This window comes from Achromobacter sp. B7, assembly GCF_003600685.1.
Taxonomy (GTDB): domain Bacteria; phylum Pseudomonadota; class Gammaproteobacteria; order Burkholderiales; family Burkholderiaceae_B; genus Achromobacter; species Achromobacter spanius_B.
This window is the reverse complement of the sequence record NZ_CP032084.1, coordinates 5,300,726-5,358,396: the sequence shown is the minus strand read 5'-3', so window position 1 is coordinate 5,358,396 and position 57,671 is coordinate 5,300,726. Positions and strand designations below refer to the sequence as shown.

The window sequence follows — 57,671 nt, the reverse complement described above, 5'->3', positions numbered from 1 at the left end:
CGAAGGCATCCGCCGCATTGCCCAGCGCGTGCAGCGCAGCACCGCCATCTTGCGCGCTGAACTCATCAAGCTGGGCGTGAAGGTCGTGAACGACACGTTCTTCGACACGCTGCTGCTGGAAACGGGCGCGGCCACCCCGGCCATCCTGACGGCCGCCGAGTGCGAGCACATCAACCTGCGCCGCGTCGACGGCGCGCGCCTGGCCGTGTCGCTGGACGAAACCGTTACCGTCGCCGACCTGCAAGCGCTGGTCAACGTGTTTGCCGCCGGCCTGGAACGCGATGATGTCGAACTGGACATCGACGCGCTGGACGCGGCCGCCGCCGGCGGCATTCCCGCATCGGTCGCGCGCGAAAGCGCCATCCTCAAGCACCCCGTCTTCTCCAGCGTGCAATCCGAAACCGACATGCTGCGCTACCTGCGCAAGCTGGCCGACAAGGACCTGGCGCTGGACCGCACGATGATCCCGCTGGGTTCGTGCACCATGAAGCTGAACGCCACGGCCGAGATGATCCCCATCACCTGGCCCGAATTCGCGCTGATCCACCCGTTTGCCCCCGCCTCGCAAAGCCAGGGTTACAACGAACTGATCGACCGCCTGTCCGCCGCGCTGTGCGAAATCACCGGCTACGACAACATCAGCCTGCAACCGAACTCGGGCGCGCAGGGCGAATACGCCGGCCTGCTGGCCATTCGCGGCTACCACCAGGCCAACGGCCAGCATCAGCGCAACGTCTGCCTGATCCCGGCCTCGGCCCACGGCACCAACCCCGCGTCGGCGCAGTTGGCCGGCATGGACGTGGTGGTGGTGGCGTCCGATTCCAACGGCAACGTCGATCTTTCCGATCTGCGCGCCAAGATCGAGCAGGTCGGCGACAAGCTGGCCGCGCTGATGATCACCTACCCGTCCACACACGGCGTGTTCGAGGAAGCCGTCACTGAAATTTGCGACATGGTCCACCAGGCCGGCGGCCAGGTGTACCTGGACGGCGCCAACATGAACGCCATGGTCGGCGTGGCCCAGCCGGGCAAGTTCGGCTCCGACGTATCGCACCTGAACCTGCACAAGACGTTCTGCATTCCGCACGGCGGCGGCGGCCCCGGCGTGGGTCCCGTAGCGGTGCGCGCGCACCTGGCGCCGTACCTGCCGGGCGTGGTGAACGAACAGGGCAAGCTGCCCGGCGAAGCCAAGGTCGGCCCGGTGTCGGCCGCGCCGTTCGGTTCGGCCGGCATCCTGCCGATTCCGTTCGTCTACATCGCGCTGATGGGTGCCGACGGCCTGCGCCGCGCCACCGAAGTGGCCATCCTGAACGCCAACTACATCGCTACCCGCCTGCGCGACCACTATCCGGTACTGTACGCGGGCCGCAATGGCCGCGTGGCGCACGAGTGCATTCTGGACGTGCGCCCGTTGAAGGAAACCAGCGGCATCAGCGCCGAGGACATCGCCAAGCGCCTGATGGACTACGGCTTCCACGCGCCCACCATGAGCTTCCCGGTGGCGGGCACGCTGATGGTCGAGCCCACGGAATCCGAAGGCGTGGCCGAGCTTGACCGCTTCATCGACGCGATGATCTCCATCCGCGAGGAAATCGCCCAGGTCGAGCGCGGCGAACGCGATCGCGAGGACAACGTCCTGAAGAACGCGCCGCACACCGCGCAGATGCTGTTGGCCGAAGAATGGCTGCACGACTACCCGCGCCAGCAGGCCGCCTACCCGGTGGCGTCGCTGCGCGAGGCCAAGTACTGGCCGCCCGTGGCCCGTGTGGACAACGCCTACGGCGACCGCAACCTGGTCTGCGCGTGCTTGCCGATCGAAGCCTACGCGTAGGGCATTACGCGTAGCGGCGATAAAAAAGCCTCCATCTTGCGATGGAGGCTTTTTGTTGGGCGCTTGCCCGTATCGGTATCGGCCGTACGCCTTACTTGGCCGGCGCCGCCTGGGCCGCCTCGTTGAAGTCTTCGGCGATGCTGATGAACGTGTTCAACAGGATTTGCAGGTTGTCCTTGCCGATCCCGCCTTCCGCGTTCATGTCCATTTGCAGCACGGCCTGGTTCTTGTTGTCCAGGTAGGCGCGGGTCCAGCGGTATTCCTGGTTCCAGCTGTTGATGGTCTTCAGCGACATCGGCTTCTTGGTCTTGTACGTGGCCGTCATGACCAGGTCCAGGCACTTTTCAGTGAAGTCGTTGCACAGGAATTCCAGGCGCAGGTCGCTGGCGCCGGTGGTGCCCGGGTCCAGGATCAGCACGGGGCCTTCGTCGCCATCCTGCTTGTTGGCGGTGATGCCCATGTCGTCCAGCAGGGCGCTGACGGTGTCCAGGCTGAAGTCCTGCATCACGCCGACGGCGGGCGTTGCGCCTTCGGCCGGCTCTTGCTCGCTCATGCCGGGCATGGACTCTTCTTCGTCGTCGCCCATGGAATTCATGCCGGCGGCGCCAAGCAGGCCGCTGAACAATTCGTCGGCGGGAATTTCCTTGCCGTTCAGGTTGCCCATGCCGTCCGCGAACGTGAACTTGCCAACGATGTTGTCGCCGTCGTTCTTGCCCACGTTGAACATTTCAGCCATGCCCGACATCTGGCGCACGGTCTGGTCGGCGTCCTCGGCGGCCTTCTCCGGGGTCAGCCCTTCTTTCTTGACGGCGTATTGCGCGACCAGGTCCTGCACCATCGGCTTGGAAATGATCAGCGTGGCGTCGATGCGCTTGATGGCCTTGGCGGCAATTTCCTGCGGCGTCAGGTTCTTGACGTCCGGCGGGTTGGCCAAGTCCAGCGTGAAGTTCAACTTGCTTTCGCCCTTGCCGGTTTTCCAGCTGATCGGGTCGATGCTGAATGACGGGTTGCCCGCCAGCAGCTTGCCGGCGCTGTCCAGCATCGCCTGGAACTGCTCGTCCTTCAGGCCCTCGTCTTCGGTCTGCGCCATGTATTGACGCAGCAGCTGGTTGTACGTGTCCGACAGTTGCTTGACGGCCTGGCCGTCCAGCTTGGCCAGCTTGATCACGGCCTGGCCATTGCCCAGAGGCACGTCGTTGACGGTGATGTCGCCGGTTTGATAGGCGGCCTGCATGTTGATGGACTTGTCGTCTTCGGACAGCTTCACGCCGTAGCCGAAGTTATCCAGCGACAGCTTGACGTCGTCGCCCTTGCGGGTCACGTCGATGCGCTTGATCTTCAGGTCCGAATCGCCCATCGACACGCCGAACTTGCCCATGCGGCTGTTCACGTCCATCGTCAGGCCGGCGATCGACATGATGACGGGGTCGTTGCTCTTGGAACCATCGATGGCCAGCTTGTCCATCACGCCATGCGCGACGACGCCTTGCAGCGTACGGTCGAAGCTGCCGGTGATGACCATGCCGCTGAAGTCGATCGAATTGCCTTGCAGCGCGGTCGACACGGGCGCGATCTTGGCCGTGGAGGTGGTCGTGCCGCTGTAGCTGATCATCGCGTCGCTTATCAGCGGCGAGATGTCTTTGGTCAGCGCGAACACTTCCTTCAGGTTGTCGGTCTTGGCGACTTCCGCGTGCACGAACGCCAGCTTGGGCGCAATCGCGCCGCGCGACAGCGCGGTCTTGGGGAAGGGGCCGTGTTCGATGACGGCATCGAATTCGATCATGCCGGCGGGCATGGCGTCCGGGCTCTTGTCGTTCTTGACCAGCGACAGGCCATAACGGGCCTGGGTCGAGAACAGGCTGCGGTCGTACTTGAGCTGGTCGATGCGCAGGCCGAACAGCGGCGTCAGCTTGGCCAGCTTTTCGTTGGCTTCGGCCAGATGGCGTTGCGAGCTTTCCTCAATGCGTTTGCCGGTATACCACGTGGCGCCTATCCAGCTTCCCGCTCCCACTATGACCACGCCGAGGGTGATCGCTACGCTCTTTTTCATCGTTGTGCTTTTTTCGTTGATTATCGAGTTATATCCGGCAGACAGGGCATTGCGCCGTCGCGGCTGGTCTCCCAGGCGCGGCTGCCGGCATACACGTATTCATCGGCCTGTAAGGGCCCGCGCCGGAGTATACCGATGCGCTGTGACGCTCGACCGTGCGCCCAGTTACTGAAGATTTCAAAATGAAAGGCCGGCGCAGGGCGCCGGCCGTTTTGTCGACAACTTTGCGACCCGATTTCGTTACAGCGGGTCCAGCGGGTAGATCGGCCGGCGCACGTGCTTGAACTCAAGCTGGCTGTAGTCGGACGTGGTGACGCCCACGCCGGTGCACTCGATGACCTCGGTGGCCATGGCGGAAAAGCCCGCGCGCCAGTGCACCCGGCTTTTCAGCACCACATAGCGCTTTTGCAACGGGTCAACGCCCACGGACAACAGGCAGTTGATGTCGAAGGGTTCCTGGTGGCGCGACACCACCACGATTTCGACCCGGCCGGTGTCGATCACCACCGTCAGCCCGGTGTCGTTGCGCACGCCCCGGTACATCGGGCCCCGGCTCAGGTACACGCCGTCGAACACCAGCTTGACGCGGCCTGTCACCTGCAACGGTTCGCTGGGTTCCTTGATAGCCGGCATGGCCAGCTTGCCGCCCAGCGTCAGGGTGATGGTCTTGCCCACGCCCGCGGCGGCGGCCTGTTCTGCTGCCTGGGGGTCGCAGATGGCGTAGAACACCACGTTGTCCAATTCCTGGCGCAGCACTTCGGCCAGCACGGCCGTGGTGTCCATGGTGCCGCCCGAGCCCGTGTTGTCGTAGTGGTCCAGCAGCACCACGGGGCCTTGCTCGATCTGCTTGGCGCGCGCGATGGTGGGCGCCAGCGGCTCGGGGTGGAACACCCAATCGGCGCGACCTGCCCAGGCGCGTTCCAGCAGCTCGTCGCGGTGCTTCTCGGCCTCTTGCAGGTTGCCGTCCGTACAGACGACGGCGCTCAGGCCCGCTTCGCGGATGTCCGCATGCGGAAACCCCACGAAGACGGACGCCGCCAGCACGCCGCCCGCTTCCAGTTCCTTGCAGCGTTCCTGCAAGGGGCCGTTGGGCGCGGCATGGGTGCCCTGGCACATGATGTGCGGCAGCATGGGCTTGTTGGCCCACGTCATGACGGGTTTGATCTCGCCCTTGAGCGTGCGCGCGATGACGTTGGCGGCGCGCACCCCGGCCGCGCGGATATCCACGTGCGGATACGTGTGAAAGCCGCTGATGACGGTGGCGTTGCGCACGATGTCGTCGTAGATATTAGCGTGCATGTCCAGCGTGACGGCCACCGGCGTGGTCGGGTCGATTTCCCGCAGGCGGCGCAGCAGGTCGCCTTCCGCGTCTTCCACGCCTTCGGCCACCATGGCGCCGTGCAGGTCCAGCAAGATGGCGTCAAAGCCGCCCAGCTTGACCTGGTCCAGCACCAGCTTGCACAGGCGTTCGTGGGTCTCGGCGCTGGTGGGGCCGCTGGGCCAGGACTCGGCCGCTACGGGCACGACCATTTCCGCGCCCTCGCGGCGCGCCACTTCGATATAGCCGCCCAGCCCGCTGTCGGTGTTCTCGTAGGCCTTGATGGCAAGATCGCCGGCCAGGATGTCGGGGCTGCCTCGGAAAAAGCGTTCAAGCGGGGTCGGCACGGGCGAATAGGTATTCGTCTCGTGCTTGATCATTGCCAATAGCCAACGCATGGGAATTCCTGTGGTTGCTGTGGAAAATCAGTTCGTCTGGGGCGGCTGCGGCCACGGGTGTTGCGCGGGACGCATCTGCTCCCACGCGCGCGCCACGCGCAACACGCCCAGGTCGTCAAAGCGCGCGCCGGCGATTTGCAGCCCAATGGGCAGCCCCGCCCGCGTATAGCCGCAATTGACCGAGGCGGCCGGCTGTTCGCTCATGTTGAAGGGCAAGGTGAAGCCGATGTGGTGCATGGTCGTGGCCACTTCATTGGTGGGCGACGGCCACTCGGCGTTGTAGGCCACCACGGGCGCCACGGGCGACAGCACGTAGTCGAATGGCGCGCAGGCGGCCACGGTCTTGGCGCGCACGTTCAGCGTTTCGTAGTAGCTCTTGAAGACGGCTTCGCCGCTTTGGCCGCCGCCGCTTTCCGCCCACGTGCGAATGAACGGCAGGATCTTGGCGCGGCGTGCCTCGGGCAGCGCGGCCAGGTCGATGGCCGAACGCGTGCGCCAGAAACGGTCCACACCATCCAGCATGTCGGGCGTCATCCAGGGCAGCATCGGCGTGACGATGGCGCCGGCGGCTTCGAAGGCTTGCGCGGCCGCCTGCACGGCGTCGCGCACTTCCGGGTCCAGCGGCAGGCCGCAGCCCGCGTCCATCAGCAGGCCGATGCGCAGGCCCTTGACGTCTTGCGCCAGGTTAAGCCAGTCGAAGTCCTGGAAAGGCAAGCTCATGTGGTCGCGCGCGTCGGGCTGCGACAGCACGCCCATCATCAGTGCGGTGTCGGTGATGGTGCGCGTCATGGGGCCGGCGCAGCGGCCCATGAAAGGCGGGTCGATGGGAATGCGGCCCAGGCTGGGCTTCAGCGTGGCGATGCCGCACCAGGCGGCCGGCAGGCGAACTGAACCGCCGATGTCGGTGCCGATATGCAGCGGGCCATAACCCGCCGCCGCCGCCGCGCCCGCGCCGGCGCTGGAACCGCCCGGGTTCTTGCTCAGGTCCCAGGGGTTGCGGGTCAGCTCATGAAAGCTGGACAGCCCCGATGACAGCATGCCGAAGTCCGGCATGGTGGTCTTGCCCAGCAGCACGGCGCCCGCTTCGCGCATGCGGGCGGCGGGCGGCGCGTCGGCGGCGGCCGGGGTCAGGTCGGTGGCGGCGGTGCCCAGCGGCACGGGCGTGCCGCGTGTAGCGATGTTTTCCTTGATGGTGGCGGGCACGCCATCCAGGCTGTAGCCGCCCGCTGATTGCGGCTGGCCCTTCATCCAGCGGGCTTCGGAGGCCCGCGCCATTGCCAGCGCGCCCTCGGGGTCCAACGCGTAGGTGGCCTTCAGGTGCGGTTCCCAGCGCTGGATGTGGTCAAGCACCGAGCGCGTGACCTCAACGGGCGACAAGGTCTTGTCGCGATACGCTTGCAGCAGTTCCTGGGCGGACAATTCGTGCGGTTGTGACATCTGGGTTCCTGTGTTGCAAAGGAAGGCAATTCGGGTATTCAGGGCATCAGCACATCAGCCCATCATGATGCGGCGGCGGCCGCTTGCGCCAAGGTCGTGGCGACGGGCTGGAAGTTGCGGAAGTCCCAGTCGCGCCCGGGCGCCGCGTCGATCAGCGCGCGGGTGTATTCGTGGCGCGGCTCGGTCAGCACGGTTTCGGCCGAGCCGGTCTCAACCACCTTGCCGCGCTGCATGACCATGATGGTGTCGCAAATTTGCGCGGCCACGCGCAAGTCGTGCGTGATGAACAGCACGCCCACGCCGGTGCGCTGGCGCACTTGCTCCAGCAGTTCAAGCACCTGCGCCTGCACCGACACGTCCAGCGCCGATACGGCTTCGTCGGCCACCAGGATCTCCGGGTCCATGACCAGCGCGCGCGCGATGCAGATGCGCTGGCGCTGTCCGCCCGAAAATTGGTGCGGGTAGCGTTGCATGGCGTCGGGGCTCAGGCCCACCACGGTCAGCGTTTCGCCGGCGCGCTTCAGCGCCTGATCGCGCGGCATGCCAAAGTTAAGCAGGCCTTCGATGATGGATTCGCCCACGGTGCGGCGCGGGTTCAGCGACCGGTACGGGTCCTGGAACACGATCTGGATGCGGCGGCGCACGGGGCGCAGCGCCGAGCCGGACAAGGTGCTTAAGTCTTCACCGCCCATCATCATGTGCCCGGCGGTGGGCTCGATCAGGCGCACGATGCAGCGCGCCACCGTGGACTTGCCCGAGCCGGACTCGCCCACGATGCCCAGGATTTCGCCTTTGCGCAGCGTCAGGTTGACGTCGGTAGCGGCCACCACATGTTGCGCGGCGCGCCGCGAGAACATCGAGCTTTTGCCCGCGTAGGTGCGGCCCAGGCCCTTGACGTGCAACACGGGCTGGCCATCCGGCGCGTCGCGGCGGTTGGGCACCAGGCTGGGCACGGACGACACCAGGCGGCGCGTGTACGACTGCTTGGGTTCGGCCAGGATTTCGTTGCGCGTGCCGCTTTCGATCAGGTCGCCCCGGTTCATCACCACGATGCGATCCGAAATCTCGGCCACCACGCCAAAGTCGTGCGTGATGAACAGCACGGCCGTCTTGTGCTTGACCTGCAATTCCTTGATCAGCGCCAGGATCTGCTTTTGCGTGGTGACGTCCAGCGCGGTCGTGGGTTCATCGGCGATCAGCAGCTTGGGTTCAAGGATCAGCGCCATCGCAATCACGATGCGCTGGCGCTGGCCACCCGACAGCTGATGCGGATACGCCTCGAAGATGCGTTCCACATCGGGCAGGTGTACTGACTGGAACATGTCCAGCACCTTGGCGCGGCGGTCGGCGGCGCTCATGCCCTTGCGATGCAGGCGCAGCACTTCGTCAACCTGCTTGCCCACCGTATGCACGGGGTTCAGCGCGGTCATGGGTTCCTGGAACACCATGGCCATGCGGGTCGCGCGCATCTCGCGCAGGCGGCGTTGCGACGCGGTGGCGACGTCTTCGCCTTCCACGCGGATGGAACCGGCGCTGATGGACAGGATGCCTTGCGGCAACAGGCCCATCACGGCCAGCGATGTGACCGATTTGCCCGAGCCGGATTCACCAACCACGCACACGGTTTCGCCGGCATGCACGTCCAGGCTCAGATTGCGCACGACGCGGTTGCCGGCGCCGGCCACTTCCACGGACAGGTTGCGAATGGCCAGGATGGCGGACGAGGTGTCGCCCGCGGGGGGAGTAGGAGAGTAGGTCATCGGCATCAGATCCTGCGCACCATTTTCGGGTCCAGCGCATCGCGCAGGGCGTCACCCAGGATGTTCACGCTAAGCACGGTCAGCGACAGAAGCAGGCCAGGAAAGAGAATCAGGCCTGGCAGCATGCGGAAATACATGCGGCCTTCGGACATGATGTTGCCCCACGACGCGATCTCGGGCGGGATGCCCGCGCCCAGGAAGCTGAGGATGGCCTCGGTCAGCATGGCGGAGGCGAACACGTAGGTGCCTTGCACCGTCAGCGGCGCGATGGTGCTGGGCACCATGTGCCGCCACAGCAGCAGCGGCAAGGGCGTGCCCAACGCCAGCGCGGCTTCCACATAGGGTTCGCCGCGCACCGTCAGGATCTGCCCGCGCACCAGCCGCACCACCCGGGGAATTTCCGGGATGGTGATGGCGACAAGCACGGTCGTGATACTGGCGCCGGTAACCGACACCAGGGCAATTGCCAGCAGGATGCCGGGAATGGCCATGATGGCGTCCATGGTGCGCATGATCAGCCCGTCCAGCGAACGGAACCAACCAGCAATGACGCCGATGACCAGCCCGATGGCCACGCTGACGACGGCGGCGCCCAGGCCCGCGATCAGCGAGATGCGCGCGCCGTAGGCCACGCGCGACCAGACGTCTCGGCCAAAGGCGTCGGTGCCGAACAGGTAGTCGGTAAAGGGCTGCTTCAGGCGCGCGCCCGGGTTGATGAAGGTAGGGTCCACCGTGCCCAGCAGCGGCGCGAACACGGCAATGGCGACGATGGCAACCAGCACCACCAGCGCCAGCATGACCGGCCAGCTTTTCAGGCACTGGCGCACTTGGCGCCAGGCGGTGACTTGAGGGTTGCCGCCTCCGGGGAGGTCGGCGGCCGCCGGCACGGCGGCATCGGTTGGCGTGTGCATGGCTCTTCCCTAGTAGCGGATGCGCGGGTCGAACACCGTGTAGGCGCAATCGACAACCAGATTGATGAACACGTAGACGAACGCGAAGAACAGCGTCAGCCCCTGGATGACGGGGTAGTCGCGCGCCAGCACGGCTTCCACCACCAACCGGCCCAGGCCGGGGATGTTGAACACCGATTCAGTCACGACCACGCCGCTGATCAGCAGCGCGATGCCCAGGCCCACGACGGTGGCGATGGGCACGGCGGCGTTGCGCAGCGCGTGGCCCAGCAGCACACCGGTTTCACCCAGGCCCTTGGAGCGCGCCGTGCGGATGAAGTCTTCGCCCATGACCTCGATGACGCTGGTGCGCGTGATGCGCGCAATCAACGCTACATAGACCGTGGACAAGGCCAGTGACGGCAGGATGAGCCGGTGCAGATAGGGCCAGAAACCCTTGTCCAGCGGCGCATAGCCCTGCACGTTGAACCACCCCAGCTTGATGGCGAACAGCCAGATCAGCAGGTACCCCGTGACGAACACCGGCACTGAAAAGCCCAGCACCGAAAAGCCCATCACGGCCCGATCCAGCAGGCGGCCTTGCCGCCATGCCGCCAGGATGCCCAGCGGAATGGCAACCAGCAGCGTGAACACCAGGGTCAGCACCGCCAGGCTCAAGGACGGTTCCAGGCGTTGCGCGATCAGTTTGGTGACCGGCACGCCGGACATGAGCGAGGTGCCCAGATCGCCTTGCAGGAGCTTGCCGCCCCAGATGAAGAATTGTTTGATGACCGGTTGGTCCAGGCCCATCGTCTGCCGTATCTGGACGATACGTTCAGGCGTGGCGCCGTCGCCCGCCATGATGATGGCCGGGTCGCCCGGGCTGAAACGCAATATCGCGAAGACCACCACCGCGACCATCACCAGAACGGGGATGGTCGCGAGGAGCCGGCGTGAGACAAATGCCAGCATGTATTTCCCCCTGAACTGCTTGCCCCTTTAAGGAGCTTTCTTGACGTTCCAGAACGCAAAGACCGGTGCATGCACCAGGCCCGAGAGCTTGGTCGAATAGACGGTGGGCACGGACATCTGGCCCAGCGGCACGTACAGGCCTTCGTCGATGCCGATGCGCTGCAATTCGTCGGCGATTTTCTTTTGCTCGGCCGGGTCGGAAGTCAGCGCGAATTTGGTGCGCAGTTCTTCCACTTGCGGCATGTCGGGCCAGCCAAACCAGGCGTTGTCGCCGTTGGCGGCGGCGGGCGCGGAACGCACCGGGTCCATCACGTCGGTGGCGTACCAGTTGGTGTTGTGGATGTTCCAGCCGCCTTCAGCCGGTGCGGCCTTGGAGGCGCGGCGCGTGGCCACGCTTTGCCAGTCCATGGCAGCCAGGTTGACGTTGAAGCCGGCCTTGCGCAACGCCTGCGCCATCACCACCGGTTGCGCGGACAGGGTGCCCACGTCGGTGGCGTGCATGACCAGGATGGGCGTGTTGTCGTAGCCCGCTTCCTTCAGCAAGGCCTTGGCCTTTTCGATGTTCGAGGGCACCACGACTTCCTTGCCGATGTCGCTTTCCATCGGCGTGCCGCAGCCCCACAGCGACGCGCACGTCTTCCAGTACTTGGGATTGCCCACCAGCGCCTTCATCACGTCTTCCTGGCCGATGGCGTACATCGCGGCCTGGCGGATTTTCTTGTTGTTGAAGGGCGGGTACTTGAAGTTGAAGCGGTACATCGTGAAGTAGCCGACCGGGCTCAGGGACTCTTCCTTCAAGTCCTTGTTGCCTTCGATCATCGGCAACAGGTCATACGGGAACTGTTCGACGAAGTCGATTTCGCCGCCCAGCAGCGCGTTGGCGGTGGTCAGCGCATCGGGCATGACGTCCCATTCAACCTTGTCCACGTTCACGACCTTGCCGCCGGCCAGGCCGCTGGCCGGTTCCTTGCGCGGCACGTAGTCGGCGTTCTTGGCATACACGGTTTTCACGCCGGGCTTGAATTCGATCACCTTGAACGGACCGGAGCCGGTCATGTCGGTGATGGGCTGGCCGATGGCCTGTTCGGCGATGCGCTTGGGCATCATGAACGGCGCGGTGCCCGTCGGCTTGGACAGCGCGCGCAGCGCCAGGTCCGTGGGCTCTTTCATGACGATGCGGAAATTCTTGTCGTCAATGACTTCGATCTTGTCGGTGAACTTGAGCAGCGTGCGGCCCATGCCGTCGCCGGCGGCCCAGCGCTTGATCGAGGCCACGCAGTCTTCGGACGTGACGGGCTTGCCGTCGTGCCACTTCTGGCCGTCGCGCAAGGTCATCGTGTAGGTCTTGCCGTCCGGCGAGACTTCCCACTTCTCAAGCATTTGCGGCTGGATCTTGTTGTCGGCGTCGGTGGCCAGCAAGGTGTCGTAGATCATGTAGCCGTGCCACGTCGTGATGTACGCGGTGGTGGCGTGCGGGTCGGTCAAGCGCAACGGCGAGTGCATGACGGACTTGATGACGGTTTCGGCGTAAGCGCCGTGAGCCATCATCAACGTTGCACCGGCCAACGCGGCCGCTCGAACAAACTTGAGCATGGAGATTCCCCTTGAAGCGGTGTGAGCGGCACGGTTGGCCGCTACGTCGTTAACGCGCCGCTCGATGGCGGCGTGGGAGGGTCAGGCGGTTGCGGGCCGGCCCGAAAACACCGGTCCGCAAGGCGCCATTCTGATGCCGGGACGCAACCGTGTCCATGGTTGTTTTGCCGCATCCATCAGCATGGAGCCAGGGGCGGCGCACACCAGGATCGTTTGCGCGATGGATGTGAAATCCGCGCGGAAATGCGCGGAACTCTTCACCACCAGAATCGCGGCGCGCGTGGGTTCGACGCCCGCGAACCGGAACATTTCCTGGTCCGCCATCTGCACCTTGTTAGAGGCGACGATGATGCGTACGCCACCAATACGCAGGCAGGCGCTAGGGCCCAGATCCATGTGGAATCCGCGGTAGAAAGCGCCGTGCGTATCGAAGCGTCCATCTGAAGTTTTCTCGACGATGAACTCGGTGTCCAGCGGCTCGTCGTCGGGAATACCCGAGTGTCCACCTAGTGCAATCCGTACCTTGTTTCCGACGCCCGCGCGGTGCGCGGCAAGCGCGGCGGCGGGGTCAACGATCAGGCCGATGGCGGTGTCGCGCGCGTCATGGCGGATCAGCGCGCGCAGCACGCCGGTGGTGTCCGAGCTGCCGCCCGCGCCGGGGTTGTCTTGCGCGTCCGCGATCACGACCGGCTTGTCCGCATCGTGCGCGATTCGCATCGCTTCCTGCACGGCTTCGTCGGGCGTGTAGAGCTTGCCGCCAAAGTCGCGTTCTGCATTGAGCACGGCGCGCGCCATTTCGGCGGCGGCCGCGTCGGCCTCGGCTTGCGTGGTGCCGTAGGCCCATACGGTGGGCGCGCATTCCGGGAAGTCGGCAGCGGGGAATCCGGTGGCGAAAGACAGGCTGGTGGCGCCGCGCGCTTCGATCTCGCCCACCAGCGCATACAGGCTGCGCGACGGCTCGATGTCGGTCGATTGCCAGCACAGCGAAATCAGATAGGGCAAGGCGCGCAACGACGCATAGGGGCGCGGCACGCCGGCCAGCCGCTGGGACAGCAGCGCGGCGGCGCGTTGCCCGGTTTCAGCCATGTCGATGTGGGGATACGTGCGGTAGCAGACCAGCGCGTCGGCATGGCGCACCATGGCGCGCGTGACGTTGGCGTGCAGGTCCAGGCTGGCCACCACGGGTACGTCGGGGCCGACCAGCTCGCGCACGCGCTTGAGCAGTTCGCCTTCGCCATCGTCCAGGTGTTCGGTGACCATGGCGCCATGCAGGTCCAGGTACACGCCATCCAGCGGCAGCGCGTCGGACAGGCCTTGCAAGATCAGTGCGCTGATGCGTTCGAACGCGTCTTTGGTGACCAGGCCGGACGGGCTGGCCGCGGCCCAGGTGGTGGGCACCAGCGTGTGCTGGCTCATGGCTTCGATGAAGCCTGCCACGGGAATGTTGGCGCCTGCCACGGCTTGGAACATTGCGGGGCCGCTGACCAGCTTGGGCCAGCCGCCGCCTTTCTCGGCAAAATCTTCCCACGTCGCGCGCGAAGGCGCGAACGTATTGGTTTCGTGCTGAAAGCCGCCTATACCGATGCGCATCGGGCATCCCCTTGTGTCATGTGATGTTGCTGTGTCGTGGTACTGGCCGGGCGCGGCCGAAGCCGCGCCCTTGCAAAGCCGGGTAATGCGTCCTTCTGGAAAACGGAGGGTTGAAGTCGTGAAGCGGGCGGGTTTATTTCGCCACGGGCATGGTGAATTCGGCGCCCTTGGCGATGCTGTCCGGCCAGCGCTGCATCACGCTCTTGTAGCGCGAGTAGAAGCGGATGCCTTCTTCGCCGTAGGCGTGGTGGTCGCCAAACAGCGAACGCTTCCAGCCGCCGAACGAATGCCACGCCATCGGTACCGGAATCGGCACGTTGATGCCGACCATGCCGACCTTGATCTGGCGTGCGAATGCGCGGGCCACGCCGCCGTCGGACGTGAAGCACGCCACGCCGTTGCCGAACTCGTGCGCGTTGATCAGTTCAACGGCGCTGGCGAAGTCGGGCACGCGCACGATGCACAGCACCGGGCCGAAGATTTCTTCGCGATAGATGTTCATGGCGGGCTTGACGTTGTCGAACAGCGTGCCGCCCAGGAAGTAGCCCTTTTCGTTGCCGGGCACTGTCAGGCCACGGCCGTCCACGACCAGATCGGCGCCGGCCGCGATGCCGTCTTCGATGTAGCCCATGACCTTGTTGCGGTGCTGCGCCGTGACCAGCGGGCCCATTTCGGCGTCGGCGTTCATGCCGTCCTTGACGATCAGCGCCTTGACGCGCGGGGTCAGGCGTTCGACCACCTTGTCAGCCACATCGCCCACCGCCACGGCAACCGAGATTGCCATGCAGCGTTCGCCGGCCGAACCATACGCGGCGCCCATCAGCGCGTCGGTGACCTGGTCCAGGTCGGCGTCGGGCATGACGACCAGATGGTTCTTGGCGCCGCCCAGCGCTTGCACGCGCTTGCCGCGCTTGGTGCCTTCGGCGTAGATGTATTCGGCGATGGGGGTAGAGCCCACGAACGACAGCGCTTCAACGTCCGGGTGATTGATCAGCGCGTCCACGGCCAGCTTGTCGCCGTGCACCACGTTGAACACGCCGGGAGGCAGGCCGGCTTCGGTGAGCAGTTCGGCCAGGCGCAGGGACGCGGACGGGTCACGTTCGGAGGGCTTGAGCACGAAGGTGTTGCCGCAGGCGATGGCCACGGGGAACATCCAGCACGGCACCATCATCGGGAAGTTGAACGGCGTGATGCCGGCCACCACGCCCAGTGCCTGGCGCATGCTCCAGTTGTCGATGCCGCCGCCGATCTGGTCGGAATACTGGCCCTTGAGCAACTGCGGAATGCCGCAGGCGAATTCAACGATTTCGATGCCGCGCATGACTTCGCCCTTGGCATCCGAGAACACCTTGCCGTGTTCGCGGGTGATGAGCTCGGCCAGTTCGTCCTGGTGCTGATCCAGCAGCGCCTTGAAGTTGAACAGGATGCGGGCGCGCTTGAGCGCGGGGGTTTCGGACCAGGCCGGGAACGCGGCCTTGGCGGCCGCGACGGCCAGCGCCACGTCTTCGTTGGACGCCAGCGGAATGGACGAGCAGATTTCGCCGGTGGCGGGGTTGAAACCGTCGGCGTAGCGGCTGCTGCGGCCATCGAAATGCTGGCCGTTGATGAAATGGGGGATCTTCTTCATGGTGCGGGGGCTTCTCTGCGGGATTCTTCAAAACTTCTTGCGGGCGGCACATGGCCGCCCGCAAGAGGTGTCACATCAAGCGCGGCGCGGCCGCGAGGGCTGCGTCGTCATCAGGGTCAGGCGACTTCTTTCAGGATCTTTCCGATCTGGTCGAAGATCTGGCCGATCTGGGCTTCGTCGATGATCAGCGGGGGCGACACGGCGATGATATCGCCGGTATAGCGCACCATCAGTCCACTGTCGAAGCACTTCTGGAAGACTTCGCCGGCGCGTGCGCCGGGAGCGCCCGAGCGTGGCGACAGTTCGATGCCGGCCACCAGGCCCAGGTTGCGCACGTCGATGACGTGCGGCGCGCCCTTCAGGCTGTGCGCGGCTTGCTCGAAGGCGCCCGACAACTTGCGGGCACGGCCGAAGAGATCTTCGCGGCGGTAGATGTCCAGCGTCGCCAAAATGGCGGCGGCGGCCAGCGGGTGGGCCGAATACGTATAGCCGTGGAAGAATTCGATGCCGCCCGCCGGGCCGTTGACGATGGCGTCGTGCACGTCGCGCTTGACCGCGACCGCGCCGGCTGGCACGGCGGCGTTGCTGACGCCCTTGGCCATGGCGATGATGTCGGGCGTGACACCGAAGAACTCGGACGCGGTGGCGGCGCCCAGGCGACCGTAGGCGGTGATGACTTCGTCAAAAATCAGCAGGATGCCGTGCTTGGAAGTAATTTCACGCAGCTTTTCCAGGTAGCCCTTGGGCGGGATCAGCACGCCGGTCGAGCCGGCCATGGGTTCGACGATCACGGCGGCGATGGTGGATGCGTCATGCAGCGCCACGATGCGTTCCAGTTCGTCGGCCAGGTTGGCGCCCCAGGCGGGTTGGCCCTTGGAATAGGCGTTCTGCTCCAGGTTGTGGGTGTGCGGCAGATGGTCCACGGCGGGCAGCAGCGCACCGGAGAAGGTCTTGCGGTTGGTGGAAATACCGCCCACCGAAATGCCGCCGAAGCCCACACCGTGGTAACCACGCTCGCGACCGATCAGGCGGGTGCGCTGGCCTTCGCCGCGCGCGCGGTGGTAAGCCAGCGCGATTTTCAGGGACGTGTCGACCGATTCCGAACCCGAGTTGGTGAAGAAGACGCGGTCCAGGCCCTGCGGCATCAGGCTGGCCACGGCGGTGGCGGCCTCGAACGCCAGCGGGTGGCCCAGTTGGAAGCCCGGGGCGTAGTCCATGACGCCGGCCTGGCGGGAAATGGCCTCGACGATTTCCTGGCGGCCGTGGCCGGCGTTCACGCACCACAGGCCGGCGGTGCCGTCCAGGATCTGGCGGCCATCGGCCGACGTGTAGTACATGCCTTTGGCCGCTGCCAGCATGCGCGGATGAGCCTTGAACTGCTTGTTGGCAGTAAACGGCATCCAGAGATGGGACAGGTCGGGCAAATTGGCGGGGGCGTTCATGGCGGCTCCAGTAGAACGAAACGGCGGCGCCGCAACAGAAGGGAAAGCGCGGCCGCCGGGATTCAATGATTCTGGTCTGTCCCACGAGGAATGAAAATATACGATCTGCGCAAAGCCCGCTAACTGTATAGTCACGAGTGGTTCAACTGTACAGTTATCCCCGTGATCGATTTCCAGCCCAACCGCGCTCGCGGACTGGCGCCCACCCTGGTGGAACAGCTGGTGGCGGCCATCCTGCGCGCCATCGAGGAACAAACCCTGCGTCCGGGTATGTCCCTACCGTCGGTGCGCGAGTTCGCGCGCCAGTACGGCGTCAGCACCTTCACCGTTGCCAGCGCTTATAGCCGGCTGGTGTCGCTGGGCTGGCTGGCGGCGCGGCCGGGCGCGGGCTACCGGGTGGCCTCGCCGGATGCGCCTGCGCGCCGGGGCGAGCCTCTGTCCTGGGAGCCCCCGCGCCTGAATGCAGGTTGGTTGCTGTCGGACATCTTTGCCGACCACTCCATCCCCATCAAGTCCGGCTGCGGCTGGCTGCCCGGCGAATGGCTGAACGAAGAAGGCCTGCACGTTGCGCTGCGCCACATGGGGCGCGTGCCGGCGATGCGCATCGCCAATTACGGGCACCCGTACGGCTACGCGCCGCTGCGCGAAACCATCGCGGCCAGCCTCAGCGCGCAAGGCATGGAGGTCGAGGCCTCGCAGGTGCTGCTGACGCAGGGCGTCACGCACGGGCTGGACATGGTGATCCGCACCTTGCTGCGGCCGGGCGACACGGTGGTCGTCGAGCAGCCGGCCTACGCCAACCTGTTGCAGCTGCTGCGCCTGGCGGGCCTGCGCGTGGTGTCGGTGCCGCGCACGGTTGATGGCCTGGATTGCGAGGCGCTGGAAGCGGTGGCGGCGCAGCACCGGCCGCGCGCGCTGTTCATCAACACCGTATTGCAGAACCCGTCGGGCGCCAGCATCGGCATGGCCAACGCCTTTCGCATCTTGCAGGCGGCCGAGCGCCATGGGCTATGGGTGATCGAAGACGATATCTCGCGCGAACTGGCGCCCGGCGTGACGCCCATGCTGGCCGCGCTGGACGGCGGGCAGCGCGTGGTCTACCTGGGTGGCTATTCCAAAGTCATCAGCCCGTCGGTTCGGGTGGGCTACGTGGTGGCGCACCGCGATCTGGTGCGTGACATTGCGCGCACCAAGATGGCGGTGGGGCTGACCTCGCCCGAGATCATGGAGCGCATCGTGCACCAGGTGATCCGCGAAGGCCGCTACCGCGCACACATCGCCCGTACTCGCGAACGGCTGGCCCAGGCGCACGTCGTGGTGGCCGAGCAGATGCGCCAACACGGTTTTGAAATCCATGGGCGGCCCCAGGGCGGGCTGTTCCTTTGGGCCAAGGTGGCGGGCGCCTGGCGCGAACGCGGCGCCAACGGCCTGGCCGAACTGGCACTGAAAGACGGCATCTGGCTGGCGCCGGGGTCTTACTTCGAGGTGGACGAAGCCGACACGCCCTGGGTGCGCTTTAACGTGGCGTATTCGGAAGCACCGGCGTTGTGGCGCTTCATCAGAAACGCGGGCGCGGCGTGAAGGGGGGCGGGAATAGGCCCTATCGCAAGGCCTGACGCTGATACGTCACGAAGTCGTAGTCGTAGCCGTTTTCAGCGGGCTGCGGTTCGCGCGCCGTTTCCTTCCACTGGAACGAGGGCAGCAACGGAAAGAACGCGTCGCCGTCTACGTCGGCGTGCACTTCCGTGGCCAGCACGCGTTGCGCCAGCGGCAGCGCCTGGGCGTAGATCTGTGCGCCGCCGATCACGAACGCTTCGTCTACCTCGCCGCAGGCGTCGATAGCGGCTTGCAGGCTGGGTACGACCGTGGCGCCGGTTGCGGTGAAATCAGGGTTGCGGCTGATGACGATGTTGCTGCGGCCGGGCAGCGGGCGGCCCAGCGAATCCCAGGTCTTGCGGCCCATGATGATGGGATGGCCCAGCGTGCTGCGCTTGAAATGCGCCAGGTCCCCCGGCAGCTTCCAGGGCAGCGTGTTGTCGCGGCCGATGACGCGGTTGGTGGAGTAGGCGACGATCAGGGTAAGGCTGGCGGGCATTCGGGCTGGCTACGGTGGAGGCGCGGCCGGAAGTCGGCCCGCGGAACGGCGTAAGCGTAGCAAATTCGGGCGCTGGTCTGAAGAAGGGCGCTTGGGGCAGCGCCGCTTTTTGCGGTTCAGCCCTTTTGCGGTTCAGCCCTTTTGCGGTTCAGGCTTTTTTCCGTTCGACCCGCGCCGTTCAGATCTTGCCGTTCAGCCTTGTTGCCGTTCGGCCCTTGGCGCTTCGCCTGGTTGCCGTTCAGGTCGCCGCGTGTTCCAGGAATTCGGTGGCGGGCATCGGCCGGCCCAACAGGAAGCCTTGCAGCGAATCGCAACCCAGGCCCGTCAGGAATTTCTGCTGCGCGGCGGTCTCCACGCCCTCGGCCACGATGCGCAGGTTCAACTGCTGGGCCAACGCGACAATCGCCGACACGATGGCCGCGTCTTCGTTGTCGTTTTCCAGCTGGTTGACGAAGCCGCGGTCGATCTTCAATTCCGTGGCCGGCAGGCGCTTCAGGTACAGCAGGCTGGAATAGCCGGTGCCGAAGTCGTCGATAGAAATGGTGACGCCCAGGCCCGACAGGCGCTTGAGCACGGTCAGGCTGGCCTCGGCGTCGCGCATGGCGGTCGATTCCGTCACTTCCAGCGTCAGGCAGGCGGGCGGCACGTCGTGCCGGGCAAGCGCGGAACGCACCGTTTCGACCAGGCTGGCGTGGGCGAACTGCAAGGCGGAAATATTGACCGCGATGGTCCAGTGTCCCTGGCCGGCGTTGATCCATTCGCGCATTTGGCGGCAGGCTTCGTTGATGACCCATTCGCCGATCGACAGGATCAGCCCGGTCTTTTCCGCCGTGGGAATGAACTGGTCAGGGCCGACCAGCCCGCGCGTGGGGTGGTTCCAGCGCAGCAACGCCTCGGCGCCCATGATGGGGCCGGCCGGTGCTTCGTACTTGGGCTGGTAGTGCAGCACGAACTGGTCGCGCTCCTGGGCCAGCCGCAGGTCGTGCAGCAGCTCGATCTGTTCATGCGCGTCCGCGTTCATGGACGGCTCGAAGAAGCTGTAGCCGGTGCCGCCCAGGCGTTTGGCGTGGTACATCGCGGCGTCGGCGTTGGTCAGCAGGGCGTGCGTGTCTTCGCCATCGTTCGGGTAGACGGCGATGCCCACGCTGGAAGTCACCAGCACTTCGTGGCCATAGACCATGACCGGGCGCGCGATGGCTTCGATCAGGCGGTCGGCCACGTTGGCGGCGTCGGTGGGCTCGATGACTTCGCTGAGCACGATGAATTCGTCGCCGCCCAGGCGTGCCACGGTGTCCTGGGTGCGCAGGGCCTGGCGTATGCGCTGGGCCAGATCGATCAGCAAGGCGTCGCCGGTGTGATGCCCATAGGCGTCATTGACGGCCTTGAACCCGTCCAGGTCAAAGAACAGCACCGCGAAATAGCCCTTGCGGCGGCTGGCGCTTTCAATGGCCTGCTCCATGCGGTCTTCAAGCAGGATGCGGTTGGGCAGCTTGGTCAGGGTGTCGTGCAAGGCCAATTGCACAAGTTCCTCGTTGGCTTCGGCCAGCGACGAGGCCAGCGCGGACGTGCGGGCTTCAAGCCGGTTGTCCAGCACGGCCACCACCAGCGCAATCGCCAGCACGCTGAGCGTGACGGCGGTGACGGCGATGGCCAGCCAGCCCGCCGAGATGCCGCCGTCGGCCGCCATGCAGATGCTGCCCGCCGGAAAGCCGGCGGCTTCCATGCCCGAATAGTGCATGCCGACGATGGCGATGCCCATGACGCCCGAGGCCAGCGGGCGCGAAAACGCCACGCGCGGGCCGTCATGGCGCAGGCGATAGGTGATCCACAGGGCGGCGCCCGAGGCGGCCACCGCGATCACGATGGACAGCACGAACCATTTCGCGTCGTAGACGATGCCGGGCGCCATGCGCATGGCGGCCATGCCCAGATAGTGCATCGCGGCAATGCCGGCGCCCATCAGCAGCGCCCCGATAAGCAGGCGGCGCCACGGCAATTCGTCTTTGCAGACGATCCACAGGGCGAACGCCGAACAGCCGACGGCGATGGCCAGGGACAGCACCGTCAATGACAAGTCATAACCCATCGGGATGGGCAGGTTGAAGGCCAGCATGCCCACGAAGTGCATCGACCAGATGCCCACCCCCATCGCGAACGCCCCGCCCGCCAGCCAGTAGCGCGCCGCCGGCAACCCGTGCGAAGCCCGCACACGGTTGGCCATGCCCAGCGCCGTGTATGACGCCAGGATGGCGACCCCTAGAGATACGAGGACGAGCGAAGGGTTATAAGTTCCAACGAGCATTTGTGCGGTCCTGTCCTAAGCGCTTACTGCCGTCGCGCCGGCCTCAAATCAAATCAATTGGTAGTCAACAGTTGCAATTCCGTCGTAAGACGATTGCTGCTGTCGACGCTGGCGATTTTCGTACTCTCTTGTCGGGAAGGGGGAAGGGGCAAGCAATGCCTGCGGTCGGCGCTGCCGGGCGCGTCGCGGGATCGGCGACAGGCGGCGGGCTCGGCGCGGCATGGGCCGGTCGAACTCCTGGATGCGCGCGTAGTGCCGGACGCGCGTCCGAGGCTAAGGGATGGGTTATACCGAAATCGCGCTTCCAGAAGCTCACCAATCTTCACTTATGGCCGCTGATCGCGGGCGCCGAGGCCGACGAAGGGGCGGCCCCGGGTGCGTTCCTACACGGCCATGGGCGCGGTCAGGGGAGCGTGATGCGTGTAGCCGGACAATGAAAAGTCGCCGGGCTCGACCTTTTCCAGCCACTCGGGTTCGTAGCGGCCGGTGACGGCAAAGTCGGGAATGCGGTCCGACAACACCAGCTGGGGCGATTCAAAAGGTTCGCGCGTGAGCTGCTCGCGCAGCATCGGCAGGTGGTTCTCGTAGATGTGGGCGTCGCCAATGAAATACGTGAACCAGCGCGGCTTGTAACCCGTCAGACGACCCACCAGGTGCAGCAGCGCCGCGCCTTCGGTCAGGTTGAACGGCGTGCCCAGGCCCACGTCATTGGACCGAATGTACAGGCACAGCGAGATCTCGCGGGTGGTGGCGTTGGGCAGGAATTGGTAGAGCAGATGGCAGGGCGGCAGCGCCATTTCTTCGATCTGCGCCCAGTTCCAGCCGTGGAACAGGATGCGGCGGTCGCCCGGGCGTTCGTGGATGGTGTCCAGGCACTGGCGCAGCTGGTCGACTGCTTTATATAGCAGCACCTTGTCCACGCCGCCTTCCTGCAGGTCGGCCACCTTGGTGTAGCCGCGGGACAGCGCGTCTTCAAGCTGGCCATTGTTGCCGGCATCCAGCAGCTTGTAGGCGGGCCACTGGCGCCATTGCACGCCATAGACCGGGCCCAGGTCGTCCGGGCCTTCGCGGTACGGGTTGGCCAGCCATTGGCTGTTTTCGTTGGCGTTCTGGTCCCAGACCTTGCAGCCAAGCTCGCGGAATTCGGCCGCGCTGCGCGAGGCGCGCAAAAAGCCGACCATTTCGCCGATGGCGGACTTGAAGGCCAGTTTCTTGGTGGTGACGGCGGGAAAGCCCTGTTGCAGGTCAAAGCGCAGGGAGGCGCCCGGCATGCTGATCGTGCGGATACCCGTTCGGTTCTCCTGCCACGAGCCGGTGTCCAGGATGGATTGAACGAGGTCTAGATATTGTTTCATGGCGGTTCTCAGGCGGCGGCCGGCGCTTCCTGGGTGTCGACGATGTCGACCGAGAAGGTCAGCGCCGCGGTCTTTTCAAGCATGGCCGAAGCCGAGCAGTATTTTTCGTGCGACAACTGCACGGCGCGCTCCACGGCGGCCTGCGGCAGGTTGCGGCCCGTGACGGTGAAGGCGAAATGGATGCGGGTAAAGACCTTCGGGTCGGACTCGGCGCGTTCGGCCTGAAGCTTGACGCTGCATCCGGTGACGGCGTGGCGGCCGCGCTTCAGGATCAGCACCACGTCGTACGCCGTGCAGCCGCCGGTGCCAGCCAGCAGCATTTCCATCGGGCGCGGCGCCAGGTTGTGTCCGCCGCCGTCCACGGCGCCGTCCATTACGGCCACGTGGCCGCTGCCGGTGCTGGCGGTAAAGAGCATGCCGTTGGGGCCGCCCCAGTCAATCGTGCATTCCATTTTGAGTGTCCTTCCGCATTGAGCGCAGTCAATGGTCGATGATACCTGTTGCGTACAATTCCAGGCATGAGAGCCCCGCCCCGCATCAGGGGTGTGTGGCGCTAGTTTGCACAGGAGCCGCCCATGTCCACTGCTTTGTCTCAATCCGGACCCGTTTCCATTCGCCGCCGCATCGGCCCGCTGGATGCCTTGCTGGCCGAGGCCGACCGCGCATTGCGCGTGCTGTCCAACAGCGCCACGGCAGGCCGGCCATATCCGGCCACGACGCCCGACGCGCCGGGCGCGCTGTCCGAGCAGGACAAGCGCCACGCCGCCGGCCTGATGCGCGTGAACCACGTGGGCGAAATCTGCGCCCAGGCGCTGTACCGCGGCCAGGCCTCGGTCTGCCGCGAACCCGGCCCCCGCGCGCTGCTGCTCAATGCCGCCGCCGAGGAAGTCGACCATCTGGTCTGGTGCAACGAACGGCTGACCGAGCTGAACAGCCGGCCCAGCCTGCTGAACCCGGTCTGGTATGCCGGTTCTTTTGCATTGGGCGTGTTGGCCAGCTACGCAGGCGTGCCACGCAATCTAGGCTTTATGGCCGAGACCGAAAAACAGGTCGAGGCCCATCTGGACGAACATTTACGCACCTTGCCGGTGCAAGACGAACGCTCGCGCGAGGTCGTCCGAAAGATGAAAGACGACGAGGCCGAGCACCGCGCCAGCGCCGAGCGGGCAGGGGGCGTACCGCTGCCGGGGCCTGTAAAGACGGCCATGCGGGCGATGTCCAAGGTGATGACGACCACGGCGTACTGGATCTGAATGCCGGCCCGAATCGATCTTTAAGGGTCTTTAAGGAAATGTTGCACTGCGCCAATTTGGCCGCATCGTGGTGCGCGGTGCACTGAATTGGTGCGGTTTGCGGGGTGGGATTACCCGGAACCGCCAAGGGTAAATCCGCAAGGGGTTTACCCGTTCGGCAAAAACCCTTTTTTGGACCAAGTCGTTGCCAGCTATGGCTCTCCAGCCGGCGGTCGCGAAATTTGCGGCGAAAATGCAACGTCGGATTTGACCTTTTAAAGAGATCAAAAAAATTCTTGCATCGCACAAAAAACCTCGGTACTATTCATTCATCGGATGTTGAAACGCAGTCGGCGCGGTGCAAAACCCCGACAGCGCAGCGAGCAGAAAGCCAGCTCCCAACATGCCACGGTTGTCTCCTCCACCCTCCTCCTTTGGTGGATTTAGCCCGAGATCTCACGATCTCGGGCTTTTTTTTGCCTGGAAATAATCCGTCCCTATTTATTGGCATTTGCGACCCGGCCCGCGCGGCAAGCCCGGCCATCCTCCCTATGGACGCGTCCGTGTTTTCCCTTGGATATTTCGTATGCGCCAAGGCGGAAAGCTCTACAATCGCCAGCATGAAATCCGTACTTCTGCGCGCACGAACGGCCCCGGCAGGGGCGTTACGTTTCGTGCCCGTGAATTGCACTTCCTTATCCCTCACATATATGGGCGTTACACCTGCCTCCCATAATGGCGGGCCTGTCTCGATAGACCAACCAAAGGTGATCCAGTGACCTGGCTGTATATCTGCGTGGTCGCGTTCATGGTGGGGGGACTCATCGTGTGGTCGGAGCGCTGGCATGGCCGCTTCACCGGCGACAGCGACCTCAATAAACCACAAGCGAACCATTCCCGCGCCACGCCCCGCGTTGGCGGCCTGGCCGTTCTGGCCGGCACGCTGCTGGGCCTGCTGGTGCTTGGCCCGGCCAACATGACCCTGACGTGGCTGTGGCCCGCCTTGTTCGTTGCCGCGCTGCCCGTGTTCGTCGCGGGCCTGCTGGAAGACATCACGAAAGACATCGGCGCCAGCAAGCGTTTGCTGGCGGCTTTCCTGTCGGCGGCGATTGCCTGGTGGCTGCTGGGCGGCGTCAGCCGTGTCGGCATGGCGCCTGTGGACTACGTGCTGTCGTACTGGCCCGTATCGCTGTTGTTCACCATGTTTGCCGTGGGCGGCTGTACCCATGCGCTGAACATCGTTGACGGCATGAACGGCCTGGCCGGCATGGTCGCCACGCTGATGGCGGTGTCGATCAGCCTGGTGGCCCTGCAAGTGGGCGACGTGCCCATCTTCATGATCGCCGCCGCATTGGCATCCGCCACGCTGGGTTTCCTGGTCTGGAATTTTCCGTTCGGCCGCGTCTTCCTGGGCGACGGCGGGGCGTACTTCCTGGGCTTTATGCTGGCTGAGCTGGCCGTGTTGCTGGTGGTGCGCAATCCGTCGGTGTCGCCGTTCTACGCGCTTGCCGTGTTGTTCTACCCCGTCTTCGAAACCGGTTTTTCGATCTGGCGTCGCCGCTTCAAGCGCGGCGTGCCGGTCGACCAGCCGGATGCGCTGCACTTGCACCAACTGGTGTTCCGCCGCCTGGTCCGCGTGACCTTCAGCCGTGGTCGCCGCCATGCCGTGCCGGCGCTGTGCAACGCGATGGCGTCGCCCTACATGTGGGTGCTGGCGCTGATCGGCCTGGTGCCGGCCACCATCTGGTGGGACAACGCGTGGGCGCTGGGCGCCAGCCTGCTGGTGTTTGCCAGCGTCTATGTCTGGCTGTATGCGCGCCTGGTGTCGTGGCGCCGCCCCGGCTGGCTGCTGCTGCCGTCCGTTTTGAAGACCTCGGATTAAGAGTTGAGCGCCCCGGCGATCACCGCCGGGGGCTCGTTAGTCATCGATCACCCGACCATATTTAAGATGCCGTAAACGTTCTACGGTGAAGGGAGAGTTATGTTGCAAATTCAGGATGTGAAACTTGCCGTCGTGGGCCTGGGCTATGTTGGCCTGCCCCTGGCGGTGGAGTTCGGCAAGAAGCGCTCGGTCATCGGGTTCGATATCAACACCCGCCGTATCGACGCTTTGAAGGCCGGCCACGACCACACGTTGGAAGTCAGCGACGAAGAGTTGGCCGAAGCCGCTCAGCTGACCTACACCGCCGACCGCGCCGAACTGGGCAAGGCGAACGTGTTCATCGTGACGGTGCCCACGCCCATCGACGAATACAAGCAGCCCGACCTGACCCCGCTGGTCAAGGCCAGCGAAACGATTGGCGCCGTGCTCAAGCGCGGCGACATCGTCATCTACGAATCCACCGTGTACCCCGGCGCCACCGAAGAAGACTGCGTGCCCGTGCTGGAACGCGTGTCGGGCCTGAAGTTCAACGTGGACTTCTACGCCGGCTACAGCCCCGAACGCATCAACCCGGGCGACAAGGATCACCGCGTCAGCACCATCAAGAAAGTCACGTCCGGCTCGACGCCCGAAGTCGCCGAACTGGTCGACCAGCTGTACAAGCAGATCATCACCGCCGGCACGCACAAGGCGTCCAGCATCCGCGTGGCCGAAGCCGCCAAGGTGATCGAGAACACGCAGCGCGACGTCAATATCGCGCTGATCAACGAACTGGCCCTGATCTTCAACAAGATGGGCATTGACACCGAAGCCGTGCTGCAAGCGGCCGGCACCAAGTGGAACTTCCTGCCGTTCCGTCCGGGCCTGGTCGGTGGCCACTGCATCGGCGTGGACCCGTACTACCTGACCCACAAGGCGCAGTCCATCGGCTACCACCCCGAAATCATCCTGGCCGGTCGTCGCCTGAACGATTCGATGGGCGGCTATGTGGTGTCGCAGCTGGTCAAGTGCATGACCAAGCAGCGCATCCATGTGCAAGGCGCGCGTGTGCTGGTCATGGGCCTGGCCTTCAAGGAAAACTGCCCCGACCTGCGCAACACCCGCATCGTGGACATCGTTGGCGAACTGCGCGATTACAACGTTGAAGTGGACGTCTACGACCCGTGGGTCGACCCGGAAGAAGCCGTGCACGAATACGGCCTGACCCCGGTGGCCAAGCTTGAAGAAGGCAAGTACGACGCCGTGATCCTGGCGGTGGCGCACAACCAGTTCAAAGCCATGGGCGCCGAAGGCATCCGCAAGCTGGGCAAGCCGCAACACGTGCTGTACGACCTGAAGTACGTGCTGTCGCCCGCCGAATCCGACCTGCGTCTGTAAGGATTCCGCCATGACCACGCGATTTGAAACCATCAAGCAAGAACTCGCCGCCCAGCCGCGCAAGTGGCTGGTGACCGGCTGCGCCGGCTTCATCGGCTCGAACCTGTTGGAAACGCTGCTCAAGCTGAACCAGACCGTGACCGGCCTGGACAACTTCGCCACCGGCCACCAACGCAATCTGGATGAAGTGCGCGACTCGGTGTCGCCCGAACAGTGGGCGCGTTTTTCCTTCGTGGAAGGCGACATCCGCGATCTGGCTGCCTGCCAGCGCGCGACCGAAGGCGTTGATTTCGTCCTGCACCAGGCCGCTTTGGGCTCGGTGCCGCGTTCGCTGAAAGACCCGATCACCACCAACGAAGTGAACATCGGCGGCTTCCTGAACATGCTGGTCGCCGCGCGCGACGCGGGCGTGAAGTCGTTCGTCTATGCGGCCTCCAGCTCCACCTACGGCGACCATCCGGCCCTGCCGAAGGTGGAAGAGAACATCGGCAAGCCGCTGTCGCCCTACGCCGTCACCAAGTACGTGAACGAACTGTACGCCGACGTGTTCGCGCGTTCGTACGGCTTCGAGACCGTGGGCCTGCGCTACTTCAACGTGTTCGGCAAGCGCCAGGACCCCGACGGCGCGTACGCCGCCGTGATCCCGAAGTGGACCGCCGCCATGATCAAGGGCGAAGACGTCACCATCAACGGCGACGGCGAAACCAGCCGCGACTTCTGCTTCGTCGACAACGCGGTGCAGGCCAATCTGCTTGGCGCGATGGCCTCGCCCGAAGCGCGCAACCAGGTCTACAACGTGGCCGTCAGCGGCCGCAGCACCTTGAACGACCTGTTCGGCTTCCTGGTCACGGCGCTGGGCAACCAGAACGTGAACTACGCCAAGAAGCCGGTCTACGCCGACTTCCGCGCTGGCGACGTGCGCCATTCGCAGGCCGACGTCAGCAAGGCCGGCCGTCTGCTGGGCTACGTGCCGTCGCACACCGTGCTGCAAGGCCTGGAAGTGGCCATGCCCTGGTACACGCAATTCCTGCGTTGATTTGAAAGCACTCGTCCGCAAACTCGGCAACATCCACCCGGACCATCAGCGCATTTTCAAGGGCGCGTTCCGGGTGGCGGTGTTCCTTCTGCTGGGCAAGGCCGCCGGCGCCATCAAAGAGATGGCGGTGGCGTACCGCTACGGCGTCAGCGACGCCGTGGACGCCTACCAATTCACGATGACCATGGCCACCTGGCTGCCGGTCACCATCGTGGGCGTGCTGTCAGTGGTGCTGATCCCCGTGCTGGTGCGCCTGCGCCGCGCGGATGATGCCGAGCGCGACCAATTCATCAAAGAACTGCAAGGCTGGGTTGCCGCGGCCGGTGTCGCGCTGGCGATAGCTACCTGGTTTGCCTGGCCGTACGTTGTGGACGCCTTGGGCAAGGGCTTGCCCGAGCGCGTGCGCGGCATGACGGGCGACCTGCTGGTGGCCTTCGCCCCGGTGTCCGCCTTGCTGCTGATCGCGGGCATCAGTGCCGCGCGCCTGCGCGCGCACGAACGCCACGTCAACACCTTGCTGGACAGCGTGCCCGCCGTGGCCACGCTGGCCTGGGTCATGCTGGCCGTCAGCGCCGACGGCGTGGGCCCGCTGTTGTGGGGCACCTTGGTGGGCTACGCCATCCAGACCGTCTGGCTGGCCTGGCTGGCCGCGCGCGCGGATGGCGGCTTCTGGGGCGCGCCGCGCCTGACGCTGCGTTCGCCGCATTGGCCCGAACTGATGGGCGCGGCCGGCGTGATGCTGATCGGCCAGGTGGCCATGAGCTTTGTCGGCCCGCTGGACCAATACGCCGCCGCCAACCTGGGCGCCAACGCCAACGCCACGCTGGGTTACGCCAGCCGGCTGCTGTCGCTGCTGCTGGGCATCGGCGCGGTGTCGGTCGGGCGCGCCGCGTTGCCCGTGCTGGCCGATGTGCAGGCGCGCGGCGATACCGACCGCGCGCGCAGCATGGCATTGAAATGGTCGGTGTTGATGGTGGGCGCGGGCGCGGTGGCCGTGGCTATCGGCTGGGTGCTGGCGCCCTGGGGCGTGTCCGTGCTGTTCCAGCGCGGCGCCTTCACCGCCGAGAACACCGAGGCCGTGGCGCACGTCTTGCGCTGGGGCCTGTTGCAGCTGCCTTTCTATTTTGGCGTGTTGATCCTGGTGCAATTGCTGGCCAGTCAGAATCGCTACCGCATCATGGCCGCCATCGCCGTGGCCAACTTCGCGCTGAAGGCCGTGTTGAACACCGTGCTGGCGCCCAAGATGGGCGCGGCCGGCATCATGCTGGCAACCAGCCTCATGTATGTGCTGTCCTTCGCCTGCTACCTGGTGGTGGCGATGCGCAAGGCTGAACCCAAGGAGGCCGATTGAATGTCGCAAGCCGACTCCGGCCGCGCGCTGCGCGTGCTGCTGTTTATCCATTCGCTGCATGGCGGGGGCGCTGAACGGGTTGCCGCCGACCTGAGCGCGCACTGGGCCGGCATGGGCCGCGAGGTCATGGTCGTAACGCAGGCCAACGCCGATGGCGACGTCTACGCGCTGCACCCCAAGGTGCGCCGCGAAGTGCTGAACACGGCGGGCGAGGGCGGCGGGCTGCGCGGCATCTGGAGCAACGTGCAGCGCGTGCGCGCGTTGCGCCGCGTCATCAAGGCATTTCGGCCGGACATCGTGCTGGGCATGATGACCACGGCGTCCGTGCTGTCGGTGCTGGCCGCCTCGGGGCTGGGCTGCCGCGTCATCGCCACCGAACACACCCATCCGCCGTCGCAGACGCTGTCTGGCCTGTGGCAGCGCCTGCGTCGCATGACCTATCCGCGCGCCGCCCGTGTGGTGGCGTTGACCCGTGGCACGGCCGACTGGATCGAACGCCACGTCCCGGGCTCGCGCCTGGCCGTCATCCCCAACCCAGTGCATTGGCCGCTGCCGCGCGCCGAGCCCATGCTGAAGCCCAACGCGGCCCCCGATCGCAAGCGTCTGCTGGCCGTGGGCCGTCTGCACGCCGACAAGGGTTTCGACCTGTTGATCCAGGCCTACGCCACGCTGGCCCCGTCGCATCCGGACTGGGATCTGGTTATCCTGGGCGAAGGCCATGAACGCGGCGCGTTGCAGGCACAGATCGACCAGGCGGGCCTGGGCCAGCGCATCTCGATGCCCGGCCGCGCCGGCAACGTGGGCGACTGGTACGACAGCGCCGACCTGTACGTGCTGACTTCGCGCTTTGAAGGCCTGTCCAACACCTTGCTGGAATCCATGGCCAGCGGCCTGGCGGCGGTGTCGTTCGATTGCGATACCGGCCCGCGCGAGATTGTGCGCGACGGCATCGACGGCGTGCTGGTGCGGCCCAACGGCGATGTGCAGGCGCTGTGCAAGGCGCTGTCCGAAGTCATGGAAAATGACGCAAGGCGCCAGCGGATGGCGCAAGCGGCAACCGATGTGCGCGACCGTTTCTCGGCCGCGCGCGTCTTGCAGCAATGGAAAGAACTTTTTGACGGCGTGCGCGAATCGGGCCGCTAGGCCCTGCGGCACGCCGTTGCTACGGTGACCACGAGAACCTCATCATGTGTGGAATAGTCGGAATTTGGGGCCCCATCGGGAACAAGGAACGGTTGCTGGCCGAAAGCTGCCGCCGCATCCGCCATCGCGGGCCGGACAGCAACGGCTTCTGGGAAGACCCGGAAGCCGAAGTGGCGCTGGGCCATGTGCGCCTGGCCATCCTGGACCTGACCGAAGCCGGCCACCAGCCCATGACGTCCGCTTGCGGCCGCTACGTGATGGTGTTCAACGGGGAGGTCTATAACCATATGGACATCCGCAAGCAGCTGGAGCAATCGGCACTGGCGCCCACCTGGCGCGGCCATTCCGATACCGAAACGCTGCTGGCCGGTTTTACCGCGCTGGGCATCGAAGCCACGCTGCAAGCGGCGGTTGGCATGTTCGCCATCGCGCTGTGGGATCGCGCATCGCGCAAGCTGATGCTGGCGCGCGACCGCATGGGCGAAAAGCCGCTGTACTACGGCTATTCGGGCGCCGAACTGGTGTTTGCGTCCGAGCTGAAGGGCTTGATGCCCATCCCCGGATTCGGCCGCGACCTGAATCGCAATGCGCTGGCTTCGTACATGCGCCACAACTACATTCCCGCGCCGCAATCCATCTACCAGGGCATCAATAAGCTGCCCCCGGGAACGTGGATCGAATTCACCGCCGACGACACTCGCAGCCGCCGCATGCCGGAACCGCGCGTGTACTGGTCCGCCCGTGAAGCCGCCGACGCGGCGGCGCGCGCGCCCTTGTCCTTCGGCACCGATGCCGAAGCCGCCGAGGCGCTCGAAGGGGTGCTGTCCAAGGCGGTCGGCGGCCAGATGCTGTCAGACGTCAGCCTGGGCGCGTTCCTGTCGGGCGGCATCGATTCGTCGACCATCGTGGCATTGATGCAGGCGCAAAGCGCCAAGCCCGTGCGCACCTTCGCCATCGGTTTCCACGAAAAAGGCTATGACGAGGCGCAGCACGCCAAGGCCGTCGCCACGCACCTGGGCACCGATCACACCGAGCTTTACGTGACCGCCGACGATGCGTTGGCGGTGGTGCCGTCGCTGGCCGATATGTACGACGAACCGTTCGCGGATTCCTCGCAGATCCCGACGTCGCTGGTCACCAAGATGGCGCGCCAGCACGTCACCGTGGCGCTGTCCGGCGACGGCGGCGACGAGCTCTTCGGCGGCTACTCGCGCTATTTCCGCGTGAACAACTGGTGGCAACAATGCGAGCGTGTGCCCGCAATGCTGCGCAAGCCGGCCGGCGCGCTGCTGTCCGCCTCGGCCCAACTTCCCGGGCGCGGCGCCTGGCGCGGCAAGGTCGGCAAGCTGGGCGAGCTGCTGCGCACCGATTCGCGCGGGGATTTCTATCGCCACTTCGTGTCGTACTGGCCGGAGCCGTCGCAGGTGGTCAAGGGCGGCGTGGAGCCCGTGTCGGAATTCGCGCGCGACATGCAAGGGTCGACCTTCGAAGCCATGATGAAGCTGGACACGGTCACGTATCTGCCGGACGACATCCTGGTCAAGGTGGACCGCGCGGCCATGGCCGTCAGCCTGGAAACGCGCGTGCCGCTGATCGATCACCGCGTGTATGAATTTGCCTGGAGCCTGCCGCATCAATACAAGGTGCGCGGCAACACGGGCAAGTGGCTGCTGCGCCAGGTGCTGCATCGCCATGTGCCGCAGGCGCTGGTGGACCGCCCCAAGCGCGGCTTTGCCGTGCCGCTGGCCGCCTGGTTGCGCGGCCCCTTGCGCGAATGGGCCGATGCGTTGCTGGACCCCGCGCGGCTGCGCCAGGAAGGCTGGTTCGAACCCGAGCCCATCCTGCGCAAATGGCGTGAACACACCTCGGGCCATCGCAACTGGGACAGCCACCTGTGGGGCGTGTTGATGATGCAGGCCTGGCTGGATCGTTATCGTGCAGCACCGGATCAAGGGGGAACGATTGGGAGTCGTTGACGTATGAGAATTCTGATGTTGGTCAGTTCCATGCACGCGGGCGGCGCCGAACGGGTGGCCGCCACGCTGGTGAATGCATGGGCCGAACGCGGGGATACCGTCACGTTGACGCCCACTTATTCGTCCAAGGGCACGTGCTTTTATCCGTTGTCCGACAAGGTCCAGCTGGCCTGGCTGGCCGATATCGCCGGCACCCGCGCCTCGGGCGCGATGGCGGCGTTCAAGCGCTTGATGGCCCTGCGCAAACACATCCGCGACACCAAGCCCGATGTGGTCGTGTCATTCCTGACCAACGTGAACGTGGCCGCCATTTTGGCCACGCGGGGCCTGGGCGTGCCCTTGATCGTCTGCGAACGCACCAACCCCGTGGCCGAGACCACGACGGGCACCGTGTGGCGCCGGCTGCGCCGGCTGCTGTATCCGCGCGCCGACATGGTGACGGTGCAGGCCGAAGACACCGCCGCCCCGTTCTCGCGCCAGGTGCCGGGCATCAAGCGCCTGGCTGTCATCCCCAACCCCTTGCCCGCGCCCTTGCTTGAAGCACCGCGCGTGGTCCAGCACGACGGTGACGGCCCACGCGAACTGCTGGCCATGGGCCGCCTGGTGACCGATAAGCGCTTCGATCTGTTGATCGACGTGTTCGCGCAGTTGGCGCCAGCGCATCCTGATTGGAACCTGCGCATCTGGGGCGAAGGCCCGGAACGCGCGGCGCTGGAAGCGCAGGTTGCCAAGCTGGGCCTGCAAGCGCGGGTCAGCCTGCCAGGCCGTACCGAAACTCCGTGGGAAGAACTGGCGCGTGGCCAGGCCTTCGTGCTTAGCTCGCTGGTGGAAGGGTTTCCGAACGTGCTGCTGGAAGCCATGTCGCTGGGCTTGCCGTGTGTGGCCTTCGATTGCCCCAGTGGCCCGCGCGAAATGACGCGCGACGGGCAGGACGCCCTGCTGGTGCCCACCGGCAACCGCGATGCCTTGCGCGACGCCTTGCAACGCATCATGAGCGACCCGCTCTTGCGTCGGCAATTGGGCGACCGCGGCGCGTCCGCCGTACGCCAGCGTTATGCGCTTTCCAGCGTGCTGTCGGAATGGGACGAACTGTTCGACGCGGTGCGGGAGGGGCGATGAGCACCCCGGCATTACATGTGCTGCACGTGATCACCGGCCTGGGCCAGGGCGGCGCGGAATCCGTGCTGCTGCGTCTGGCGACGTACCCGGAAGCGGGTGTGTCGCACACCGTCGTGTCCTTGACCGATGAAGGCATCTACGGCCAGCGCCTGCGCGATGCCGGCGTCGCGGTGCATGCCTTGGGCATGAAGCGCGGCCGCGTCAGCCTGGGCGGTTTCATGGCGCTGCGCCGCTTGATCGCCGACACGCGTCCCGACGTTGTGCAGACCTGGATGTATCACGCCGACCTGATCGGTGGCCTGGCCGCGCGGCTGGCCGGCGTGCGCGCCATTGCCTGGGGCATCCGCAATTCCGGCGAACACCTGGAACGCAGCAGCCGGTCGGCGCGCATCGTCTTGCGCGCTTGCGCGTTGTTGTCCGGCAGCGTGCCGCGCGCCATCGTGTGCGCGGCGCAGAACGCCGCCGAACGCCATGCCGAAAAGGGCTACCGGCGCGACCGCATGGCCGTCATTTCCAATGGCTATGACCTGTCGCGTTATGCGCCGGACGCCCAGGCCCGCACGCGCATGCGCGCGCAATGGGGCCTGTCCGAAGACGCGCCCGTGATCGGCAGCGTGGCCCGCTGGGACCCGTTGAAAGATCACGCCAACCTGCTGCGCGCCGTGGCCGCGCTGGTGCGCGACGGGCGTGACGGCGGCTTGCGCTGCGTGCTGGTCGGACGCGGCATGACGCCCGACAACCCCGAACTGGCTGCCTTGATCGACAAGCTGAACCTGCGCGACCGCCTCATCCTGGCCGGCCCCAGCGACGACGTGCCCGCCGTGATGAACGGGCTGGACCTGCATGTGCTGTCCAGCTGCGCCGAGGGCTTTCCCAATGTGGTGGCCGAGGCCATGGCGTGCGGCGTCTATTGCGTGGTGACCGACGTGGGCGACGCCGCCTACATCGTTGCCGACACCGGCGTCGTCGTGCCGCCCGAACAAGCCGAAGCGCTGGCGCGGGGCATCGAAACCGCGCTGTGCGATGTGGCCGCTCGGGGCACGGGCCGCGCCGGGGAAGCCGGCCGCGCGCGCGTGCTGGAAAACTTTGATCTGGCACGCATGGTGCAACGTTACATCGCCGTATGGCGCCGTATTTCTGGAGCCAAGGCATGAGTCGCCGCCTGATGTTTGTGGTCAACAACCCCGCGTTTTTCATGTCGCACCGCGTGCCGGTGGCGCTGGCGGCGCAGCAGGCGGGCTATGACGTGCACGTGGCCACGATGGATGGCCCGGCGGTGGCCGACATTCAGGCGCTGGGCATGACGCATCACGCCATCCCCATGACGCGCAGCGGCAAGCATCCCTTGCAGGAACTGGGCACGTTGCGCGCGCTGGTGCGCCTGTTTCGCCGCGTGCGCCCGGACGTGGTGCACCTGGTCACGATCAAGCCGGTGCTGTACGGCGGCATTGCCGCGCGGCTGGCCCGCGTGCCGGGCATGGTGGCGGCGATCTCGGGGCTGGGCTTCGTGTTCCTGTCGAACTCATTGAAGATGCGCCTGGTGCGCGCCGTGGTGGCGCGTCTGTACCGCGTGGCGCTGGGCCATCCGAACAGCCGAGTGATTTTTCAGAACGCCAATGATCGCGACCTGCTCAAGTCCCTGGGCGCGGTGCGCGACGAGCAGGTCGTCATGATCCGTGGCGCGGGGGTGGACCTGGACGCCTATCGCGCGTCGCCCGAACCGCCGTCGCCGCCCGTCGTGGTCACGATGGTGGCGCGCTTGTTGCGCGACAAAGGCGTGCGCGAATTTGTCGATGCGGCATCGCTGCTGCGCAAGCGCGGCGTGCCCGTCACGATGCAGCTGGTGGGCGGGGTGGACGCGGGCAACCCCACGTCGGCCACGCAAGAAGAGGTGGAGGCCTGGCAGCGCGAAGGCGCGGTGCAGGCGTTGGGCGAGCGCTCGGACATCGCTGACCTGTACGCCGCCAGCCATATCGCCGTGCTGCCGTCGTATCGCGAAGGGCTGCCCAAATCGCTGATCGAAGCCGCGGCCTGCGGGCGCGCGGTGGTCACGACGGACGTGCCCGGTTGCCGAGATGCCATCGACCCCGGCAAGACCGGCTTGCTGGTGCCGGTGCGCGATGCCGCATCGCTGGCGGACGCCATCGCGCGTTTGGCGGATGATGCCGTGCTGCGCCAAGCGATGGGCACGGCGGGGCGCGAGCTGGCCGAACGCGAGTTCGATATCCGTCAGGTTGCGCGCGTGCATGTTGAGCTGTACGACGCGCTGGGGCGGCGCGCGGCTGGCGGCTAGCCCGTAGGCCGCCACCGACGCGCGGCCAGTATCCGGCAATCCCAGCCCGTGCCATGTCGAGCGCCGGCAGCGTCCCGCGCTGCCGCGCTGTCCGCCTATTGCCGCCGCGCGATCGCGTCGATCCAGAAGCGAGTCGACGGGTCCTGCTGGCTGGGCTGCGGCGAATCCAGCTCGCGCATGATGCCCTTGGCCAGCGCCTTGCCGAATTCCACACCCCACTGGTCGAACGGGTTGATGCCCCAGATCACGCCTTGCGTGAACACCTTGTGTTCGTACATCGCCAGCAACGCGCCCAGCGTGTAGGCCTCAAGGCGCGGCAACACGATCAGCGTAGACGGGCGCCCGCCAGGATGAACGCGGTGTTGCGCGAGCCATCGCGCGCGCGCCGGATCGCTTTCGGTGGCGGACGTCTCCGCCAGCGCGTCGTCAAGGGATTTGCCGCGCAGCAACGCCGAGCGCTGCGCCAGGCAGTTGGCAATCAGCAGTTCGTGATGGCGGGCGTAGGCGTGGTCCGGCTGTTCGCACAAGATGAAATCCACGGGTGCACCCATCGCGTCCTGGTGCATCCACTGGAAAAACGTGTGCTGGCAATCGGTGCCCGACATGCCCCAGATCGCGGGCCCCGTAGGCACGTCGACGGGGCTGCCGTCGGCCGTTGCGACCTTGCCCAGCGACTCCATTTCCAACTGCTGCGCCCACGGCACCAGGTGATACAGCCGTGAATCGTACGGCGCGATCACCAACGAGTCATAGCCCAGCACGCTGCGGTTGACGACGCCCGCCAGCGCCATCTGCACCGGCGCGTTCTCCGCCAGGGGCGCCGTGCGGAAATGTTCGTCCATGGCCGCCGCGCCCGCCAGCAACTGGTCAAACGCGTCGTTGCCCAGCGCCAGCGCGATGGGCAGGCCGATGGCGGACCACAACGAATAACGGCCGCCCACCCAGTCCCAGATCTGAAAGATGTGGTCGGGCAGGATGCCCAAGTTCAGCGCGGCTTCCACGTTGGCGGTAATCGCCACCACTTGCTTGATCGGGTCTGCCACGCCGGCTTCGCGCAGCCAGTTCATGGCCACTTCGGCGTTGGCCAGCGGCTCGGTCGTGGTGAACGATTTGGACGCGACGATGACCAGCGTGTCGTGCGGGTCCAGGCGGCTCATGGCGTCGGCGACGGAATGCGAATCCACATTCGACGCGAATCGCACTTCGCGCCGGGCGCCGCCATGGCGCAAGGCACGCGTCACCAGGCGAGGCCCCCAGTCGCTGCCGCCGATGCCCAGGTGCAGCACGTAGCCGTAGCGGTCGGCGCGATCGGCTTCGCGTACAAATTCGCGCAAGCGGTCGCGTTCGGCCTGCACCATCTTGGCCACCGGGGCGGGCGGGTTGGGCGCGCGCAGGGCGGTATGCCAGGCCGCGCGGCCCTCGGTCCAGTTGGCGTGGCCCCCGTCGAACAACAAGGCGCGGGCGGCGTCGAAGTTCTGCTGCGCCAGCAGCGCCTCGGACGCCGCGTGCAAGGCCGGCGAATGCGGCTGGGTGCTCAGGTCCAGCCGCAGGCCCGGGGCGTTGACGACCCTGAGCTGCTCGCCGCGCAGGGGCGCGGCCTTGGCGGCTGCCGAGAATTGTTGCCAGGCCGGGCTGTTGGATAGCGACATGGACGCAATCAGAACGGCAATGTCGCTTCCGGTGCGAGCTTGCCCAGTTCGCGTCGGAAGTCGGCCTGGATGCGGGCCAGCGCCTCGGCGTTTTCCGCCTCGAAACGCAGCACGACAACGGGCGTGGTGTTGGACGGGCGGGCCAGGCCGAAGCCGTCGGCGTATTCCGCGCGCACGCCGTCGATGGTGAGCACGCGGCGGGCGTCGGGGAACTGGCCGTGGTCCTGCAAACCCTTGACCAGGGCGAAGGGCTGGCCTTCTTCCATTTCGAGCTTCAGCTCGGGCGTGGATACGTCCTGTGGCAACGCTTCCAGCGGCGCGCAGGCGTCGGCCTGGCGCGACACGATTTCAAGCAGGCGCGCACCGGTGTACAGGCCGTCGTCAAAGCCGTACCAGCGTTCCTTGAAGAAGATGTGGCCGCTCATCTCGCCGGCCAGCGGCGCGCCGGTCTCGGCCAGCTTGGCCTTGACCAGGGAATGGCCCGTCTTCCACATCAGCGGAACGCCGCCGGCGGCTTCCACGGACAGCCCCACGTGGCGGCTGCACTTGACGTCGTAAATGATGGTGGCGCCGGGGTTGCGGTCCAGCACGTCGCGCGCGAACAGCACCAACTGGCGGTCCGGCCAGATGATCTGTCCGGATTTTGTGACCACGCCCAGGCGGTCACCGTCACCGTCAAAGGCCAGGCCCAGTTCGCAGTCGGTTTCGGCCACGCACTTGATCAGGTCTTGCAGGTTCTTGGGTTCGGCCGGGTCCGGGTGGTGGTTGGGAAACGTGCCGTCCACCTCGCAGAACAGTTCGGTCACTTCGCAGCCCAGCGCGCGGAACAGCTGCGGCGCCACGGCGCCGGCCACGCCGTTGCCGCAGTCGATGGCGATTTTCATGGGGCGGGCCAGCTTCACGCCCGAGGCCACGCGCGCGATGTAGGCGGCGACCAGGTCCAGCTGGCGGCGCACGCCGGCGCGTTCAGCCGGGGCCGAGGCCGCGCCGTTCATGGCGGCGCCCAAGGCCTGTACCTCGTCGCCATACAGGGCGCGGCCGCCCATCATCATCTTGAAACCGTTGTACTTGGGCGGGTTGTGGCTGCCGGTGATGGCCACGCCGGAACCGGTCTGCATGATGTTCGCCGCGAAGTAGACCAGCGGCGTGGGCACCATGCCAACATCCAGCGTATCGACCCCGCCTTCCAGCATGCCTTCCTGTAAGGCATCGGACAGCATTTCGCTGCTGAGGCGGCCGTCGCGGCCCACCACCAGGGTCTGCACGCCTTCTTCGCGTGCACGGGCGGCCAGCGCCACGCCTAGCGCGCGGGCGAACGTTGCATCGATCAGGTCCGGCACAGTGCCGCGAATGTCATACGCTTTGAAGACGGAAGCGGGAAATTGCGTGTTGTTGTTGCCCACGACGATTCCTTGAAGAAGAAGGTTGCAGCGCTGGTTTTGATGGGTCTAGTGGTAAACCCGTATATCAAAACCCGACCGGGTTAAGCAAGAAAAGTGAATTATCCCCCATCGGCGCATGCGCCTCATCCGACGGGAGCAGTAGGGCGTCTTAAGGGTGGCGCCCGCCCTGAAATGGTGCGTAGCACGTAGCGTGCCGCTTTGATCCGGTGCGCGGGCGGGGTCGGTTCGAATCTGCGACGGGCTGCGGCGGCATGGCCCACAAATTGCTTGTCATGGGAAGGTGATACGCTTGCGCTGCAAGCAGAAAGACCGGGAGAGGCCATGGGTGCCAAAGTTTCTACTGTGATGTCATCGGGGGGCGCCAGCAGCCGGCGCGGTCCTCCCACGGACTACGCCGGGCCGGCTGCGGGCCGTGAACGCCGGCTTGATATCCATGTATTTGTTTCCGAGACAGGCGAAATGGTCGCCGGCCGCGCGTGGGAACGCTGCGTCTGGCGCGAGGCCCGCGTATTGATCGCCGAATGCCCGGCGCCACATCTGCCGTCTTCGATTGAAACCGCGTTGCGCACCATTGCCGCCGACGTCGCCCGAGACCGCAACTGGCAAGGCATGGGCGCCGTGGCATTTTCCCTGGACGACCGCAGTGGCGTGTTCCGCGTGATTGGCGCCGAAGCGCAACCGCATGCCGGCTCCATCGTGGCCAGCCCTGATGCCGTTGGCGCGCATGCGCTTGAAATGCGTATCGACGGCTGCGTCGACCGCCGCTTGCCCTGCACCCGCCTGCTGGTCTGCGGCGACACGCGGGGCGAGGCATTGCGCCGCGCCTACCGGGCGTTGTCTGAAATGCCCGGCCCGGCCGGCACCGACCGCGCCTTCCTCATGAACCGCATCGCCTCGCGCGCCTATTGTTCCGGCCTGACGGGCACGCGGCTGGATCAGGCCGTCGGCTAGCGCGGCGCTTCAGCCCGCGCCCTTGAACCCCTACAATAGCCCGCACATCCCTAGACCCGTGCCTGGGCGCGCCCAGGCCCCTTCTTGTGCGGCGCCTATGACATTGTTGAGCGATCTTCAGTCCCTGCTGGGTTTCACGAATGTGCTGACCGGCGAGGACGCCGCGTCCTATGTGCTGGACTGGCGCCGCCGCTATCGCGGGTCGGCCCTGGCGGTGATCCGGCCCGGCTCCACTCAGGAAGTGGCCGACGCCGTGAAGCTGTGCCTGAGCCACGGCGTGCCGGTGGTGCCCCAGGGCGGCAACACCGGCCTGTGCGGCGGCGCCACGCCGGACGACACCGGCCGCGCCGTCGTGCTGTCCACGGGCCGCCTGACGGCGGTGCGCAATGTGGATACCGACAACGACACCATCACGGTCGAAGCGGGCTGCATCCTGCAAGCCGTACAAGAGGCGGCCGCGGGCGCGAACCGGCTGTTTCCGCTGAGCCTGGCTGCCGAAGGCAGCTGCACCATCGGCGGCAACCTGGCCACCAATGCCGGCGGCACGCAGGTGCTGCGCTACGGCAATACGCGCGACCTGACGCTGGGCCTGGAAGTGGTGACGGCCGAAGGCGAAATCTGGGATGGCCTGCGTGGCCTGCGCAAAGACAACACCGGCTACGACTTGCGCGACCTGTACATCGGCAGCGAAGGCACGCTGGGCATCATCACCGCCGCCACGTTGAAACTGTTTCCCCGGCCCGTTGCCAGCTGCACCGCGCTGCTGACCCTGGACACGATCGACCAGGCGGTTGAAGTGCTGTCCCGCGCGCGGGCTGGCTTTGGCGCCGCGCTGACGGGTTTCGAACTGATGAGCAACGCCTGCCTGCAAGGCGTGGTGCGCCTGTTCCCGCAACAGCGCCTGCCCTTCGAAGGCGACTCCGCCGAATCGCCGTGGTTCGCGCTGCTTGAACTGTCCGACAGTGAAAGCGAGGCCCACGCGCGCGAACGCTTCGAGGCCGTGCTGGGCGAGGCCATCGACGCCGGCTTGATCCACGACGCCGCCATCGCCGCCAACGTCGCGCAAAGCCGGGCGCTGTGGCACCTGCGCGAAAGCATCCCGCTGGCGGAAGCCGAGCTGGGCAAGTCCGTCAAGCACGACGTGTCCATTCCCATCTCGTCCATCGCCGGCTTCGTGCACAAGACCAACGCGCTGCTGCAAGCGCGCTTTCCCGGCGTGCGGCACGTCATCTTCGGCCATCTGGGCGATGGCAACCTGCATTACAACGTCGCCAATGCGCCCGGCCAGACCGAAGCCGAGCTACTGGCCTTGCAAAGCGAGATCTATGGCGTGGTGCATGACAGCGTGCATGCGCATCAGGGCTCCATCAGCGCCGAGCACGGCGTGGGGCAGCTCAAGCGCGACGAATTGCCGCGCTACAAAAGCCCGGTAGAGCTTGCGCTGATGCGCCGCATCAAGCGCGCGCTGGACCCGCAAGGGCTGATGAATCCGGGTAAGGTCCTGCAAGCCTAGCGCGCGCTTGCGCCGCCACTTGCGATCTACTGAACAGGGAGCCCACAACATGGCAGTCAGCCCCGCGGCGGGAGCAAATCACCGGGTGCTGATCGTTGAAGACGATCACATCATCGCCGGCAACCTGTATTCATTCCTGGAGGCGCGCGGCTTCCTGCCCGACGTGGCCTACACCGGCCACGCCGCCCTGGAACGCCTGAAGGCGCAGCGCTTCGATGCGCTGATCCTGGACATCGGCCTGCCGGGCATGGACGGCAACGCGGTGCTGCACACGCTGCGCACCGACATGCGCGCCGACGTGCCCGTCCTGATGCTGACGGCGCGCGACAGCCTGGAAGACAAGCTGGCGGGGTTTTCCCATGGCGCCGACGATTACCTGACCAAGCCCTTCGCGCTGCTTGAAGTCGAAGCCCGCCTGCTGGCGCTGATCCAGCGCGCCAAGGGGGCGACGGTGGACGCGGTGCGCGAATTCGGTCCGCTCAAGTACGACACGCGCAGCCGGGGCGTGCTGGTCAACGGCCAGCCCGTGCATCTGACGCGCAAGGCCAGCCTGATCATGGACGCGCTGATGCGGGACCCCGGCCGCGTGGTCGCGCGCGAAGAACTGGAATCGCTGTTGTGGGGCAACGAACCCCCGTCGTCGGACGCGTTGCGCAGCCAGGTGCACCTGTTGCGCCGCGCGTTGGCGGACGCCGGTTTTGACGGCATCGAAACGCTGCACGGCACTGGCTGGCGGCTGACGCTGAACGGAATATGTCCATGACGCGCGCCACGGGCGGCACATTGACCCAGCGCGTGGTGTGGGCGCTGACCGGCACCGTCGCGCTATTCGTGACGGCGCTGGCGCTGCTGGCCTACCTGACGTTTGACCAGATGGAAGACGACCTGGTCAACGACATCCTGAACACCGAAATGGACCGCCTGGTGCAGCATGCGCGCAGCAGCGACGACTTCCTGCCGCGCGGCGGCGTGCGCGAGCTTGGCGGGTCGATGCGCGCCTGGATGAGCGTGGATGGGCAGCGCCCGGCCGGCATACCCGACGAAGTGCTGGAACTGGATAACGGGCTGCACCTGATCGAACCCGAAGCCTATACCTGGCACGTAATGGTGGCCGACACGGGGCGGGGCAAGGTGTACCTGCTGTACGACGCCACCGACAACGAAGAACGCGTCCATGATTTCGGCTTGATTGTGCTGGGCGTGGGCGCCATCTGCGTCGTGGGCGCCTACGCCTTGTCGCGCCGCGTGGCGGGGGTGGCGGTGGGGCCGCTGCTGGACCTGACCGACCGGCTGGCCACCTGGGCGCCGGGTGCGCCAGACATGGCCGTGACCCGCGATGACGAGGCCGGCCGCCTGATCGAAGCCTTTAACCGCGTGCAGAACCAGGTCGACCGGTCCATCGCGCGCGAGCGGGAATTCGCCGGCAACCTCAGCCACGAAGTGCGCACGCCGCTGGCCGCCATCCGCTCGGACAGCGAGCTGATGCTGCTGACCCAGGCGTTGACGGCCGACCAACGCGAGCGCCTGACGCGTGTGGTGGACAACGTCGACGACGTGATCGTGTGCCTGGAAAGCGCCCGCGCCATGGCGCGCGACCAGCTGCTTCCGCCCGCGCCCGTCGACATCGCCGAATGCATGCAGGACGCCTGGCGCGGCTACGAGGCCCAGGGCGCGCTGGCCGAACTGCGTTTCGACAATCAGATTGCCTCCGGCCATGTGTTGACACTGGATCGCTACGCCTTGTTGACGGTGCTGCGCAACCTGGTGCGCAACGCCGTCGAGCATGCCGCGCCGGCCACGCTGACCGCCACGTTTCGCGCGCCTGACGTGCTGGAACTGAGCGACGATGGCAAGGGCATCGCGCCGGACGACCTGCCTTTCCTGTTCCGCCGCTATTACAGCGGCCGCATGCGCGACACGGTCGCCGCCGGCCAGCACGAGACGGCGCGCGGCCTGGGGCTGGCCATCGCCAAGCGCGTCTGCGACATGCAGGGCTGGCTGCTTACCGTGGAATCGTCGCGCGAGCCGGCATCGCGCGGCACCCGGTTCCTGCTGCGGTTCGACGCGCATTCCACCGCTGTTGCGCCGCAAACACAGACCTGAATTTGACGATTATTCGACCTTCGGGGCGCTAACCTCAGCGATTCCCCGAACCGTCCCCTGGTCCTTGCCACCATGCCGTCCCCACCGCTGTTCCCGGCGCGTGCGCCCACGCTTGCCTGGTATTTGTGCAGCCAACTGATCGGCGTGACGTTGGCCCTGGCGGCCGCCGCCTGGTGGACCAACGTGTCGGGACTGGATCTGCGCATTGCGCATGCGCTGTTCAGCCCGGTGCTGAACGATTTCCCCCTACACACCAACCGATTGCTGGAAATGCTGGGCCATCGCCTGGTGCTGGTGCTGCCCATCGGCGTGGCCCTGGCCGCTGTCGGTGTGGTCGCCGCCAGCTTTCGCGTGCCGGCGTGGCGACAGTGGCGCGGCGCCGCGCTGGCGCTGGCGGCCACATGCCTGGTCGGACAGGTACTGGTCAATCAACTCAAGCACCACACGACGCTGCCGCGTCCTTACGACCTGGAGACGTTGGGCGGCTACACGCCGTATCCGCTGCACTGGTGGACGTGGGTACGCGCCAGGGCGGGCGGCGCCTTGCCCAGCGGCCATGCGGGCGCGGGGTATTCAATGTTGACCCTGTACTTTTTCGGCTGGGCGCTGAAACGGCCTGCATGGCGTTGGTGGGGCCTGGCGATGGGCGTGTCGGCCGGCGTGCTGTTTTCAGTGGTGCGCATTTTGCAGGGCGCGCATTTCCTGAGCCAGACGCTGTGGTCGGCGACCCTGCTGTGGTGTCTGGCCGCGCTGTTCTTCATGCCGCTGATCGTCAGGCGGCATGCCGGCGGCCGGGCCGATGCGGAACGGCCCGGTCCATCCGGCCCGTCCCGCTTGTCGCGCGATCAGTTAAGCAATACGCCCGGCAGCCACAGCGAGAACGCGGGCACGTAGGTCACCAGCGCCAGCGCGGCCAGCAGCGCGCCATAGAACGGCCAGATCGTTCGCATGACCGTCCCCACCGATACCCCGCCGATGGCGCAACCCACAAACTGCGTGGTGCCCACCGGTGGCGTGTTCAAGCCCAGCGCGCAGTTCAGCAACATGACGATGCCGAACTGAACCGGCCCCATGCCGTACTGCATGCAGATCGGCAGGAAAATGGGCGTGCAGATCAGGATGGTGGCGGCCATGTCCAGGAACGTGCCCAGCACGAACAGGATGATGTTGACCATCAGGAAGATGGCCCACGGGCTGGTCGATATCGAGGCCATCAACTCGCCGGTTTTTTCGGCCACGCCGTAAAAGCTGATCAGATAGCCGAAGGTGGCCGAAATGCCGATCAGCAGCAACACCACGCCCGTCGTCTTCACCGCCTTGCTGGCCGCGCGCACGAACTGGTCCCAGGTCAACGAGCGATACACGAACACCGTCAGCGCCAACGCGTACAACACCGCCACCGCGGCCGATTCCGTCGCGGTGAACACGCCGCTGAGAATGCCGGTGATGATCAGCACCACCACGAATAGCCCCGGTGTGGCGGCCACCAGCGAGCGCAACACGATGTGCCAGCCGGGGAAGGTGCCCGCCGGATAGCCCCGGCTGCGTGCCACGAAATACGCGGCGGCCAGGTTGCACAGCGTCAGGATCAACGCGGGCACGACACCGGCGGCAATCAGCGCGGCAATGGATACTTTGCCGCCCGCCGCCAAGGTGTAGATGATGATGTTGTGGCTGGTCGGCATCAGCGCGCCCACCAGCGCCGCGTGCGTGGTGACGTTGACCGCGTAGTCGGCGTGATAGCCCTCGCGCTTCATCATCGGGATCATCACCGACCCCATGGCCGACACGTCCGCCACCGGCGAGCCCGACACGCCGCCGAACAGCGTGCAAGCCACCACGTTGGACATGCCCAGCCCGCCGCGCACATGCCCCACCAGCGACTTGGCGAAGTTGACGATGCGGTCGGCGATGCCGCCATACAGCATCAGCTCGCCCGTGAAGATGAAAAAGGGAATGGCCAGGAACGAGAACGCGTTCATGCCCGAGGTCATCTGCTGGAACGCCACGGCCAGCGGCAGGTCCTCGACCATGATCGCGGTGATGGACGACAGGCCGATGGCGAAGGCCACCGGCACGCCGATCACCAAAAAGCCCATGAACGTAAACGAAAGCAGTGTCAGCGCCATGCCGGTACCACCTTATGGTTGCGCAGGATCGCGATGATGTGCTCCAGCGAAAAGAGCGCGATCAAGGTGCCCGACAGGGTTGCGGGGATGTACTTCCAGGCGTTCGAGATGCCCAGGTTGGGGATCTTGTAGGCGTGTACCGATTCCGCCAGCACGCCGCAGTTCCAGGCCATCAGCACGCCGAACAGCAGCACCAGCAGGTGGATGAAGATGCGCAAGCGCCGCTGCCCGCCGGCAGGCAGCGCTTCCAGCAGCGACTCGAAGCCGATATGGCCCGCATCGCGCACGCCAACCGCCGCGCCCAGCATGGTGACGTACAGCACCAGCAGCAGCGCCAGGCTTTCGGCCCAGGTGGGCGTGCTGTTGAGCACGTGGCGGCCGAAGATCTGCAAGCTGACCGCGATGATCAGGCAGACCAGCCCGAACACGCTGGTCCACATGCAGGCTCGCGCCAGCAGGGCGCAGCCGCGCGTGTAGGCGTCCAGCGGGCCGGCCAGGGCTTGCGCCCGGCCCACCGCTGCTACACCGGTTTCATTCGTGGGTGTGGCCAACATGTCGCCCTCACTGGACAGCCTGGATCTTCGCGACCAGGTCTTTCATTTCTGGCGTGGTGACAAAGCGGTCGTACACCGGCTTCATCGCGCCCTGGAAAGACGCCTTGTCCACGTCCACGATCTGCGAACCCGCCTTCTCGACGATGGCGCGCGACTTTTGTTCGCGTTCGTCCCACAGCTTGCGCATGAAGGGCACCGATTCGCGCGCGGCCTCGCGCAGGATCTTCTGGTCTTCGGGCGCCAGCTTGTCCCACTGGCGCTTGGAGAAGATCAGGATCTCCGGCGTCATGGTGTGCTCGGTCAGCGCGTAGTACTTCGCCACTTCGTAGTGATGCGCGCTTTCGTAGCTGGGGAAGTTGTTTTCGGCGGCGTCCACCAGACCCGTCTTCAACGACGTATAGACCTCGCCCATCGGCATGGGCGTAGCGTTGGCGCCCATGGCCTCGACCATGGCGACGGACAAGTCCGACTGCTGCACGCGGATCTTCATGCCCTTGGCGTCGGCCAGCGTCTTGACGGGCTTGTTGCGCGTGTACATCGAACGCGAGCCGCTGTCGTACCAGGCCAGCCCGACAAAGCCGGCCGCCTCGCAAGACCGCAGGATCTGATCGCCGATCTCGCTGTCCAGCACCTTGTGCAGATGTTCTTTTGAACGGAACAGGAACGGCAGCGACGGCACGCGCGTGGTCTGGCAGATGTTGTGCATGGCCGCGCTGGACACGCGCGCCATGGCCAGCGCGCCCAGCTTGACCTGTTCGATCGAATCGTCTTCGTTGCCCAGCGCGCCACCCGCATAGACCTTGACGGTGATGCGGCCGTTGGTGCGTTGCTTGACCAGTTCGCCGAACTGGCGCACGGCTTGCACGGTGGGATAGTCGTCGGGATGGATGTCGGCGGATCGCAGCTCGGCCGCGTTGGCCAGGGGAACAAGGGTCAGCAAGGCAGCCGCCGCCAGGATGGCGCGGGTCAGGGTGGGGCGCAGCATGTCTACCTCCGGTTGGAGTACGGCGTTTCGTTATGGGCCAGGACGGCCTCGAAGCTCTTCGTGTACAGACCTACGTTGCGTGGGGCGCGTTAATGCCGCCCCGGTCGGGTGCTAGCCGGCGCTTGCGGTTTCCTCCAGGCCCCGCGCGCCGGGGCGCAGGGCAAACACGGCGCCGTCCAGCGCGCCGGGGGCGGCGTCGGCAGGGCGTATCGACGTGATGAAAAGGGTGTCCATGCCCGCGCCGCCAAAGGCGCACATGGCGACCTTGCGGGCGGAAACGGTGTAGGTCTGGTCCAGCCGGCCGTCGGGCGTGTAGCGGTAGACGCGGCCGGCGTCGTTGCCGCAAATCCAGTAGCAGCCGTCGGCGTCGACCGCGGCGCCGTCGGGGCGGCCGGCGGGCAAGGCGGCGATGAAGGGGCGGCGATTGTGAGGGGTGCCGCTGTCCACGTCGTAATCAAACGCCCACACCAAGGCGCGCGACGGATGCGAATCGGACAGGTACATCGTCTTGCCGTCCGGGCTGAATGCCAGGCCATTGGGCACGATCAGGTCATCCGCCAGCACGGTCAGGTCGCGCGCGCCGGCGCTATAGCGATACAGGCGGCCGGCCGCTAGCGCGCGGCCCATGTCCATCACCATCGTGCCCGCCACGAAGCGGCCTTGCCGATCGTTGCGGCCATCGTTAAAGCGCATGCCGGGCGCGGCGTGTGCCACCGGTGCGAGCAGGCGCGGGTGGCAAGGTGCATCGGGCAGCAGCGCGTCGCATTCGTACACGCCGTCTTCCATCCCCAATAGCCAGCCCGCGCCGCGCATGGCGATGCAGCCCGCCATCCGCGGCAGCGCCCATTGCGCGAATTCACCGCTGGCGGGCGACCAGCGCCACAGCGTTTTGTTGGGAATGTCGGTCCAGGTGTAGGTCTGGTCGCTGGCGCGCCAGACCGGGCTTTCTCCGACGCCGCACAGCATGTCTCCAACGCGTTCGGCGATTGCGGGCATGGGGGCGCCTACTTGGTGAAAACCGGGGGGAAGGGGAACGGGCCGGCCTTGACGAACGCGCCGCCCTGGTAGCGCGCAACCGGATCGTCGGCGGCCAGCGGCGGCTGCGCTTCGACCTGCGCACGGAAGACCTCGGAGGAATCCTTGGGCACAAAGCCCAGCACCTTTGCGGCGTCGTCGCGCCACCAGCTGTCTCGGTTGGCGGACGCGCCATAGACGATCAAGTGCCCGACGTCGGGCGTGAACAGCGCGCGCGTGACCAGGTCGGTCAGGTCGTCGTAGCTGAGCCAGGTAACCAGCATGCGGCGGTCTTTGGGTTCGGGGAACGACGAACCGATGCGCAGGCACACGGTTTCGATGCCGTAGCGGTCGAAGTAAAAGCGCGACAGATGTTCGCCATAGGCTTTGGACAGGCCGTAATAGCCGTCGGGCCGCAGCGGCACGTTGGCGTCCAGTTGCTGGCCCTGTTCGTAAAAGCCGATGACGTGGTTCGAGCTGGCGAACACCACGCGCCGCACGCCGTGCACGCGGGCGGCCTCGTACAGGTTGTAGACGCCCTGGATGTTGGCCGGAAGAATCTGTTCGAACGGGCGTTCAACCGATACACCGCCCAGGTGCACGATGGCATCCACGCCCTGCACCAGCGACGACACGGCGGCGGCGTCGGCCAGATCGCACGGGACGGCTTCTTCGCCATCGCCCGCGGCGGCCATGGGCGCCACGTCGGATATGCGCAGCAGGTCGGTGAATGCTTTGAGTCGGGGACGGAGCACTTGTCCCAGGCCCCCGGCGGCGCCGGTGAGTAATAGACGCTGGCAGCGGGTGGTCGCTGGCGGCGGGTTGACGGTTCTGCTCATGTCGCAACGCTCGGTAGAAGGTGCGGAGTGGGAACGTATCTGGTACGTTGTCGTACAACTTGCGCAAAGTATAATTAGCCGCAAATTTCAGCGTCAAGCCTTTGTACTCATTTTCGGATTAACCCTGATGAACGCTCCTGTCGATACTCCTGTCTTGCCGCAGCGTCGTCCCCGGAATCTGGCTCAAGGCTTGGTCGAGAGCATTTCCGAACGCATACGCAGTGGCGAAATCCGCCCTGGCGACAAGCTGCCCACCGAATCCGAGATCATGCGTCAGTTTGGCGTCAGCCGAACCGTTGTGCGCGAAGCGCTGTCGCGCTTGCAGGCCTCGGGCCTGGTCGAAACGCATCACGGCGTGGGCACGTATGCGCTGGAGCCCAGCGGCAGCGTCGACTTTCGGGTGGACCCGGCCGACATCGCCACGGTGCGCGATGTGCTGGTGCTGCTAGAGCTGCGTATTTGCCTGGAAAGCGAGGCCGCGGGCCTTGCCGCCATTCGGCGCAGCGACGTGCAGTTGCAGGAAATGCGACGCGCGCTTGACCTGTTCAAAGCCGCGCTGGACGTTGGCGGCGACACGATCACGCCCGACTTCCAGTTCCATCTGCTGGTGGCGCAGTCCACCGACAACCGTTATTTCGCCGACCTGATGTCGCACCTGGGGTCGGCGATCATTCCACGCACCCGCATCAATTCGGCCAAGTTCGCGCACGAAGACCGCGCGGCCTATCTGGCCCGCGTCAACCTGGAACACGAAGACATCTACAGCGCGATCATGCGCCAGGATGCCGAAGCCGCGCGCGCGGCGATGCGCACGCACCTGAGCAACAGCCGCGAACGCCTGCGCCGCGCCCAGTAGACAGATACGTACCCCACCAGCCCGTACGGCAAGCCGACCGCGCGGCGTGGCGCGAAATACGATGTCGTACAACGTTTAAGCGATTGCCGGCCATTGCCGGCCGTCGCGAACCGTTGCGAATCTCCCGGCCGTGTACCCAAAACCGCGTTAATCTTTGCCCGTTTTCATTTCGGACTACGAGACGGCATGGCTTTGCTCGGCATCAACAGCGGCATTCTTTCATCACCGGTGGCGAACGCGCTTCGCCTCTTGCGGAGGGCCGCCGCATGCGTCGCCTGACACTTCGATTCATCCTGGCCGTCCTGGTGCTGCTGACTTTGTCGCGGCTGGGGCTGTCATTCTGGATGTGGGACCGCGTGCAAGCGGCCGGCGGCTTGGGGCCGGTATTGCTGGGCGGGCTGCGCATCGACGTCTGCCTGTTGTCCATGGTGATTGCGTTGCCCGCGGTGCTGTCGCCGTGGTTTGGGCATCGCCCGCTGGCCGCGACGATTACCGCGTGGTGGTTCCGCGTCTGGTGGATGCTGTATGTGCTGCTGGAAGTGTCCACGCCGCAGTTCATCGCGGAATACGACACGCGGCCGAACCGGCTTTACTTCATTTACCTGCTCAATCCCAAGGAAGTGGGGTCGATGCTGTGGCAGGGCTACAAGGGCGTGCTGCTGGCGGCGTTCGTGGTGCTGGTGGTGGCGGCATGGCTGGCGTTCAAGCTGTTTCCGACGCGTTCGCGCGATGGATTCATGGCGTGGTGGAAGCGGCCGATTGCGTCCTTCGTGATCCTGGCGCTGGTGGTGCTGGGCGCGCGCGGCACGCTGGAACACCGGCCCATCAACCCGGCCAAGGTGGCGTTCAGTTCAGATTCCATGGTCAATGCCCTGGCGCTGAATTCGCTGTACAGCGTGTTCGACGCGGCCTATCGCATGCGCGACGAACGCTCGTCGGCCGCGATGTATCCACGGATGCCGGTGGACCAGATGAACGCCATCGTGCGCGAGAAAGCCGGCCTGACCGGGGCGCCGCTGGATGCGCGCTATCCCAGCCTGCACGAACAAAAAGCCACGGTGCGGCGCGACAAGCCGCTGAACGTGGTGATCATCTTGCAGGAAAGCCTGGGCGCGCAGTACGTGGGCAGCCTGGGCGGGCGCGACCTGACACCCAATATCGACCGCCTGTCCAAGGAAGGCTGGATGTTTCATCGCGCCTACGCCACCGGCACGCGCTCGGTGCGCGGCATCGAAGCGGTAACGGCGGGCTTCCTGCCCAGCGTGGCTGACGCGGTGGTCAAGCTGCCACGTTCGCAAACCGGCTTCTTCACGCTGGCGCAGGTGCTGGGCAAGCACGGCTACCACTCGCGCTTCGTGTATGGCGGCGAGTCGCACTTTGACAATATGCGCGCGTTCTTCCTGGGCAACGGCTTTGATGAAGTGGTGGACCGGCCCAAGTTCGTGAACCCGGTGTTCGAAGGGTCATGGGGCGCGTCCGACGAAGACATGTTCAATCAGGTCGACCGCCTGCTGCGCGCGGATGGCGACAAGCCGGTCTTCACGCTGGCGTTTTCGGTGTCGAACCATTCGCCGTGGGAATACCCCGAAGGCCGCATCAAGCCGGTGGGCGACCCGGCCACGGTGGATAACACGGTGCGATACGCCGACTGGGCGTTGGGGCAGTTCTTTGAAAAGGCAAAGCAGGCGCCGTACTGGGACAACACCGTGTTCCTGGTGATTGCCGATCACGATTCGCGCGTGTATGGGTCGATACCGGTGCCGGTACGCCACTTCCAGATTCCCGCGCTGTTCCTGGGCGCCGGCATCGCGCCGCGCCAGGACGAACGCCTGGTCAGCCAGATCGACATGGCGCCCACGCTGCTGTCGTTGATCGGGCTGGACAACGTCAACCCGATGCTGGGCGCCGACCTGACGCAGCGCGATCCGAACCGCGCAATGATGCAGTACGCCGACAACTTCGGCTATTTGCAAGGTGACAAGCTGCTGGTGCTGGAGCCACAGAAAGCGCCGCGCGAATTCCGATACGAAGCCGCGCCGGTGGGCAAGGACGAAGTCTATGCGCCCGTCGAGCCCGCGGACCCGGCCTTGACTGAAGAAGCGCTAGCGCATGCGCTGTGGGCAAGCTGGGTTTACCGCGAAGAAAAATACCGACTGCCTTGATGGCGCGTTGAAGCCCTGATGCCTGGGCAACGACGGCATGAAATAACGAAAGGCCGCCCGGTAAACAGAGCGGCCTTTCTTGTTTTTGACGATGTGCCCCGCGCGGCGCAGCGCGCGCGTGATCGCTTGCGCCGCGCGGGGTTTGCGTCGGAGTTTGCTTTACAGCTTGGCCGGCAACACCACGCCGGAGGCTTCGCCGAAACCGATCTTCGGATAGCCCGCCTTCTGGCATGCGGCGCGCATGATGATCTGGTCGCCGTCTTGCAGGAACGTGCGCTTTTCGCCCCAGGGCAGGTCGATCGGCGTCTTGCCGCCTTGGCTCAATTCCAGCAGCGAACCGGCTTCCGACGGCTGCGGCCCGGACAGCGTGCCCGTGCCCAGCATGTCGCCCGGTTGCAGGTTGCAGCCGTTCACCGTGTGGTGCGTGATCAGCTGCGCCACGTTCCAGTAGGCGTCGCGGAAGTTGCTGCGCGACAGCGTGACCGGCGGCGCCTTGGCCTCGCGCGACTGCGCGGTGGTCATCAGCACTTCCAGCTGCACATCGTAGGCGCCCTTGGCGCGGTTCGCGTCCGAGGCCAGATACGGCATCGGCTGCGGTTCAGCCGGGCCACGGTTGTATTGCGTGCGGAAGGGCTCCAGCGCTTCTATCGTGACGATCCACGGCGAAATCGTTGATGCGAAGTTCTTTGACAGGAAGGGGCCCAGCGGCTGGTATTCCCAAGCCTGGATGTCGCGCGCGGACCAGTCGTTCAGGATGCACAGGCCGAAGACGTGCTGGTCGGCGTCGGCCAGGTCGATGCGGTCGCCCTGGGTATTGCCGGTGCCCACGAAGATGCCCAGCTCAAGCTCGTAGTCCAGGCGGGCGCACGGGCCGAACTGCGGCGTGTCGCCTTCGTTGGCCGGGCGGGTCTGGCCCACGGGGCGCGGAAACTTCTGGTCGACGCCGATGCTGGATGCGCGGCCGTGGTAGCCGATGGGCACCCACTTGTAGTTGGGCAGCAGCGGGTTGTCAGGGCGGAATTGCTTGCCGATGGCGGTGGCGTGGTGCACCGAGATGTAGAAATCGGTGTAGTCGCCGATGCGCGCGGGGGTGGTGTGCTCGGCGTCGGCTTGCGGCACCAGCAGCGGTTCGACGGTGGCGCGCAGCGCGGCGCCTTCGCGCAAGGCACGCGACAGCGCCAGGCGCAGGGCGCTCCAGTGGGCGTGGCCCAACGCCATCAACGCATTCAGGCTGTCGCTGTTGCAGGCGGCCAGGGCGTCGGCGGCCAGGCCTTCAAATGGCTTCTGTGCGGCCAGCGCGGCCAGGTCCAGGATTTGGTCGCCAATGGCCACGCCGGGGCGGAACGATTCGTTCGTGCCCTTGCGGCGGAAGGTGCCATAGGGCAGGTTCTGCACCGGGAAATCGGACGTGCCGGTGTTGGCGCTGGCAACCCAGCTTTTCAAGGACGGATCGTGGGTTTCGTTGATGGTGGTGGTCATGGCTGCGTGTCTCGTTGATGTGTGTGTGGATGGCCGTAAACCGGAGGAACGCCGGCGGGTGTGCGCCAAAAGCAAATGCCAAAATCAAATACCAAACGGCGATGCGCTTGCGCGCATCGCCGTGAGCGTGGATCAGCGGGGGTTCGCCGTCACGCCTGGTTCGGGTTGAAGTGCTTCACGATGCCCTGCCAGCAACGGTAGTAGTCGTTCTGCAATTGCCCTGAGGCCAGCGCCTGCGCGGTCGGACGGATCACCCGGCGCGTTTCGAACATGAACGCCATCGTATCGCGGATGTAGTGCGCGCTGTGCGTATCGGCGTGCGAGGCTTTTTCAAACGTTTCGGCGTCGGGGCCGTGACCGCTCATGCAGTTGTGCAGGCTGGCGCCGCCGGGTGCAAAGCCTTCGGCCTTGGCGTCGTACACGCCCTGGATCAAGCCCATGAATTCGCTGGCGACGTTGCGGTGGAACCAGGGCGGGCGGAAGGTGTCTTCCATGGCCAGGATGCGCGGCGGGAAAATCGCGAAATCCATGTTGGCCGTGCCCGGGGTGTCCGACGGCGCGGTCAGCACCGTGAAGATAGACGGGTCCGGATGGTCGAAGCTGATCGATCCGATCGCGTTGAAGTGGCGCAGGTCGTACTTGTACGGGGCGTGCGTGCCGTGCCAGGCCACTACGTCCAGCGGCGAATGGTCGATCGGCGCGCGCCAGAAGCCGCCGGTGAATTTGGCGATCAGTTCGAAGTCGCCTTCGATGTCTTCGTACCAGGCCACCGGCGTCTTGAAGTCGCGGGCGTTGGCCAGGCAGTTAGAGCCAATCGGGCCAAGCTCGGGCAGGCGCAGCGCCGCGCCGAAGTTCTCAAGCATGTAGCCGCGCGCCTCGGCGTCCAGCAGCTCGACGCGAAAGCGCACGCCGCGCGGGATGACGGCAATTTCCAGTGGTTCCAGGTCGATCAGGCCCAGCTCGGTGGCCAGGCGCAGGCGGCCTTGTTGCGGCACCAGCAGCAGTTCGCCATCGGCGTTGTAGAAGTAGCGGCCTTGCATGGACTTGTTGGCCGCGTACAGGTGGATGGCGACGCCGCCCTGCTCGTCGGGGCCGCCGTTGCCGCCCCAGGTTTGCACCCCTTCCAGGAAGTCGGTGGGTGCATCGGGAATCGGCAGCGGGCTCCAGCGCAGCTGGTTGGGCGTGACCGGGCCGTGGCCGAACGTGCTTTCCCAGCCGGCGGCGCCAGCAAACGGTTCAAACGGTTTGTGCTGCGCGCCCGGGCGAATGCGGTACAGCCACGAACGGCGGTTTTCATTGCGGGGGGCGGTGAAGGCGGTGCCGGACAGTTGTTCGGCATACAGGCCATACGGGCATTGCTGGGGCGAATTGCGGCCCACGGGCAGCGCGCCGGGCAAAGCCTCGGTGGCGCAATCGTTGCCGAACCCGGTCAGGTATTGCAGTTCCATGGAATCCTCCTGTGGCGGCGCGGTGCATGGCCGCGCGTTCGGTATGGGGTGCCGCGGTGCAACCCGGCGGCGATTCGTCATTGTCGGAAAAAACCTCCGATACGGCTACGGGAATGCAAAAATACAGACTATAAATTTTGTGAATAGTAGAAAGGGGGGCGGCATGGCCGAACTGCGCAACGTCGATTTGAATCTGCTGATCTTGTTTCAGCACTTGCTGGAAGATCGCAGCCTATCGGCCGTGGCGCGCCGCATGGACCTGACGCAGCCCGCCGTCAGCAACGCCCTGCGCCGCTTGCGCGACGCCTTTGGCGATGAGTTGTTCGTGCGTACCGGCCAGGGCATGCTGCCCACGCCGCGCGCGCAGCGGCTGGCCGGGCCGGTCAGCGAGGCGCTGACCATGCTGACGCAGGCGTTGCAAGACCAGGACGTGTTCGATGCCGCCACCAGCAGCCGTCGCTTTCGCGTGGCGATGACGGACGTGGGCGAAATCCACTTCATGCCGCGCCTGATGGAAGTCTGCGTGCAGGTGGCGCCGCAGGTGCGCATCGATTCCGTGCGGGTCCAAGGGCCGGACCTGCCGCGCGAGATGGAGTCCGGCCGTGTCGATCTGGCGATTGGCGCGTTCGATGAAATGGGCGCGGGCACATTGCAGCGCATGTTGTTTCGCCAGGGCTACGCCACCTTGTTCCGGCAAGCGCACCCGACGGCGCACGCGGGCATGGGCATCAAGGCATTTCGCGCCGAGCGCCACTTGATCGTGTCGCGCGCCGCGCCTTACGGGCAGGTGAACCAGTCGATGGAGCGCGCGGGCATCGTGCTGGCCGAGCACTTCAGCGTGCCGCATTTTTCCGCGGTGCCGTACATCGTCAGCGCAACGGATCTGCTGGCTACCGTGCCCGAAAAACTGGCCGCCAGCGCCGCGCCGCCTTTCGGGCTGCGCTTCATGACGCCGCCGGTGAAGGTGCCCGCGCTACAGACGAATCTCTATTGGCAACGCCGCGTTGACCGGGACAGCGGCAATCAGTGGCTGCGTGCGCTGATCGTGGATACGTTCGGCGTGGGCGGCGGGCGGTAGAGGGAAGTGGCGGGCGCCGCCGCGCAGGCGGCGCGCCGTTACGCGCGTTCCACTACCGACGCGCGGGCCTGCTGCAAGGCCTCGCGCAGCAGCGCCACGTCGCCCAGGTGGTTGGCCAGCAGCAGGATCAGCGCCGCGTTCAGCTCCTGGCTTTGCTCGTTGCTCAGGTCGCGGTGCGTTTCGATCAGCGCTTCGTAGAAGTCGTCGGGCGAGCTCAGGTTGGTTTCGGTAATCAGCATGATGGGATGACCTCTTGTTTCACGCGTGGCCCGTGGCCCGCTTGACGGCGGCGGCAACCGCGTCGGCGTTGAAGGCGCGCCAGCGCGCGGCGATGTGCTGGTCGGGGCGGATCAGGTAAGCCGTGCCCGCTTGCGCGTCGTAACGCTTGGCCAGGCAACCTTCCACGTCCGTCACCACGGGCAGGTCGGCAGCCAGGCCCGAGCCATCGCATTGCGCATCCAGCACCAGCACCGTCTTGACGGGCACGAGGCCCATGCGCATCGCCAGCAACGCGCGCTGCGTGTCGTCGTCCGGCAGCGCGTTGCCGCAGAACACGGCCAGCACGAAGCCGCCATCCAGCTGCGCCAACCACCAGTCCTTGTCGCCGTGCTGCGTGACCGGCGCATCCAGCGCGACAGCGCCGGGCACCATGCGGCCCGCGAATGCGTCCGTATCGGGCGTATTCAGCGGCGACGCGGCATACGTTGCGGGCAGGGACAGGCGGCCGCTATTGACCAGGGAACGGGCGAACGGATGCGTCTTGGCCAGGTTCAACACGGCATTGCGGAAGCTGCGGCTGATGTCGCTCTTGGGGGTGATGAAATCCGTGGCGCGCGACGAATTCAGGATGTTCTCGTCGGCCGCGTATTCGCGTTCAACGCTGTAGCTGTCGACCAGCGCGTCGGGGGCCAGGCCCGCCAGCACCAGCTTCAGTTTCCAGGCCAGGTTTTCGGCATCCTGCACGCCGCTGTTGGCGCCGCGCGCGCCGAAGGGCGAGACACGGTGCGCGGAGTCGCCCGCAAACACGACGCGCCCGTGGCGGAATTTGTCCATGCGTTCACACGCAAAGGTGTAGACGCTGACCCATTCCAGATCGAATTGCGCATCGGGCCCGAGCAGCGCGCGGATGCGCGGCAGCACGTTTTCCGGCTTGACGGCTTCGACGGGGTCGGCATTCCAGCCCAGCTGGAAATCGATGCGCCAGACGTTGTCCGGCTGGCGGTGCAGCAGTACGGACTGGTTCGGATGAAAGGGCGGATCGAACCAGAACCAGCGCTCGGTCGGGAAGTCGGCTTTCATCTTCACGTCGGCGATCAGGAAGCGGTCGCGGAAGATGCGGCCATGGCTTTCCTGGCCGATCAGTTTGCGCACGGGCGAACGCGCGCCGTCGCAGGCGACCAGCCAGTCGGCGTGCAGCGTGTAGGCGCCTTCGGGCGTGT

At 65.7% G+C, this 57,671-nt stretch carries 45 protein-coding genes (2 of these 45 running past the window's edge); 20 read left to right on the top strand and 25 right to left on the bottom strand.

Going from position 1 to position 57,671, the window contains the following annotated elements; all coding sequences use genetic code 11:
- Positions 1-1,831, top strand: the 3' portion of a protein-coding gene (gene gcvP, locus DVB37_RS24210) for an aminomethyl-transferring glycine dehydrogenase (RefSeq protein ID WP_046805101.1). Its footprint begins 1,043 nt before the window's first position; 1,831 of the gene's 2,874 nt are visible here — the last part of the coding sequence; its start codon lies beyond the left edge, outside the window; its stop codon occupies positions 1,829-1,831.
- 91 nt (positions 1,832-1,922) lie between these two features.
- Here gcvP and DVB37_RS24205 read toward each other — a convergent pair whose 3' ends face one another.
- The 10 genes from DVB37_RS24205 to DVB37_RS24160 all read right to left on the bottom strand — a co-directional run bounded on the left by DVB37_RS24205 (position 1,923) and on the right by DVB37_RS24160 (position 16,908).
- The gene (locus DVB37_RS24205; RefSeq protein ID WP_120156995.1) at positions 1,923-3,881 is read right to left on the bottom strand and encodes a DUF945 family protein; all 1,959 of its coding nucleotides are present in this window, start codon (positions 3,879-3,881) and stop codon (positions 1,923-1,925) included.
- 240 nt (positions 3,882-4,121) lie between these two features.
- A complete protein-coding gene (locus DVB37_RS24200) occupies positions 4,122-5,597 on the bottom strand; it encodes a M81 family metallopeptidase (protein ID WP_104141924.1) in 1,476 nt (491 codons plus the stop codon).
- A 27-nt stretch (positions 5,598-5,624) separates the two neighbouring features.
- Positions 5,625-7,034 (bottom strand): amidase, encoded by a 1,410-nt coding sequence (locus tag DVB37_RS24195; protein WP_046805098.1) that lies wholly within the window; start codon positions 7,032-7,034, stop codon positions 5,625-5,627.
- A 62-nt stretch (positions 7,035-7,096) separates the two neighbouring features.
- Entirely contained in the window at positions 7,097-8,794 is a 1,698-nt protein-coding gene (locus DVB37_RS24190) for an ABC transporter ATP-binding protein (protein WP_046805097.1), read from the bottom strand.
- Between the two features lie 5 nt (positions 8,795-8,799).
- Positions 8,800-9,705 (bottom strand): ABC transporter permease, encoded by a 906-nt coding sequence (locus DVB37_RS24185; protein WP_120156994.1) that lies wholly within the window; start codon positions 9,703-9,705, stop codon positions 8,800-8,802.
- A 9-nt stretch (positions 9,706-9,714) separates the two neighbouring features.
- A complete protein-coding gene (locus DVB37_RS24180; protein WP_120156993.1) occupies positions 9,715-10,656 on the bottom strand; it encodes an ABC transporter permease in 942 nt (313 codons plus the stop codon).
- Positions 10,657-10,683: 27 nt separating this feature from the next.
- The gene (locus DVB37_RS24175) at positions 10,684-12,249 is read right to left on the bottom strand and encodes an ABC transporter substrate-binding protein (protein WP_120156992.1); all 1,566 of its coding nucleotides are present in this window, start codon (positions 12,247-12,249) and stop codon (positions 10,684-10,686) included.
- 81 nt (positions 12,250-12,330) lie between these two features.
- Positions 12,331-13,839 carry a M81 family metallopeptidase gene (locus DVB37_RS24170; RefSeq protein ID WP_046805093.1) on the bottom strand — a complete coding sequence of 503 codons (1,509 nt, stop codon included), beginning with the start codon at positions 13,837-13,839 and terminating at the stop codon, positions 12,331-12,333.
- Positions 13,840-13,972: 133 nt separating this feature from the next.
- Positions 13,973-15,466 (bottom strand): CoA-acylating methylmalonate-semialdehyde dehydrogenase, encoded by a 1,494-nt coding sequence (locus tag DVB37_RS24165; protein ID WP_046805092.1) that lies wholly within the window; start codon positions 15,464-15,466, stop codon positions 13,973-13,975.
- A gap of 116 nt (positions 15,467-15,582) precedes the next feature.
- Positions 15,583-16,908: an aspartate aminotransferase family protein gene (locus DVB37_RS24160; protein WP_046805091.1), complete on the bottom strand. Its 1,326-nt coding sequence runs from the start codon at positions 16,906-16,908 to the stop codon at positions 15,583-15,585.
- A gap of 162 nt (positions 16,909-17,070) precedes the next feature.
- Between DVB37_RS24160 and DVB37_RS24155 the strand changes: the two genes are divergently transcribed.
- The gene (locus DVB37_RS24155; RefSeq protein ID WP_046805090.1) at positions 17,071-18,489 is read left to right on the top strand and encodes a PLP-dependent aminotransferase family protein; all 1,419 of its coding nucleotides are present in this window, start codon (positions 17,071-17,073) and stop codon (positions 18,487-18,489) included.
- Between the two features lie 19 nt (positions 18,490-18,508).
- On the opposite strand, the gene DVB37_RS24150 is transcribed toward DVB37_RS24155, so the two are convergent.
- The 4 genes from DVB37_RS24150 to DVB37_RS24135 form a co-directional block, all read right to left on the bottom strand.
- A complete protein-coding gene (locus DVB37_RS24150; RefSeq protein WP_104141932.1) occupies positions 18,509-19,003 on the bottom strand; it encodes a dihydrofolate reductase in 495 nt (164 codons plus the stop codon).
- Positions 19,004-19,241: 238 nt separating this feature from the next.
- The gene (locus DVB37_RS24145; RefSeq protein WP_120156991.1) at positions 19,242-21,305 is read right to left on the bottom strand and encodes a bifunctional diguanylate cyclase/phosphodiesterase; all 2,064 of its coding nucleotides are present in this window, start codon (positions 21,303-21,305) and stop codon (positions 19,242-19,244) included.
- A gap of 383 nt (positions 21,306-21,688) precedes the next feature.
- Positions 21,689-22,660, bottom strand: coding sequence for a thymidylate synthase (locus tag DVB37_RS24140; protein WP_046805087.1), 972 nt, complete (start codon positions 22,658-22,660; stop codon positions 21,689-21,691).
- An 8-nt stretch (positions 22,661-22,668) separates the two neighbouring features.
- Positions 22,669-23,112, bottom strand: a complete 444-nt coding sequence (locus DVB37_RS24135) for an OsmC family protein (RefSeq protein ID WP_046805086.1) — start codon at positions 23,110-23,112, stop codon at positions 22,669-22,671.
- 123 nt (positions 23,113-23,235) lie between these two features.
- On the opposite strand from DVB37_RS24135, the gene coq7 reads away from it, so the two are divergent.
- The 10 genes from coq7 to DVB37_RS24085 all read left to right on the top strand — a co-directional run bounded on the left by coq7 (position 23,236) and on the right by DVB37_RS24085 (position 36,069).
- Positions 23,236-23,913: a 2-polyprenyl-3-methyl-6-methoxy-1,4-benzoquinone monooxygenase gene (gene coq7 / locus DVB37_RS24130; RefSeq protein WP_046805085.1), complete on the top strand. Its 678-nt coding sequence runs from the start codon at positions 23,236-23,238 to the stop codon at positions 23,911-23,913.
- A 754-nt stretch (positions 23,914-24,667) separates the two neighbouring features.
- On the top strand, positions 24,668-25,774 hold the full coding sequence (locus DVB37_RS24125) for a glycosyltransferase (RefSeq protein ID WP_046805084.1): 1,107 nt from the start codon (positions 24,668-24,670) through the stop codon (positions 25,772-25,774).
- A 99-nt stretch (positions 25,775-25,873) separates the two neighbouring features.
- Positions 25,874-27,151 carry a Vi polysaccharide biosynthesis UDP-N-acetylglucosamine C-6 dehydrogenase TviB gene (gene tviB, locus DVB37_RS24120; protein WP_120156990.1) on the top strand — a complete coding sequence of 426 codons (1,278 nt, stop codon included), beginning with the start codon at positions 25,874-25,876 and terminating at the stop codon, positions 27,149-27,151.
- A gap of 10 nt (positions 27,152-27,161) precedes the next feature.
- Entirely contained in the window at positions 27,162-28,187 is a 1,026-nt protein-coding gene (locus DVB37_RS24115; RefSeq protein WP_046805083.1) for an SDR family oxidoreductase, read from the top strand.
- 1 nt (position 28,188) lies between these two features.
- The gene (gene murJ, locus DVB37_RS24110) at positions 28,189-29,538 is read left to right on the top strand and encodes a murein biosynthesis integral membrane protein MurJ (protein WP_046805082.1); all 1,350 of its coding nucleotides are present in this window, start codon (positions 28,189-28,191) and stop codon (positions 29,536-29,538) included.
- The gene (locus DVB37_RS24105; protein WP_120156989.1) at positions 29,539-30,681 is read left to right on the top strand and encodes a glycosyltransferase family 4 protein; all 1,143 of its coding nucleotides are present in this window, start codon (positions 29,539-29,541) and stop codon (positions 30,679-30,681) included.
- Positions 30,682-30,725: 44 nt separating this feature from the next.
- Positions 30,726-32,657 (top strand): asparagine synthase (glutamine-hydrolyzing), encoded by a 1,932-nt coding sequence (asnB, locus tag DVB37_RS24100; RefSeq protein ID WP_046805080.1) that lies wholly within the window; start codon positions 30,726-30,728, stop codon positions 32,655-32,657.
- A 3-nt stretch (positions 32,658-32,660) separates the two neighbouring features.
- Positions 32,661-33,776 carry a glycosyltransferase family 4 protein gene (locus DVB37_RS24095; protein ID WP_120156988.1) on the top strand — a complete coding sequence of 372 codons (1,116 nt, stop codon included), beginning with the start codon at positions 32,661-32,663 and terminating at the stop codon, positions 33,774-33,776.
- The gene (locus tag DVB37_RS24090; protein ID WP_120156987.1) at positions 33,773-34,930 is read left to right on the top strand and encodes a glycosyltransferase; all 1,158 of its coding nucleotides are present in this window, start codon (positions 33,773-33,775) and stop codon (positions 34,928-34,930) included. The genes DVB37_RS24095 and DVB37_RS24090 overlap by 4 nt, the downstream gene beginning before the upstream one ends.
- On the top strand, positions 34,927-36,069 hold the full coding sequence (locus DVB37_RS24085) for a glycosyltransferase family 4 protein (RefSeq protein ID WP_046805077.1): 1,143 nt from the start codon (positions 34,927-34,929) through the stop codon (positions 36,067-36,069). Before DVB37_RS24090 ends, DVB37_RS24085 begins: the two co-directional genes overlap by 4 nt.
- Positions 36,070-36,164: 95 nt before the next feature.
- On the opposite strand, the gene pgi is transcribed toward DVB37_RS24085, so the two are convergent.
- The gene (pgi, locus tag DVB37_RS24080; RefSeq protein ID WP_120156986.1) at positions 36,165-37,718 is read right to left on the bottom strand and encodes a glucose-6-phosphate isomerase; all 1,554 of its coding nucleotides are present in this window, start codon (positions 37,716-37,718) and stop codon (positions 36,165-36,167) included.
- 8 nt (positions 37,719-37,726) lie between these two features.
- Positions 37,727-39,121 carry a phosphomannomutase/phosphoglucomutase gene (locus tag DVB37_RS24075; RefSeq protein ID WP_046805075.1) on the bottom strand — a complete coding sequence of 465 codons (1,395 nt, stop codon included), beginning with the start codon at positions 39,119-39,121 and terminating at the stop codon, positions 37,727-37,729.
- A gap of 321 nt (positions 39,122-39,442) precedes the next feature.
- Between DVB37_RS24075 and DVB37_RS24070 the strand changes: the two genes are divergently transcribed.
- From DVB37_RS24070 to DVB37_RS24050, 5 genes are all read left to right on the top strand, one after another.
- Positions 39,443-40,072, top strand: coding sequence for a BPTD_3102 family carboxylase-like protein (locus DVB37_RS24070; protein WP_104141947.1), 630 nt, complete (start codon positions 39,443-39,445; stop codon positions 40,070-40,072).
- Between the two features lie 97 nt (positions 40,073-40,169).
- Positions 40,170-41,585 carry an FAD-binding oxidoreductase gene (locus tag DVB37_RS24065; protein ID WP_104141949.1) on the top strand — a complete coding sequence of 472 codons (1,416 nt, stop codon included), beginning with the start codon at positions 40,170-40,172 and terminating at the stop codon, positions 41,583-41,585.
- A 49-nt stretch (positions 41,586-41,634) separates the two neighbouring features.
- Positions 41,635-42,348 (top strand): response regulator transcription factor, encoded by a 714-nt coding sequence (locus DVB37_RS24060; protein ID WP_046805072.1) that lies wholly within the window; start codon positions 41,635-41,637, stop codon positions 42,346-42,348.
- Positions 42,345-43,688, top strand: coding sequence for a HAMP domain-containing sensor histidine kinase (locus DVB37_RS24055; protein ID WP_120156985.1), 1,344 nt, complete (start codon positions 42,345-42,347; stop codon positions 43,686-43,688). Before DVB37_RS24060 ends, DVB37_RS24055 begins: the two co-directional genes overlap by 4 nt.
- A 72-nt stretch (positions 43,689-43,760) precedes the next feature.
- A complete protein-coding gene (locus tag DVB37_RS24050) occupies positions 43,761-44,582 on the top strand; it encodes a phosphatase PAP2 family protein (RefSeq protein WP_120156984.1) in 822 nt (273 codons plus the stop codon).
- Here DVB37_RS24050 and DVB37_RS24045 read toward each other — a convergent pair.
- The 5 genes from DVB37_RS24045 to DVB37_RS24025 all read right to left on the bottom strand — a co-directional run bounded on the left by DVB37_RS24045 (position 44,534) and on the right by DVB37_RS24025 (position 49,209).
- The gene (locus tag DVB37_RS24045) at positions 44,534-45,817 is read right to left on the bottom strand and encodes a TRAP transporter large permease (RefSeq protein WP_046805069.1); all 1,284 of its coding nucleotides are present in this window, start codon (positions 45,815-45,817) and stop codon (positions 44,534-44,536) included. The genes DVB37_RS24050 and DVB37_RS24045 overlap by 49 nt on opposite strands.
- Complete coding sequence (locus tag DVB37_RS24040) at positions 45,808-46,371, bottom strand: TRAP transporter small permease (RefSeq protein WP_082134494.1); 564 nt, start codon at positions 46,369-46,371, stop codon at positions 45,808-45,810. Before DVB37_RS24040 ends, DVB37_RS24045 begins: the two co-directional genes overlap by 10 nt.
- Positions 46,372-46,378: 7 nt before the next feature.
- Positions 46,379-47,356 (bottom strand): TRAP transporter substrate-binding protein, encoded by a 978-nt coding sequence (locus DVB37_RS24035; RefSeq protein ID WP_046805068.1) that lies wholly within the window; start codon positions 47,354-47,356, stop codon positions 46,379-46,381.
- 111 nt (positions 47,357-47,467) lie between these two features.
- A complete protein-coding gene (locus tag DVB37_RS24030) occupies positions 47,468-48,352 on the bottom strand; it encodes an SMP-30/gluconolactonase/LRE family protein (RefSeq protein WP_120156983.1) in 885 nt (294 codons plus the stop codon).
- A gap of 8 nt (positions 48,353-48,360) precedes the next feature.
- A complete protein-coding gene (locus DVB37_RS24025; protein ID WP_120156982.1) occupies positions 48,361-49,209 on the bottom strand; it encodes an NAD(P)-dependent oxidoreductase in 849 nt (282 codons plus the stop codon).
- Positions 49,210-49,336: 127 nt separating this feature from the next.
- Between DVB37_RS24025 and DVB37_RS24020 the strand changes: the two genes are divergently transcribed.
- A complete protein-coding gene (locus DVB37_RS24020; protein WP_046805065.1) occupies positions 49,337-50,065 on the top strand; it encodes a FadR/GntR family transcriptional regulator in 729 nt (242 codons plus the stop codon).
- Positions 50,066-50,331: 266 nt separating this feature from the next.
- Positions 50,332-52,227 (top strand): LTA synthase family protein, encoded by a 1,896-nt coding sequence (locus tag DVB37_RS24015; RefSeq protein ID WP_120156981.1) that lies wholly within the window; start codon positions 50,332-50,334, stop codon positions 52,225-52,227.
- Positions 52,228-52,386: 159 nt separating this feature from the next.
- Here DVB37_RS24015 and fahA read toward each other — a convergent pair whose 3' ends face one another.
- Entirely contained in the window at positions 52,387-53,706 is a 1,320-nt protein-coding gene (gene fahA / locus DVB37_RS24010) for a fumarylacetoacetase (RefSeq protein ID WP_120156980.1), read from the bottom strand.
- Between the two features lie 149 nt (positions 53,707-53,855).
- Positions 53,856-55,154 (bottom strand): homogentisate 1,2-dioxygenase, encoded by a 1,299-nt coding sequence (gene hmgA, locus DVB37_RS24005; RefSeq protein WP_046805062.1) that lies wholly within the window; start codon positions 55,152-55,154, stop codon positions 53,856-53,858.
- A gap of 163 nt (positions 55,155-55,317) precedes the next feature.
- Here hmgA and DVB37_RS24000 point away from each other — a divergent pair, with 163 nt between their 5' ends.
- Entirely contained in the window at positions 55,318-56,232 is a 915-nt protein-coding gene (locus tag DVB37_RS24000; protein WP_046805061.1) for a LysR family transcriptional regulator, read from the top strand.
- A 38-nt stretch (positions 56,233-56,270) separates the two neighbouring features.
- Here the strand turns inward: DVB37_RS24000 and DVB37_RS23995 are convergent, their stop codons facing one another.
- Both DVB37_RS23995 and DVB37_RS23990 read right to left on the bottom strand, forming a co-directional pair.
- On the bottom strand, positions 56,271-56,471 hold the full coding sequence (locus DVB37_RS23995; protein WP_046805060.1) for a DUF2783 domain-containing protein: 201 nt from the start codon (positions 56,469-56,471) through the stop codon (positions 56,271-56,273).
- Between the two features lie 19 nt (positions 56,472-56,490).
- On the bottom strand, positions 56,491-57,671 hold the 3' portion of the coding sequence (locus DVB37_RS23990; protein ID WP_120156979.1) for an FAD-dependent oxidoreductase. The gene runs 499 nt beyond the window's last position; only the last 1,181 of its 1,680 coding nucleotides appear in the window; the start codon falls outside the window, past its right edge — the gene reads right to left on this strand; the stop codon is at positions 56,491-56,493.

Excerpts from the sequence above, each read along its gene's own strand:
- DVB37_RS24205 (WP_120156995.1), bottom strand. The coding sequence starts at position 3,881 with ATGAAAAAGAGCGTAGCGATCACCCTCGGCGTGGTCATAGTGGGAGCG.
- DVB37_RS24200 (WP_104141924.1), bottom strand. The coding sequence starts at position 5,597 with ATGCGTTGGCTATTGGCAATGATCAAGCACGAGACGAATACCTATTCG.
- DVB37_RS24195 (WP_046805098.1), bottom strand. The coding sequence starts at position 7,034 with ATGTCACAACCGCACGAATTGTCCGCCCAGGAACTGCTGCAAGCGTAT.
- DVB37_RS24190 (WP_046805097.1), bottom strand. The coding sequence starts at position 8,794 with ATGACCTACTCTCCTACTCCCCCCGCGGGCGACACCTCGTCCGCCATC.
- DVB37_RS24185 (WP_120156994.1), bottom strand. The coding sequence starts at position 9,705 with ATGCACACGCCAACCGATGCCGCCGTGCCGGCGGCCGCCGACCTCCCC.
- DVB37_RS24180 (WP_120156993.1), bottom strand. The coding sequence starts at position 10,656 with ATGCTGGCATTTGTCTCACGCCGGCTCCTCGCGACCATCCCCGTTCTG.
- DVB37_RS24175 (WP_120156992.1), bottom strand. The coding sequence starts at position 12,249 with ATGCTCAAGTTTGTTCGAGCGGCCGCGTTGGCCGGTGCAACGTTGATG.
- DVB37_RS24170 (WP_046805093.1), bottom strand. The coding sequence starts at position 13,839 with ATGCGCATCGGTATAGGCGGCTTTCAGCACGAAACCAATACGTTCGCG.
- DVB37_RS24165 (WP_046805092.1), bottom strand. The coding sequence starts at position 15,466 with ATGAAGAAGATCCCCCATTTCATCAACGGCCAGCATTTCGATGGCCGC.
- DVB37_RS24160 (WP_046805091.1), bottom strand. The coding sequence starts at position 16,908 with ATGAACGCCCCCGCCAATTTGCCCGACCTGTCCCATCTCTGGATGCCG.
- DVB37_RS24150 (WP_104141932.1), bottom strand. The coding sequence starts at position 19,003 with ATGCCCGCCAGCCTTACCCTGATCGTCGCCTACTCCACCAACCGCGTC.
- DVB37_RS24145 (WP_120156991.1), bottom strand. The coding sequence starts at position 21,305 with ATGCTCGTTGGAACTTATAACCCTTCGCTCGTCCTCGTATCTCTAGGG.
- DVB37_RS24140 (WP_046805087.1), bottom strand. The coding sequence starts at position 22,660 with ATGAAACAATATCTAGACCTCGTTCAATCCATCCTGGACACCGGCTCG.
- DVB37_RS24135 (WP_046805086.1), bottom strand. The coding sequence starts at position 23,112 with ATGGAATGCACGATTGACTGGGGCGGCCCCAACGGCATGCTCTTTACC.
- coq7 (WP_046805085.1), top strand. The coding sequence starts at position 23,236 with ATGTCCACTGCTTTGTCTCAATCCGGACCCGTTTCCATTCGCCGCCGC.
- tviB (WP_120156990.1), top strand. The coding sequence starts at position 25,874 with ATGTTGCAAATTCAGGATGTGAAACTTGCCGTCGTGGGCCTGGGCTAT.
- DVB37_RS24115 (WP_046805083.1), top strand. The coding sequence starts at position 27,162 with ATGACCACGCGATTTGAAACCATCAAGCAAGAACTCGCCGCCCAGCCG.
- DVB37_RS24105 (WP_120156989.1), top strand. The coding sequence starts at position 29,539 with ATGTCGCAAGCCGACTCCGGCCGCGCGCTGCGCGTGCTGCTGTTTATC.
- asnB (WP_046805080.1), top strand. The coding sequence starts at position 30,726 with ATGTGTGGAATAGTCGGAATTTGGGGCCCCATCGGGAACAAGGAACGG.
- DVB37_RS24095 (WP_120156988.1), top strand. The coding sequence starts at position 32,661 with ATGAGAATTCTGATGTTGGTCAGTTCCATGCACGCGGGCGGCGCCGAA.
- DVB37_RS24090 (WP_120156987.1), top strand. The coding sequence starts at position 33,773 with ATGAGCACCCCGGCATTACATGTGCTGCACGTGATCACCGGCCTGGGC.
- DVB37_RS24085 (WP_046805077.1), top strand. The coding sequence starts at position 34,927 with ATGAGTCGCCGCCTGATGTTTGTGGTCAACAACCCCGCGTTTTTCATG.
- pgi (WP_120156986.1), bottom strand. The coding sequence starts at position 37,718 with ATGTCGCTATCCAACAGCCCGGCCTGGCAACAATTCTCGGCAGCCGCC.
- DVB37_RS24070 (WP_104141947.1), top strand. The coding sequence starts at position 39,443 with ATGGGTGCCAAAGTTTCTACTGTGATGTCATCGGGGGGCGCCAGCAGC.
- DVB37_RS24065 (WP_104141949.1), top strand. The coding sequence starts at position 40,170 with ATGACATTGTTGAGCGATCTTCAGTCCCTGCTGGGTTTCACGAATGTG.
- DVB37_RS24060 (WP_046805072.1), top strand. The coding sequence starts at position 41,635 with ATGGCAGTCAGCCCCGCGGCGGGAGCAAATCACCGGGTGCTGATCGTT.
- DVB37_RS24055 (WP_120156985.1), top strand. The coding sequence starts at position 42,345 with ATGACGCGCGCCACGGGCGGCACATTGACCCAGCGCGTGGTGTGGGCG.
- DVB37_RS24050 (WP_120156984.1), top strand. The coding sequence starts at position 43,761 with ATGCCGTCCCCACCGCTGTTCCCGGCGCGTGCGCCCACGCTTGCCTGG.
- DVB37_RS24045 (WP_046805069.1), bottom strand. The coding sequence starts at position 45,817 with ATGGCGCTGACACTGCTTTCGTTTACGTTCATGGGCTTTTTGGTGATC.
- DVB37_RS24040 (WP_082134494.1), bottom strand. The coding sequence starts at position 46,371 with ATGTTGGCCACACCCACGAATGAAACCGGTGTAGCAGCGGTGGGCCGG.
- DVB37_RS24035 (WP_046805068.1), bottom strand. The coding sequence starts at position 47,356 with ATGCTGCGCCCCACCCTGACCCGCGCCATCCTGGCGGCGGCTGCCTTG.
- DVB37_RS24030 (WP_120156983.1), bottom strand. The coding sequence starts at position 48,352 with ATGCCCGCAATCGCCGAACGCGTTGGAGACATGCTGTGCGGCGTCGGA.
- DVB37_RS24025 (WP_120156982.1), bottom strand. The coding sequence starts at position 49,209 with ATGAGCAGAACCGTCAACCCGCCGCCAGCGACCACCCGCTGCCAGCGT.
- DVB37_RS24020 (WP_046805065.1), top strand. The coding sequence starts at position 49,337 with ATGAACGCTCCTGTCGATACTCCTGTCTTGCCGCAGCGTCGTCCCCGG.
- DVB37_RS24015 (WP_120156981.1), top strand. The coding sequence starts at position 50,332 with ATGCGTCGCCTGACACTTCGATTCATCCTGGCCGTCCTGGTGCTGCTG.
- fahA (WP_120156980.1), bottom strand. The coding sequence starts at position 53,706 with ATGACCACCACCATCAACGAAACCCACGATCCGTCCTTGAAAAGCTGG.
- hmgA (WP_046805062.1), bottom strand. The coding sequence starts at position 55,154 with ATGGAACTGCAATACCTGACCGGGTTCGGCAACGATTGCGCCACCGAG.
- DVB37_RS24000 (WP_046805061.1), top strand. The coding sequence starts at position 55,318 with ATGGCCGAACTGCGCAACGTCGATTTGAATCTGCTGATCTTGTTTCAG.
- DVB37_RS23995 (WP_046805060.1), bottom strand. The coding sequence starts at position 56,471 with ATGCTGATTACCGAAACCAACCTGAGCTCGCCCGACGACTTCTACGAA.